The 57,671-nt window shown below is 30.6% G+C and carries 51 protein-coding genes and 1 other RNA gene (1 of these 52 running past the window's edge); 30 read left to right on the top strand and 22 right to left on the bottom strand.

Translation table 11 applies throughout. From position 1 onward, the window contains the following. Together N456_RS06735 and N456_RS06730 are read right to left on the bottom strand one after the other, a co-directional pair. Nucleotides 1-618, bottom strand: partial view of a patatin-like phospholipase family protein gene (locus N456_RS06735; protein WP_062055224.1) — the 5' portion only. 291 nt of this gene lie to the left of the window's left edge; only the first 618 of its 909 coding nucleotides appear in the window; it begins with the start codon at nt 616-618; its stop codon lies off the left edge, out of view. A 3-nt stretch (nt 619-621) separates the two neighbouring features. Beyond that, nucleotides 622-2,742 (bottom strand): M1 family metallopeptidase, encoded by a 2,121-nt coding sequence (locus N456_RS06730; protein ID WP_062055222.1) that lies wholly within the window; start codon nt 2,740-2,742, stop codon nt 622-624. A gap of 122 nt (nt 2,743-2,864) precedes the next feature. Between N456_RS06730 and recG the strand changes: the two genes are divergently transcribed. The 6 genes from recG (at nt 2,865) to N456_RS06700 (ending at nt 8,929) form a co-directional block, all read left to right on the top strand. After that, nucleotides 2,865-4,967 carry an ATP-dependent DNA helicase RecG gene (gene recG / locus N456_RS06725; protein WP_062055220.1) on the top strand — a complete coding sequence of 701 codons (2,103 nt, stop codon included), beginning with the start codon at nt 2,865-2,867 and terminating at the stop codon, nt 4,965-4,967. Between the two features lie 381 nt (nt 4,968-5,348). Continuing rightward, complete coding sequence (tssD, locus tag N456_RS06720; protein ID WP_062055218.1) at nt 5,349-5,750, top strand: type VI secretion system tube protein TssD; 402 nt, start codon at nt 5,349-5,351, stop codon at nt 5,748-5,750. An 11-nt stretch (nt 5,751-5,761) separates the two neighbouring features. Beyond that, nucleotides 5,762-7,024 carry a hypothetical protein gene (locus tag N456_RS06715; protein ID WP_062055216.1) on the top strand — a complete coding sequence of 421 codons (1,263 nt, stop codon included), beginning with the start codon at nt 5,762-5,764 and terminating at the stop codon, nt 7,022-7,024. A gap of 76 nt (nt 7,025-7,100) precedes the next feature. Continuing rightward, complete coding sequence (locus N456_RS06710) at nt 7,101-7,487, top strand: hypothetical protein (RefSeq protein ID WP_062055214.1); 387 nt, start codon at nt 7,101-7,103, stop codon at nt 7,485-7,487. A gap of 335 nt (nt 7,488-7,822) precedes the next feature. After that, nucleotides 7,823-8,353 (top strand): hypothetical protein, encoded by a 531-nt coding sequence (locus N456_RS06705; protein ID WP_062055212.1) that lies wholly within the window; start codon nt 7,823-7,825, stop codon nt 8,351-8,353. A gap of 45 nt (nt 8,354-8,398) precedes the next feature. Then, nucleotides 8,399-8,929, top strand: a complete 531-nt coding sequence (locus N456_RS06700) for a hypothetical protein (protein WP_062055210.1) — start codon at nt 8,399-8,401, stop codon at nt 8,927-8,929. A 163-nt stretch (nt 8,930-9,092) separates the two neighbouring features. On the opposite strand, the gene N456_RS06695 is transcribed toward N456_RS06700, so the two are convergent. Beyond that, nucleotides 9,093-11,675 (bottom strand): endonuclease, encoded by a 2,583-nt coding sequence (locus N456_RS06695; protein ID WP_082422457.1) that lies wholly within the window; start codon nt 11,673-11,675, stop codon nt 9,093-9,095. A 337-nt stretch (nt 11,676-12,012) separates the two neighbouring features. On the opposite strand from N456_RS06695, the gene N456_RS06690 reads away from it, so the two are divergent. From N456_RS06690 to N456_RS06680, 3 genes are all read left to right on the top strand, one after another. Continuing rightward, entirely contained in the window at nt 12,013-12,204 is a 192-nt protein-coding gene (locus N456_RS06690) for a hypothetical protein (RefSeq protein WP_062055206.1), read from the top strand. A 62-nt stretch (nt 12,205-12,266) separates the two neighbouring features. Continuing rightward, on the top strand, nt 12,267-12,455 hold the full coding sequence (locus N456_RS06685) for a hypothetical protein (protein ID WP_062055205.1): 189 nt from the start codon (nt 12,267-12,269) through the stop codon (nt 12,453-12,455). Between the two features lie 206 nt (nt 12,456-12,661). Next, nucleotides 12,662-12,844 carry a hypothetical protein gene (locus N456_RS06680; RefSeq protein ID WP_062055203.1) on the top strand — a complete coding sequence of 61 codons (183 nt, stop codon included), beginning with the start codon at nt 12,662-12,664 and terminating at the stop codon, nt 12,842-12,844. A 56-nt stretch (nt 12,845-12,900) separates the two neighbouring features. Here N456_RS06680 and N456_RS06675 read toward each other — a convergent pair whose 3' ends face one another. From N456_RS06675 to N456_RS06660, 4 genes are all read right to left on the bottom strand, one after another. Next, nucleotides 12,901-14,085 (bottom strand): acetate/propionate family kinase, encoded by a 1,185-nt coding sequence (locus N456_RS06675; RefSeq protein WP_062055201.1) that lies wholly within the window; start codon nt 14,083-14,085, stop codon nt 12,901-12,903. An 83-nt stretch (nt 14,086-14,168) separates the two neighbouring features. After that, nucleotides 14,169-16,262 carry a phosphate acetyltransferase gene (gene pta / locus N456_RS06670; RefSeq protein WP_062055199.1) on the bottom strand — a complete coding sequence of 698 codons (2,094 nt, stop codon included), beginning with the start codon at nt 16,260-16,262 and terminating at the stop codon, nt 14,169-14,171. Between the two features lie 175 nt (nt 16,263-16,437). After that, complete coding sequence (locus N456_RS06665; RefSeq protein WP_082422456.1) at nt 16,438-17,538, bottom strand: DUF2911 domain-containing protein; 1,101 nt, start codon at nt 17,536-17,538, stop codon at nt 16,438-16,440. A 153-nt stretch (nt 17,539-17,691) separates the two neighbouring features. Continuing rightward, the gene (locus N456_RS06660; protein WP_062055195.1) at nt 17,692-18,915 is read right to left on the bottom strand and encodes a peroxiredoxin family protein; all 1,224 of its coding nucleotides are present in this window, start codon (nt 18,913-18,915) and stop codon (nt 17,692-17,694) included. Nucleotides 18,916-19,327: 412 nt separating this feature from the next. Between N456_RS06660 and pheT the strand changes: the two genes are divergently transcribed. Continuing rightward, nucleotides 19,328-21,754, top strand: coding sequence for a phenylalanine--tRNA ligase subunit beta (gene pheT / locus N456_RS06655; RefSeq protein WP_062055193.1), 2,427 nt, complete (start codon nt 19,328-19,330; stop codon nt 21,752-21,754). Between the two features lie 92 nt (nt 21,755-21,846). Here the strand turns inward: pheT and N456_RS06650 are convergent, their stop codons facing one another. The 4 genes from N456_RS06650 to gyrA form a co-directional block, all read right to left on the bottom strand. Next, entirely contained in the window at nt 21,847-22,650 is an 804-nt protein-coding gene (locus N456_RS06650) for a DUF2314 domain-containing protein (RefSeq protein WP_062055190.1), read from the bottom strand. Between the two features lie 111 nt (nt 22,651-22,761). Continuing rightward, the gene (locus N456_RS06645; protein ID WP_062055188.1) at nt 22,762-23,316 is read right to left on the bottom strand and encodes a DinB family protein; all 555 of its coding nucleotides are present in this window, start codon (nt 23,314-23,316) and stop codon (nt 22,762-22,764) included. A 212-nt stretch (nt 23,317-23,528) separates the two neighbouring features. Then, nucleotides 23,529-24,803 (bottom strand): tetratricopeptide repeat protein, encoded by a 1,275-nt coding sequence (locus tag N456_RS06640; RefSeq protein ID WP_062055186.1) that lies wholly within the window; start codon nt 24,801-24,803, stop codon nt 23,529-23,531. Between the two features lie 26 nt (nt 24,804-24,829). Further along, entirely contained in the window at nt 24,830-27,373 is a 2,544-nt protein-coding gene (gene gyrA / locus N456_RS06635; protein WP_062055184.1) for a DNA gyrase subunit A, read from the bottom strand. Nucleotides 27,374-27,754: 381 nt separating this feature from the next. Here gyrA and N456_RS06630 point away from each other — a divergent pair, with 381 nt between their 5' ends. The 3 genes from N456_RS06630 to N456_RS06620 all read left to right on the top strand — a co-directional run bounded on the left by N456_RS06630 (nt 27,755) and on the right by N456_RS06620 (nt 32,291). Then, nucleotides 27,755-30,310 carry an ATP-dependent Clp protease ATP-binding subunit gene (locus N456_RS06630; RefSeq protein WP_062055182.1) on the top strand — a complete coding sequence of 852 codons (2,556 nt, stop codon included), beginning with the start codon at nt 27,755-27,757 and terminating at the stop codon, nt 30,308-30,310. Between the two features lie 204 nt (nt 30,311-30,514). Further along, complete coding sequence (locus N456_RS06625; protein ID WP_062055180.1) at nt 30,515-30,889, top strand: hypothetical protein; 375 nt, start codon at nt 30,515-30,517, stop codon at nt 30,887-30,889. 199 nt (nt 30,890-31,088) lie between these two features. Then, complete coding sequence (locus tag N456_RS06620; protein WP_062055177.1) at nt 31,089-32,291, top strand: IS256 family transposase; 1,203 nt, start codon at nt 31,089-31,091, stop codon at nt 32,289-32,291. 187 nt (nt 32,292-32,478) lie between these two features. On the opposite strand, the gene rny is transcribed toward N456_RS06620, so the two are convergent. From rny to glf, 5 genes are all read right to left on the bottom strand, one after another. After that, nucleotides 32,479-34,047 carry a ribonuclease Y gene (gene rny, locus N456_RS06615; RefSeq protein WP_062055175.1) on the bottom strand — a complete coding sequence of 523 codons (1,569 nt, stop codon included), beginning with the start codon at nt 34,045-34,047 and terminating at the stop codon, nt 32,479-32,481. A 53-nt stretch (nt 34,048-34,100) separates the two neighbouring features. After that, nucleotides 34,101-34,208, bottom strand: a non-coding RNA gene (gene ssrS / locus N456_RS06610) — 6S RNA. A 55-nt stretch (nt 34,209-34,263) separates the two neighbouring features. After that, the gene (locus tag N456_RS06605; RefSeq protein WP_062055173.1) at nt 34,264-34,554 is read right to left on the bottom strand and encodes a cell division protein ZapA; all 291 of its coding nucleotides are present in this window, start codon (nt 34,552-34,554) and stop codon (nt 34,264-34,266) included. A gap of 7 nt (nt 34,555-34,561) precedes the next feature. Next, entirely contained in the window at nt 34,562-34,852 is a 291-nt protein-coding gene (locus N456_RS06600) for a hypothetical protein (RefSeq protein ID WP_062055171.1), read from the bottom strand. Nucleotides 34,853-34,947: 95 nt separating this feature from the next. Next, nucleotides 34,948-36,063 carry a UDP-galactopyranose mutase gene (glf, locus tag N456_RS06595; RefSeq protein ID WP_062055169.1) on the bottom strand — a complete coding sequence of 372 codons (1,116 nt, stop codon included), beginning with the start codon at nt 36,061-36,063 and terminating at the stop codon, nt 34,948-34,950. Nucleotides 36,064-36,401: 338 nt separating this feature from the next. On the opposite strand from glf, the gene N456_RS06590 reads away from it, so the two are divergent. From N456_RS06590 to N456_RS06580, 3 genes are read left to right on the top strand one after another with little or no spacing between them, the layout of a single operon-like run. Further along, nucleotides 36,402-37,469: a glycosyltransferase gene (locus N456_RS06590; protein ID WP_062055166.1), complete on the top strand. Its 1,068-nt coding sequence runs from the start codon at nt 36,402-36,404 to the stop codon at nt 37,467-37,469. Nucleotides 37,470-37,510: 41 nt separating this feature from the next. Next, entirely contained in the window at nt 37,511-39,199 is a 1,689-nt protein-coding gene (locus N456_RS06585) for a M23 family metallopeptidase (protein WP_062055164.1), read from the top strand. A gap of 13 nt (nt 39,200-39,212) precedes the next feature. Continuing rightward, nucleotides 39,213-41,681, top strand: a complete 2,469-nt coding sequence (locus N456_RS06580) for a TonB-dependent receptor (RefSeq protein ID WP_082422455.1) — start codon at nt 39,213-39,215, stop codon at nt 41,679-41,681. Nucleotides 41,682-41,684: 3 nt separating this feature from the next. Here the strand turns inward: N456_RS06580 and N456_RS06575 are convergent, their stop codons facing one another. After that, nucleotides 41,685-42,833, bottom strand: coding sequence for a cysteine desulfurase family protein (locus tag N456_RS06575; protein ID WP_062055160.1), 1,149 nt, complete (start codon nt 42,831-42,833; stop codon nt 41,685-41,687). A 179-nt stretch (nt 42,834-43,012) separates the two neighbouring features. Here N456_RS06575 and N456_RS06570 point away from each other — a divergent pair, with 179 nt between their 5' ends. Continuing rightward, the gene (locus tag N456_RS06570) at nt 43,013-43,918 is read left to right on the top strand and encodes a hypothetical protein (protein WP_062055158.1); all 906 of its coding nucleotides are present in this window, start codon (nt 43,013-43,015) and stop codon (nt 43,916-43,918) included. Nucleotides 43,919-43,937: 19 nt separating this feature from the next. Then, nucleotides 43,938-44,954, top strand: a complete 1,017-nt coding sequence (locus tag N456_RS06565; protein ID WP_062055156.1) for a hypothetical protein — start codon at nt 43,938-43,940, stop codon at nt 44,952-44,954. Between the two features lie 111 nt (nt 44,955-45,065). On the opposite strand, the gene N456_RS06560 is transcribed toward N456_RS06565, so the two are convergent. Beyond that, a complete protein-coding gene (locus N456_RS06560; protein ID WP_062055154.1) occupies nt 45,066-45,614 on the bottom strand; it encodes a Smr/MutS family protein in 549 nt (182 codons plus the stop codon). Nucleotides 45,615-45,616: 2 nt separating this feature from the next. Then, the gene (locus N456_RS06555; RefSeq protein WP_062055152.1) at nt 45,617-45,829 is read right to left on the bottom strand and encodes a hypothetical protein; all 213 of its coding nucleotides are present in this window, start codon (nt 45,827-45,829) and stop codon (nt 45,617-45,619) included. 233 nt (nt 45,830-46,062) lie between these two features. Between N456_RS06555 and N456_RS06550 the strand changes: the two genes are divergently transcribed. The 4 genes from N456_RS06550 (at nt 46,063) to N456_RS06535 (ending at nt 47,368) form a co-directional block, all read left to right on the top strand. Next, complete coding sequence (locus N456_RS06550) at nt 46,063-46,332, top strand: DUF2752 domain-containing protein (RefSeq protein WP_062055150.1); 270 nt, start codon at nt 46,063-46,065, stop codon at nt 46,330-46,332. A gap of 16 nt (nt 46,333-46,348) precedes the next feature. Next, on the top strand, nt 46,349-46,672 hold the full coding sequence (locus N456_RS06545; protein ID WP_062055148.1) for a CCC motif membrane protein: 324 nt from the start codon (nt 46,349-46,351) through the stop codon (nt 46,670-46,672). Nucleotides 46,673-46,760: 88 nt separating this feature from the next. After that, on the top strand, nt 46,761-47,051 hold the full coding sequence (locus N456_RS25355; protein WP_062055146.1) for a DUF2752 domain-containing protein: 291 nt from the start codon (nt 46,761-46,763) through the stop codon (nt 47,049-47,051). 8 nt (nt 47,052-47,059) lie between these two features. Further along, a complete protein-coding gene (locus N456_RS06535) occupies nt 47,060-47,368 on the top strand; it encodes a CCC motif membrane protein (protein WP_062055144.1) in 309 nt (102 codons plus the stop codon). Nucleotides 47,369-47,634: 266 nt separating this feature from the next. Here N456_RS06535 and rocD read toward each other — a convergent pair whose 3' ends face one another. Beyond that, nucleotides 47,635-48,876 (bottom strand): ornithine--oxo-acid transaminase, encoded by a 1,242-nt coding sequence (gene rocD, locus N456_RS06530; RefSeq protein ID WP_062055142.1) that lies wholly within the window; start codon nt 48,874-48,876, stop codon nt 47,635-47,637. 276 nt (nt 48,877-49,152) lie between these two features. On the opposite strand from rocD, the gene rlmD reads away from it, so the two are divergent. From rlmD to N456_RS06515, 3 genes are all read left to right on the top strand, one after another. Next, complete coding sequence (gene rlmD / locus N456_RS06525; protein ID WP_062055141.1) at nt 49,153-50,562, top strand: 23S rRNA (uracil(1939)-C(5))-methyltransferase RlmD; 1,410 nt, start codon at nt 49,153-49,155, stop codon at nt 50,560-50,562. A 405-nt stretch (nt 50,563-50,967) separates the two neighbouring features. Then, entirely contained in the window at nt 50,968-51,483 is a 516-nt protein-coding gene (locus tag N456_RS06520; protein WP_062055139.1) for a DUF6452 family protein, read from the top strand. Further along, on the top strand, nt 51,449-52,159 hold the full coding sequence (locus N456_RS06515; RefSeq protein WP_062055137.1) for a DUF6048 family protein: 711 nt from the start codon (nt 51,449-51,451) through the stop codon (nt 52,157-52,159). The genes N456_RS06520 and N456_RS06515 overlap by 35 nt, the downstream gene beginning before the upstream one ends. A gap of 60 nt (nt 52,160-52,219) precedes the next feature. On the opposite strand, the gene N456_RS06510 is transcribed toward N456_RS06515, so the two are convergent. Together N456_RS06510 and N456_RS06505 are read right to left on the bottom strand one after the other, a co-directional pair. After that, a complete protein-coding gene (locus tag N456_RS06510; protein ID WP_062055134.1) occupies nt 52,220-52,624 on the bottom strand; it encodes a MerC domain-containing protein in 405 nt (134 codons plus the stop codon). 553 nt (nt 52,625-53,177) lie between these two features. Beyond that, nucleotides 53,178-54,320, bottom strand: a complete 1,143-nt coding sequence (locus tag N456_RS06505; RefSeq protein ID WP_062055132.1) for a THUMP domain-containing class I SAM-dependent RNA methyltransferase — start codon at nt 54,318-54,320, stop codon at nt 53,178-53,180. Between the two features lie 123 nt (nt 54,321-54,443). Between N456_RS06505 and N456_RS06500 the strand changes: the two genes are divergently transcribed. From N456_RS06500 to N456_RS06480, 5 genes are all read left to right on the top strand, one after another. Then, on the top strand, nt 54,444-55,175 hold the full coding sequence (locus tag N456_RS06500; protein ID WP_062055130.1) for a class I SAM-dependent methyltransferase: 732 nt from the start codon (nt 54,444-54,446) through the stop codon (nt 55,173-55,175). Continuing rightward, nucleotides 55,175-55,852, top strand: coding sequence for a ZIP family metal transporter (locus N456_RS06495; protein WP_062055128.1), 678 nt, complete (start codon nt 55,175-55,177; stop codon nt 55,850-55,852). Before N456_RS06500 ends, N456_RS06495 begins: the two co-directional genes overlap by 1 nt. Before the next feature lie 6 nt (nt 55,853-55,858). Next, nucleotides 55,859-56,287 carry a DUF4268 domain-containing protein gene (locus N456_RS06490; RefSeq protein ID WP_062055126.1) on the top strand — a complete coding sequence of 143 codons (429 nt, stop codon included), beginning with the start codon at nt 55,859-55,861 and terminating at the stop codon, nt 56,285-56,287. 393 nt (nt 56,288-56,680) lie between these two features. Further along, a complete protein-coding gene (locus tag N456_RS06485) occupies nt 56,681-56,869 on the top strand; it encodes a hypothetical protein (protein ID WP_062055124.1) in 189 nt (62 codons plus the stop codon). 63 nt (nt 56,870-56,932) lie between these two features. Further along, nucleotides 56,933-57,433 carry a DinB family protein gene (locus N456_RS06480; RefSeq protein WP_158447838.1) on the top strand — a complete coding sequence of 167 codons (501 nt, stop codon included), beginning with the start codon at nt 56,933-56,935 and terminating at the stop codon, nt 57,431-57,433. Nucleotides 57,434-57,671 lie beyond the last annotated feature (238 nt).

The raw sequence follows: 57,671 nt of genomic DNA, 5'->3' as shown, positions 1-57,671 counted from the left end.
GATAATTGCATCTATTTCTGTAGCTCCCCTACGTATTGCTTCTCTAATTGGTACCATACATCCAAAACCTCCATCTGCATATTCGCAACCATCTTTTATTGCCAAACTCATAAAAGGTACATAATTACATGACATCCAGATCCAGTCACAAAAATCTTCATAAGAAAAATCATTAATAGATTTATACTCGGTTCGATTTTTAGTAAGATTAGAAACTGTTACTACAATATCATCTACCTTTCTGCGGGCTAATCTAAACTCTACTTCAGAGAAGTTTTTACGTATGGTTCGTCTTAGGTTTTTACTTTCTCCAAATGTTCGTTTTCTTTTAATAAACTGCCATAATGATGAAAAAAAATTGACTGATACAAACTCTCTATTCCCTTTCTTTCTTACAATAAAAGGATTGACATTAAAAATAGTCCGTTGATTAACATTAGTATAGATATCATACATTTTATCTATATTTCCTAAAGCTAACTGTGAAATCAAAAGACTTCCTGTAGAGGTTCCCAAAAAAAGATCATATTTCTTACCTTGTTCCTGAATTAGATATTGTGCTACACCTCCAGCATAAGCTCCTTTACTACCACCTCCTGAAATCACTAATGCTCGCATATATTATGGGGTTATTCTTTTTTGTAAAAATTCTTGTTGACTCTCTGATAAACTAGTTAATAAAACTACATATTTCTTTCTATATTTTTCTTCTTTTAGTAACTTATCAAGAATTCTTCTACAAAAATTTCTAAATCGCCAATTATGATGTGTAGCACCTTCAACAAGATTTATCAATGATATATCTGAAAAAGCTTGTAAACTCTCTAAATATGTAAACGCATTTTCTCTGGTACTGATACTAAACTTTGATGAGGTATATCCTGACAGTTCTAAATAAAATTTTTGATGATTCTCTACTTGATACTCTTTAGTACTCAATGCTAATACTAACCATAACGTTTTAATATTTTTAGAATTAAACCCTATAATATCCTTAGTAAGATCCAGATATTCTTTTCTTTTTTTTGGAAAACTAACCCATAAATGATATAATGCTGGTTCTATAGTAGCATAAGATGGATCTTTTAGCAATGACTCATACTCTGTTTGCAGACTCTTAGGAACTGTACTTAATGTATTAGCGATTGCCTGACGTACATAAATATTGTTGGTTTTAAAAGCTTTATCATATAAAGTGATTATCGCTGAATCTGTTTTTCCTTCTAATTGATAGACCACCTCTTGACCGATATAGTCATTTACAGGAAAATCTAATGCCTTAGACAGTGTCTCCCACTTCCCAGCCATAGGCTGAGTACGTTCTTTTGCTAATCCCAAATAGTTTTTTATAAACGTTGATTTTGTAAGAATAGCCAATGCTTCTTCTGAAGGAAACCTAACATTCTCTAACCATAATTGTTTAAATGCTGTTAAATCAGTACCACTTACCTGCTCTGCTATATGTATAAAATCATCAGTTGTAACGTTTTGATACTTATGCTTTTCAAGATAATTATGAATTGTAATTTTAAAACTAGTATCCCCTAATAAACCTCTTAATGCATGGACAGCCCAAGCGCCTCTTTGATAAAACGTTAATGAGCTCGATTTGGGATCTAATAAAGCAGTAGCGTTCTTTGTAGTAGATAATGAAGTAAGTTGTTCTGCACTTTCATATAATTTATATAAAAAATAATCTTCTCCAAAAATTTCTTTTTCTGCTAAGAGAGCATAGTATGTAGCAAAACCTTCTTGCAACCAATGATGTGTTCCTTCTGTTTCAGTTACTAAATCTCCAAACCATTGATGTGCTAGTTCATGAGCATTAACATTGATATAATTTTGATCTACAAAAGTAGTTTCATCGATCACAAAAGCATCAGAAAAAATTGTTGTTCCCGTATTTTCCATCCCTGCATACAAAAAATCTTTTACTGGTACTTGTTTATAATTTTGCCAAGGATAAGGAAACCCTATCTCTTTTTCTAAAAAATCAAATATTTTCTTACTGTGCTTATAGGTAGTTTCATATTTATCTTTATCAGATGGATAATAATACATTTCTAAAGGAATTCCACTCGCAGAAGTTTCTACTACTTTATCATATTTACCAATAGCAAAAGCAACTAGATAACTACTCATTGGTTTTTTCATATTATAATGCCAGCTTCGGATAGAATCATTTAATGATTCTGTTTTTATAAGTTTTCCATTAGCAACCACTTCATATCCTTTAGTAAAATTAATAGTAAGATCAAACGCTACTTTTTCGTTCATATCATCAAAACTAGGTAACCAATTAGAGGTGTATTTTCCTTGTCCTTGTGTCCAGATTTGATCATTTCCTTGAGCATCTTTTATAAAATACAATGCTTTTTGGGGTCTTGCTTTAAACTGAATAGTCATCGTATGTTCAACTCCTGTTTTAAAATCAGAGAGAATCATAATTTTTTTATTATCATATTTAAAATCAATAGACTTATTATCTACACTTATATTTTTAATAACCATACGTTGCGCATCTATAAAAATAGATTTTGTAATATTCTGTATTATAAATGTATATCGAACTGTTCCTTGTATGGTTTTGGTTTTAGCATCTAATGCTACATCTACTTTACCTTTTAAAAAATCTACTTGAGTTTGTTCTTTTTTATTTTTTGGGGATGGGTTAGCATCTATGTTCTGAGCGCTACATATACTAAAAAACAGAATTATAAAAAGATGTGCTACTAATTTCATTGATTATTTTTTTATTTTTAAAATCTCCTAGATCAAATGTTCTGCCAAAATAACGAAATTAGTATGGTTATGTGGCAAATTTAAAATTGAACTATTTTCTAATATGTACTATCTTCGTGGCAATGAATCCTAATATACTACAAACTCCTATTGATTATTTAAAAGGCGTTGGACCTTCGCGCGCTACTTTACTAAGATCTGAACTAGGAATTAAGACCTATCAAGATCTTGTCAATCTTTTTCCTAATCGATATCTCGATAAAACAAGTTATTATAAAATCAACCAGTTACAGCGCAATTCTGCAGAAGTACAAATAATAGGTAAAATTATTAATATAAAAACTGTAGAACAAAAAAAAGGTAAACGATTAGTTGCCAGATTTATGGATGAAACAGGAGAAATGGAACTGGTATGGTTTAGAGGACAGAAATGGATTAGAGAAAATCTAAAACTCAATACTCCTTATGTTATTTTTGGGAAAACAAAATACTATAACGGGTTTACTATGCCACATCCAGAGATGGAGTTACTCTCAGAGCATCAACAAAATCTGAGAACCGCTATGCAACCTATATACCCTTCTACAGAAAAACTGTCTAATAAAGGAATCACCAATAGAGTCATCTGTAAAATAATGCAACAGCTGTTTGTAGAAACTAAAGTTCGATTCTATGATACACTATCTAGTGAGATCTTAGATGAATTAAAATTAATTTCTAAAAGCGAGGCTGTTTTTAATGTTCATTTTCCAAAAAACCAAGAGCTATTATCCAAAGCACAATATCGTCTTAAGTTTGAAGAGTTATTTTACATTCAACTACAACTGATTACCAAAAAATTAATACGAAAACAAAAAATTAAAGGCTTTCCGTTTACTAAAGTAGGAGCATATTTTACTGATTTTTATAAAAATCACCTTCCTTTTGAGCTTACCAATGCACAAAAAAGAGTTATTAAAGAAATTAGAAATGATATTGGGAGTAGTGCCCAGATGAATCGATTATTACAAGGAGATGTAGGTTCTGGTAAAACAATCGTAGGGCTGATGGCAATGTTATTAGCCATAGATAACGATTTTCAGGCATGCCTAATGGCTCCTACAGCAATCCTTGCTAATCAACATTATCAAGGTATTAAAGAACTTACTAAAGATCTTAATATTAATGTAAAACTATTAATGGGGAGCTCTAGGATTAAAGAGCGACGAGAAATTCATAAAGAACTCGAAGAAGGCACACTACACATTTTAATCGGCACGCACGCCATTCTTGAAGATAAAGTAAAATTTAAAAATTTAGGCTTAGCCATTATCGATGAACAACACCGATTTGGTGTCGCACAGCGAGCAAAACTATGGCATAAAAACACCTATCCTCCACATATTTTGGTAATGACCGCTACACCTATTCCCAGAACTCTAGCGATGAGCCTCTATGGAGATCTGGATATTTCTGTAATTGATGAACTTCCACCAGGGCGTAAAGCTATTAAAACCGTTCATCGGTATGATAGCAACCGATTAAAAGTATTTAAATTTATTGCAGAAGAAATCCAAAAAGGAAGACAAATCTATATTGTATACCCTCTGATACAAGAATCAGAGGCTATGGATTATAAAGACCTTATGGATGGATATGAAAGTATTGCTCGCTCCTTCCCTGCCCCAGATTATCAAATCTCTATCGTACATGGTAAAATGAAACCTGCTGATAAAGATTATGAAATGGAACGGTTTGTAAAAGGTGAAACACAGATTATGGTTGCCACTACTGTTATCGAGGTAGGTGTTAATGTACCTAATGCTAGCGTAATGATTATAGAAAGTGCTGAACGATTCGGGTTATCACAATTACATCAGTTACGAGGACGTGTAGGTCGTGGTGCCGAACAAAGTTTCTGTATTCTAATGACTAGTTTTAAGCTATCCGCAGATAGTAAAACTCGATTAGAAACTATGGTACGGACTAATGATGGTTTTGATATTGCAGAAGTAGACCTAAAACTACGTGGTCCCGGAGATATTATGGGAACACAACAAAGCGGAGTTCTAAATCTTAAAATTGCAGATATTGTAAAAGATAATGATATCCTAAAAACAGCACGATATTATGCCTTAAAAATCTTAAACGAAGATCCTTCTCTATCTCTAGAAAAAAATAAGATCTTGCTGTATACTTATCAACAATTAGCGAAACATAAAAACATCTGGAACTATATTTCCTAATAAAAACCATAATTTATACACTTGATCCCTCTACTAAATCACTCATAAAACACAATTATAAGCAATTAAAAATCAATTGCTTAATATTAAAAAAAATAAGAAACATACAGTTTCACCTTTAATATATTGTGGTGTATAAACATACTGTTATTGAGTATTTTAGCGTATATTTACACTAACTCAACAGTAATTACCCCCTCCCTTAAGTAAAACTTGTCATTAATTGCTATAGAGTTTTTATCATTATTCTGATGTTCTCTGAGTTGTATATACGGTAGTATTTACTCAGAAAAATATATCCGTAAGAGGTTATGATATAAAAAGTAAAAAAAAAACCAACATATATTACACATAAAAAATAATAACAATAAAAAATTGGCAATGGCAACAAAAACAGAACTCATCATCGACAAAAAACAATACAGACTCTTAGAATGTTCCTTTGATTACCATCAATCTGTAGATCATAGCGGTAAACCTAGTGCTAGAGTACGAGCAGGTAGCATTCTTGTCGTAGTAGATTTTGATGGAGAAGAAGAACTCATTAACTGGGCAGGTAATGATCATACTACTCGTAGTGGCAAGATTATTTTTTATAAATCAGATGGTATGGGTATAAAATTTAATTTAGAATTTTCAGAAGCATACTGCTCTGATATGTATGTATATCAAAGTAATCTTGTAGGTGGTGGAGTGCTATCAGAACTTAAGATCAATGCGCGAAAAATGACGGTAACAGGACATACTCATACCAATAACTGGCCTACGGTTAATAACAACTAATTCGATAAAAGATGAGGATTAGTAACCAAACATTACGACAGCTCAATACAATACTACGACCTGCTATAGAAAGAGCCACAAAACCATCATTTGCGAGTAACCCCCCAACCGCTTTTAGTATCGGTACAAGACTCCATAGAGAACTCGATCATACTCGTACTGCACTTTCTCAAGCACTCTATAAAATAGACCTTGCTACTGATGATATTGGTGCTGATCGATGGCATATGCATCAATTACAAAGTCTAAGACCCTATACAGTAGAGGTCGATACGAATGATTATGTAAAAAAAAGGAATAACGGATATCAGGTATGGGATGGCTATCGATGGACACAAGTATCAAAAGATGCTAAAATAAAAGTAACCAGTGAACGTAGTAAAGCAACCAATGGACAACTCGCAGTAGTTGTACGCGCAGAAGATCGTAGTACCAATACCCATATCTTCTTTGCAGACGATAATGTGTATAAACGAGGAGGCGAGATCAGCTATAATGGACCTATGGGTGATAATCCTGATCTCTCACCTGGTATAATGAATCATGAGGTCAACTGGGAAGATCACATGTATAACGCTGTAAAAATGGGCACTGCTATAAGTGGTAAAGCTGCTGGAGCATTAGCAATGACTCGTATGGGTAATCTTACTCCTTGGAACAAAGGCGCAAACCTGCATAAAGCATACGGGTGGTATCGTAATAAAGAAGGAATCTACCGTAGCCTTAGTAGTCAACGTAATACCATAGGCGCAGGAGGGCATCGTGTAGGAGCTAAAACTGCATCAAATGGTATAAAACATTTTAAAGCTGCAGGAAAAATATGTGCAATTGTAAGTGTTGCAATTAGTAGTTATGAAGCTGGTTCAGCCATTTATAATCAAGACTCTAATCAAGACGAAGTTATCACCAAAGCAAGTATCGATATCTCCATGGCATTAGTTGGCGCTTGGGGTGGTCCCGTAGGTTGGGTTATATCAGGTAGTTATTTTATACTCTCCTCCACAGGTACTTTTGGAGATTGGGGACAGCCTAGCGGAGTAAATAGTAGTGGTATACCCTACGGCAGCAATAACTTTGGTACTCTTGGTGGCGGAGCGTCGAGCAGATATACCGATGAGTTTATGATTGATTATATACCTCCTATACGACATAAACGTAGTATGATGAGAGAACGACTCTATCAGATGCAAGCTATAGACAATACGTATGTAAAACCACAGGTGCATTATAATATAAACATAGATGGGCAGCAAGAATTTTATAATAGACTATGAAAAATATACGCATAGTAATAAAGAAACATACTATACCATTTTTGGTATATCATAGATCTCTGAAAAAATAGTATCTATGAATGTAGCTGTTTTAACCTTTGTCGGATCCATAGCAATACCTCTTATCGTGTTCACTTTCTTAAGAAAATACGTTGATAGAAATAATAGTGTATGGACTATAATAGGAGGAGGAGTAATCGCTTTGATTGGTATATATATCTACATATATAGCGTCGAGGAAAAAAAATATTTTTATTTGAGTTTGATTATTCCCTTATATGCAGCCTTATTGTACAAAATTTTATCCTATCTATTTTTAAAGAAATTTGGCAGATTACCTATCGATACATTTTTTGATTATAACGGAACTATATGGGATCGTTTATTTAATATCATATATGGGATTTTAATAACAGTTTTTCCTATATACATCCTATATTTTATCTCTAAGTTGTATAATTAATGTTACTATATTTTTTTATAATAAATACAAATTTTATAACCTGTTATAAAATGAACTGGTTACAAAAATTGCGCCCTCCTAAACTTATCAATTTAGTATTGATTTTTTTATTACAAAGGCAAATTTATTGAACACTCCCATACATCATCTACTCACAGTAGCTAGGAAGGGGTATACTACTACTGGGAAACTCCTAAAATCTTCTGGGGAAATAAAATATTTTTACATCAAAAAAATAGATTTCTGTAGTATTCTTTCTACGTGCTATTATATATATTCTTGGATATAAGACATATAATTCATTTCTTGTCAATCATAACCTATTTTATATTAAAATGTCATACCAACAAATACCCGATTATCCAGAAAATTATTCCTCAGGAAACATCATTTCTAGATTTATCGATGGTCTTGGCTATCGTTATTATTGGGCGACTGAGGAACTTACTGATAAAGATTTGAAATATAAACCATCTGCAGAAGGAAAAAGTACCTATGAAACTATTGAACATCTCTATTGGCTTTCGATAATGATTCTAGATGCACCTCAGCATATCACATCTATACGATTAACAAAAGATGATTTATCCAAAATAACATTTAAAAACCTTAGAGAAAACACATTGCATAATCTAAAAAAAGCAAGTGAATTATGCGCTGGCAAAACTGCAAATGATATTGCTGTTTTTACTGTTCGTATCCAAAAAGGAGAGGATACTCTAGAGTTTCCGTTCTGGAACATGATGAATGGCCCCATATCCGATGCGCTATATCATACTGGGCAGATTGTTTCTTTTAGAAGATCTTCTGGCAATCCTATCCATCCCAGAGTTAGTGTATTTCTTGGAAAAACTAAAGAATTATAATATCATCTATTTTAGAGATGATATGCCATTATAAAAACAAATCTATTGAAACCTAAACTACTAATTTTATCAGACCTATGGGGAGAAGAAAAATCTGATTGGGTAGCATATTATATAAAACAGCTTCAGAACACTTTTAGAATACAATACTATGATTGTTGTACACTAGGAGCATTAGATACATCGATATATACCGAAGAGAATCTTCATCAACAATTTATAAATGGAGGTATTGAGATAGCTGTACAGAACCTACTTCTACTCGAAAAAGAAAGCGTAAGCATACTTGCTTTTAGTATCGGTGGACTTATTGCATGGAAATCAGCATTAAAAGGACTAGATATAAATATACTGTATGCCATTTCTTCTACGCGATTACGGTATGAAACTAATAAACCAAAAAACAAAGTTGAACTATATTTTGGTGAGAATGACAGCTATAAACCTACTAGTAAATGGTTTAATAGCATGAATATCCCTACCACTATCATCCCTCAAAAAAAACATGATATATATACAAACCCAGAATTTGCGATGCAATTAAGTATCAAAATTTATACTTCCGTTTCTTTATAGAAGGCAGCCAATAGTAAAAAAAAGTACGAAATCTAATGAGGTATCAATAACTATCATTCTAATATATATCCCTGTTTCAGAAACGAAACATATTAATATTAAAAAAGCCCCATACATATAAACTATGGAGCTTTTTCTTAATTCAACACTTGTAAATAAAAAACTATTTTAATATTATTTTTTCTGAAATACTATGATTACCATCCGATATTTTTACAAAATACATTCCTGGCACCAAATCTTCTAACATAATTTTATTAGTAGAAATCATACCAGATTTTACAACGCTACCATGTAAGTTAGTCATCACAAAACTGAGATTATGAGCATCTTTTGATTGTATAGTAATATAGGATTTTGCAGGATTAGGATATACTTTAGCAAAAAACGGACTTCTCTTTTCTAGCTCTTTATGAGTTTTTATAAATGATGTACCCTTTGCTTTTAATGAAGTTCCTATGTTTACAGTATAATCCTCAACTTCGCCATAACCAAAAGTTTCGCAAGCTGTCTGTGCATCTTTCCATTTCATAGAAACCCGCATTCTTGTAGTACCAGATACCGTTGTAGAAGGTACCGTAAAACGATAAGATAATTCACCATCACTTGATGACGATTTTTTCACCACCTGTTCTGATGTTTCAAAAACTCCATTTTTATTAAAATCAATCCAAACTGCCCAATGCTCATTATAAGGAGTACTTGCAAATCCCGCGCTTACAATAATAGTATTAGAACCATATACAAGATTGGCTATCTTAGAAGTAAAATTACCATACCCTCCATTTGCCTTAGTTCTATTAGAAACTCCTCCTATGCTTACATAATCTATGTATTCATATTGTACAGTTTCTCCCTTTGATGAACAATAAGAAACTACGGTATCATTTTTTGTAGTTGCACTAATGCTATTACTTACTAAAGACGTATTTTCTGCAGCATCATAAGCCTGTACCTTAAATCTATATGTAGTTCCTGATGTTAGACTTGATATGGTATAGCTAGTTGCTGTAGTAGTAGTTAATATCGAATTATCTTTATATATCGTATACCCTTTTACATCTATATTATCTGTAGAAGGGTCCCAAGAAAGTTGTACACTATTTTTTGTTATATTAGAAACTACTAAATTATCCGGCGTACTAGGAGATTCGGTATCTGTACCTGTGTCACCATTTCCTCCAGCAAATGTATGCGTACCTAAATCATCAAAAGTATTTTTAGCATACGAATCCCATTCAGACACCTTATATGTTGGAGATGGTGAGGATACATTTGATTTTCTTCTTAAAGTAACATTTTTACCAAAGTTTGAAGACCCTCCACTAAAGTTTCCTATAATATCTATCAACTCTCCATTTTTAAACAACCCCACGGGGTCATTACCATTAAATTGTAGTACAGATGATCCTGATATAAGATCTGCTTTATTTTTAATCGTACTCGATGCAGAACTATTAGCAGCGATAAAAACATCATTAGTTGCCAAAACACCAGAAAGATTTACTGCTCCAGACCATGCCCCAGAACCATTACTTTGTTTTTTAATGGTATATCCCGAAAGGTTTATTGATTGACCTGTATAATTAGCTATTTCTAATGCTTTATTATGTGATGAACCTTCTACATATTCAGAGAAAAATAATGCTGTTGCATTATTTCCTCCCGTAGATCCCTCTTTAGTTGTTACCGTAATTGTAGTACTCTTAGCAGATATATTACCCGCAGCATCCTTTGCTTTTACAAAAAATGAATATGCAGTATTTCCTGTTAATCCAGTAACCGTATAATTAGTAGATGTCGAAGTACTTAAGAATGCTCCATTCTTATATATATTATATCCAGTAACACTTATATTATCTGTAGATGCACTCCATGATAATACTGTAGTTGTTTTTGTAGTACCCGAAGCTGATATATTAGCAGGAACAGTTGGAGCTTGAGTATCTGTACCTCCTGTATTTCCAAATCTATCCTCAGCCTGTGGTCCTCCCCATATTTTTGTAGCAAATGCAGGATTGTCTATAAATGGATTCCTATTACCTTGTACATTTTCTAGAATTGGGTTACGCTGCAATTCTAATTGCGAAACAGGATCTTCTGCATTCCATTCTAAAAACAACTGTAACATATTATTATCACTAGTTGCTCTAGCTCCTACTCCAACATTTTTTGGTAAACAACGATTACCATAACGTATATACATATACATCATCATACGAGCGACATCACCTTTCCATTCATCTCCCGGATACCAATATCCCTGAGAAGTAGCTCCAGAATTACCTGAGCCATTTGCAAATTTCCTATTTCCTCTTGATGAATTCCGTTTTACATCAGCAGGTCGTAAATGGTGTGCATCTGCTCCAGGGCCAGAAGTCCCTAAATTGGGGCTTCCCAATGATTTTGGATATACATGCTCCCTGTTCCAATCTGTAGAACCTCCTCCATTCGCATTAATACTTCTTGTTCTATCTGTAGTAGAATTTCCATCAGTATCACTATATCCGTATACCAAAATTACTTTTGATGGATTAGAAGGAGATACATCTGTTTGTTTTAGTGCATTCCAAACTCCAGGAGTATAGGATAAAAATGTGGTATGTGTATTGGTTACTTTACTTGCTAATTCATTCTTTAGAACAGATCCTGATGCATTGATATTAACATCGTTATAATATGACGGAATCTGACTGTATCCGATATAAGAAATCATTAATAAAAGTAATACTAGTGCTTTTTTCATGTGTTAAGAGTTAATTTATTTAAGATAATTTGGTGAGCTCTAAACTAAAGGTATTCTACCAGATTCATTATAGCAAAATGTTACTAAATCGTTAGAAAAATTGTTCTTATAGATGCTAACAGAATATCTGTATAAATCATCTTCAAAAAACAATTTCTAAAGACAAGTTTCTCTATAAATATAGTTTATACAATTGTATATAACATCTTATATATTTAACGGTTTTGTCTAATATTAAGTATAAACAAGAAGAATACCTTACTTTTTTAACGGTTTAAAATCAATTGATTTACAGCTTTTTATAGTAAATTTAATACGTAACTAAAATATAACACAAATGAAAAAAATCTTAAATTTAAACGGAATCAAAGAGCTTAGTAAAAATGAGCAAAAACAAATTAATGGTTCAGCTTTTTATGGACGTGCAACCTGTTGCCCTAGTGGTAGAGGATGCTTAATTAGTTTTGGAAATCAAAGTTTTTGTGAACCTGGATATTGTGATCGATGGGGACGTTGCATTTTTGCTTAGTTAAAAGAACTAATAATACAACGCCTTTCTTAAATTGAATTACTAACTTCAACACATAAAAAATGAAAAAAATCTTAAATCTAACAGGAGTTAAAAAGTTATCTAAAGAAACTCAACGAGAAATTAAAGGAGCAGGTCGCCCTAGAGTATATTGTGGAGGTCGAAGAAGATGCTGTATTCGCTATAGTAATGGTCATGAGTTTTGTGATTATGGATACTGTAGACCTAATGGAAGTTGTATGTGGGCATAAACACATCCCTATAATACATAAAAAAAGCCTCTTTTATATTATTCTAAAAGAGGTTTTTTTATGTATTTTATTCTCGTATATAAGTATATAACTTTAGTTTTTTAAGAAACAGTCATAGCATCATAAATATCTTATATTTAACATTTTATAATATTACATCAAGTCTTTTTACTGTATATTTAAATACGAACTTAAATATATATAAAATGAAAAAAATCTTAAACCTAACAGGAGTTAAAACACTTAGCAAACAACAACAACAAAATATCAAAGGTGCAAGAGTACCAGTAACTTGCTGTGGACGTAATAAATGTAGAATCAGTTTTGGAAATGAAACATATTGTGAACCAGGACACTGCCTTAGCTCAGGATATTGTATTCTATATTAATCATAATTATAGCACATAAATAAATGGAGGATTAGTAATAAATCCTCCATTTATGATTAAGACAATACTGCAAAAGATTGTTTTGCTATCTCTAATTCTTCATTAGTAGGGATTACTAATACTTTTACTCTAGAAGAAGGTAAACTAATCGTACGTGTTTCTTTAGATCGTATCCTATTTTTTTCTGTATCCAATTCTATACCTAAAAAATCTAAATTCTCACACACTAAACTACGCATCAAGTCTGAGTTTTCTCCAATACCTGCAGTAAAAACAATAGCATCTAATCCATTTAGTATCGTAGCATAAGAACCTATGTATTTTTTGATTCGGTATGCATTCATTTCTAGTGCTAGCTTACAATCAGTATTTCCTTTTTCTGCTTGAGCTTCTATGTCGCGGAGATCACTATATCCTGTTAACCCTAACATTCCACTTTCTTTTTGTAGAAGCATATTTACTTCTTCTAGTGAATATCCCAAGGTATTAACCATATAAAAAAGTATTGCAGGATCGATATCCCCACATCGTGTACCCATAATTAAACCGTTCATAGGTGCAAACCCTAACGTATGATCAATACTTTTACCATTCTTTACAGCAGTCATACTACATCCATTACCTAAGTGAATAGTAATTATTTTTGATTGTTGGATGCCCAAAAAGTCAATTGCTTTTTCTGACACATACTTATGGCTAGTTCCATGAAAACCGTATACTCTTATATTATGTTTTTCCAAAAATGTATTCGGAATAGCATATTTATGAGCTTCTACAGGTATAGTTTGATGGAATGCAGTATCAAATACGGCTACTTGATTAGCTTGGGAAAAAATTTCTTCAGCAACTATAATCCCCTCTAAATTTGCAGGATTATGCAATGGAGCTAAACTAGAAAGTTCTTTGATTTTTCTCTTTACTTCTTCTGTAACTTCTACTGTTTTTGCAAAAGTATTACCTCCATGCACTACTCTATGACCAACAATACTAATATCTGACGCTGATTGAAGTACTCCTATCTTATCATCCATTAAATAGTTTGCTATCAATTGCAGACCATCCTTATGATTTTTTATATCTTCCTCCTTCTCAATTGCAATCTGTTCTGACTGATACTTAATTTTTGCATTATCTAAACCTATACGTTCTACCATTCCTGAGCAAATCACTTTTGCTTCTGGCATGGTAAACAGCTGAAATTTTATTGAAGAACTTCCTGAATTTAATACTAATACTTGCATATGTTTTTTAAAATATAAACTATTAGAAACTAGATATTAGACAATTTATGATTGAATAAAATATTATAACTACTCTACTTTATTTATAATCCTTGAGCCTGAATTGCCGTAATAATAACGGTATTATATACATCATCTACAGTACACCCCCTACTCAGATCATTAACTGGTTTATTTAACCCTTGCAACATCGGTCCTATTGCTAATGCTCCTGTTTCCCGTTGTACAGCTTTATACGTATTATTTCCTGTATTTAAATCAGGAAATATTAGTACGCTAGCCTGTCCTGCAACCTCAGAATCTGGTAACTTACTCTTTCCTACTCTTATATCTACAGCAGCATCATATTGTATAGGTCCCTCTATTTTAAGCTTCGGACATTTTTCTTTAACAATAGTTGTTGCTTTTCGTACGATTTCTACATCTTCTCCTTTTCCAGAGGTTCCTGAAGAATAGGATAGCATAGCAACTTTGGGTTCAATTCCGAATGCCGCTGCAGATTCTGATGAAGATATTGCTATCTCTGCTAATTGTTCGGCATTAGGATTAGGGTTAATAGCACAATCTCCAAAAACGGATACTCTATCATCTAAACACATAAAAAATACAGAAGAGACCACTTTTACACCTGGTTTAGTTTTTATAAACTGTAGCGCTGGTCTAATAGTATGTTGTGTAGTGTGTACAGCTCCAGAAACCATTCCATCAGCATGCCCCTTATAAATCATCATGGTTCCAAAATAAGACACATCCGCCATCATATCTTTTGCCATATCTAGATTTACATCTTTATGTTTTCTCAATTCATAAAATGTTTGCACATAATCATCATAATAGGGGGATTCTGTAGGAAAAATAACATTTACTTTACTAAAATCTATAGGAATATCTAGTTTTAGGGTTTTATTTTTAATCTTCTTCTCATTTCCTATTAGGGTGATGTCGACCACTCCAGAAGCTAATAATCTAGATGTAGCTCTTAGAATCCTCTCATCAGACCCTTCAGGGAGAACAATATGTTTTTTATGTTGTAACGCACGTTTTAATAAATTATATTGAAACATTCGTGGAGTTAATCCTTCGGATCTAAATGTTATCAAACGGTCTGCTAAACGATCTTCGTTTACATATTTCTCAAAAGTACTTATGGAAGTATTTATCTTTTGTAGGTTATCTAAATAAATTTTCGGTTTAATAGCCCCTATTTTATTTGTTATAGAAAAAGTACCTTCAGCAACTGATATAATCGGAAAAGATAAGGATACTCCTTCTAATAGTTTTAGGATTGGTTGCTCTGGGACAATCCCTCCAGTAAGTATAATCCCTGAAATTTTTGGATAATTATCTGATATATTAGCCTGTAAAACCCCTAAAATTATATCTGCGCGGTCTCCAGGGGTTATAACAAGACTATTGTCCTTAAGATGTGTCAAATAATTTCTTAATTGCATGGCTCCTACTCCAAAATTACCTGCTTGATTGTTTAAATATTTTTTACCAAACAATACATTACCATCTAATTCTTTTGCAATTTCTCTAATTGTAGGGTTTATTAAAGAATTGACCTTAGGAATAATAATTTGGTCTATATTTTTCCCGAAATCAGTTTCAAAAAGCTTTTCTAATTGTTCCTCATTACCTTGGGTAACTTTATTTGCTACAGTAGCCAAAACTTCTACATCTTTACTACTAAAGGTATCAAAAGCTAATTTTAAATTACTAACAATTTCTTCATTCTTTTTGTCAACTCCACTAGCAACAATAACCGCAGGAATACCAAGGTTTTTAGCGATGATAACATTAATATCAAACTCAATAATACTACCTTCATCAGAGAAATCAGTTCCTTCTACTAGTATAAAATCAAATCGTTCTTCAAGGTTTTTATATTTTCGAATAATTTCATCTATAATCTCTCCAGATTTACCCTGATTATACTTTTGAAGTACTTCACTTCTAGTATAAGCATAGGCTTTTTTAAAATTAATATCTAACTCGAAATGAGATATTACAGTATTGATATGGTTGTCAACTTCTCCTTCTTTAGGATCATCTATAATAGGTCTAAAATACCCTACTCTGGCTACCTTACCCAGTAGCATACGCATCATTCCTAAAACAACAATAGACTTACCACTATTAGGCTCTATTGTAGCAATATAAACAGCTTTACTCATGTGTATAAATTTGGTAGTACAAAGATACGGTAATACACTAATTTATAACACCATCAAAACCCAATAAACTGCTTTATATGATACTTCTATAATATTAACAATTTGCTTTTGGTTTATATAACAAAAGGTCTAGAATAGCTCTAAACCTTTTGTTCTATCAGTTATATATTGATAACTAATTTATGTCCTCTCCTTTTTTAAGCTTTTCTAGCTCTCCATTAAGGCGTCCTTTAAATCTATCCGGAGCATTATTTAATGAAGTTTGTATCGCTTTAATTGCATTTTTATAATCTCCAATTGCAGCATATGCTTTGGCTACTCCATAATTAGAAGGCCATGCATTATCATTATTTTTTACATTATCTTTTGATATAGCTAATGCTTTATCTTTTTGCCCAAGTTGTATAAGTCCTGTTCCTAACCTAAAAATTTGTGAAGTATTTCCTAGTGCAACTGCTTTATCTACAAAAGTCATAGCTTCACTTATTTTTCCTTGTTTTACCAAGATCTGTGATTTAAGAGATAGGTTAGCAAATGTTTCTTTGCTAAAGAAATTTCCTGTTATAGAAGAGTTTATCCATTCTAATGCTTGATCTAACTCTCCTGCATTAAAAGCATAATTAGCCGCTCTATCCCAGTTCGTCTGGGTAAATCCCGAAGAATTACGTAAATCGTTTTTAATACCATTCAATACTATAGTTTTTACATCAACAGTTATCGTAAAAGGAATTTCTTTTTTCTCCCATTCTAAAACGGCTATAACACTGTTAGGTTGCACTTCTTTAAAAGAGAATGTTAACATTTCGGTATGTACAGATTCTTTAGTTGTGACATCTACTCTTACAACATCTTCTTTTTGATCATAAAAATAACTCCCCCAAGAGGTAGCATTATTAGATAATATAATTGTCGCTCCTCCATCTTCTTTTATGGCCATATGAAGTCCATAAACTCCTGCTTTAACATCTTTTCCTTCTACCTTTACATCATGAGTAAATTCTATAGTAGAGTTACTGTTTGCTCCCGCTCTCCAAGGTGCTGCTTTAGCAGTTCCAAAACCTAGGTTATTGTATCCATAGGGAACTAATTTTCCCCATATCTGGCGATTATTTACGCTAGGCCTACCATAATCGATAGTAATATTAGTAATTCCTATACGTTGTGTTACTTGTGCACGTTGGCTAGCTTCTGGTATTTTAAGTTGTGCATTGATCTGAGTTATAAATAATAATAATACTCCTACAATGCAAGCTGTAATAGGGTTGGCTTGTTTCATGACTGACTTTTTTGAATTAATTTAGTTTCACTTAAATAACTATATCTATTTGATATAATTTATAACCAAAACAAGTTAAGCGGTAATTCTCAATCGTAATGTTACGGTAGTGTTAAACTCAAAAAGAAAGTCTTAATTGATTGTTAACCCCAGCTATTCTTTTAACAACTGATTAACAAAGCTTTCAAAATCATTTTTAAAATTAATATATTTTTCACCCGTAGCTGGTCCATTAAAACCTGTATGTATTTTACGTACTACTCCTTTTTTATCAATAAAAATAGTAGTAGGATATGATAATACATGATTTAACATTGGTAGTTTCTCTTGTGCTTTCTTTTTATCTGAAGTTCCATACTGAGCTAGAAGAATTGGATATGCTACTTTTAGTTTATCTTTCCATCTTTTTATAGATTTAAATGCCTTTTCTTCAGTCCTTGCATATTCAAAAGCTAATGCTACAAATTCTACATCGCTATTTTTCTTATTATAATAATCTACATAGTATTTAGTTTCATCCATACAATTAGGACACCAAGTTCCCATAAGTTGTACAATAACTACCTTGTCTTTAAATTGTTCATCCTCAAGCGAAACTATATTACCTTCTGTATTTGGGAAATTAAATGCAAACGCATCATAATTTTCTTTTAAGAACGTTAAAGAATCTTCTGATGGTAATTCATAATTATTGTTCTTTATAGCAGTAAAAGGTTCTTTCCAATGATTACCCGAATAAAAATAGCCGTTTAATGTACTATCTGTTACCTGTGCTGTAAATAAAAATGCATGTGCTCCATCAAAAGTAGAGAGTTGTATGGTATCATTATTTATAACCCCTTCTAAATAACGATAATCCCCTGTAGTTGTTCTAAATGTACCTGTAATGATATTACCCTGTTGTTTAAAGATACCTTTAGCAATATAACTATCTTCCTTTTTATCTTTACTAAATACTGTTTCCCAGTTTCCTGTCACATCATATATTGGTTTTGAAACAATATCGAATCGGTCTTGCGCTCCATATGTAGCTTTAAAAGGGACTACTCTATTAAGACTTTTTTTTATATAACTTCCTGAAATTGTCATAGAATCTATAAATCGAGCGGCAATATATCCTTCAAAAACCGGAAACTTAATCTTAATAGAATCTCCTTCAATCACAACCTCATCAGTATCGATGCTTTCTTCTGCATTAAAAATTCTTAAGGTTTGATCTTCCATCACTTCTATTAGAAAAGGTAATTTTTTAGTATCCTGAACCTCCAAAATAGCTCTCCATGGGCCTTTTTTAAAATCTATATCTTTAGATGTTTTTTCTTTTTTGCAAGAAAATAAAATAGTAGCTATTAACAGTGATACGAGTATTCTTTTCATGATCTATATTATTTAAAAAAGTGCAGAAAGTTACTCAAAACTTTCTGCACTTTTTCCTTTTTATAATCTTATTAGTCGTTTTTATTACTCATAGAATACAAATTCTTTAATTAAAATCATTTCTTACATATAGATTCTCTTCCTATTTTCATAAAACATCTTCTTTATTAAACCCATCATTCCTGTAAAAGAATAATAATTAAACATATAATTCCATTCTTATTTACTTAATTATAAACAACATACAAAAATAGTTATTTTTAGATCCATCGCTTATTGCTAATACCCAATAATGATTCATTAAAATAATAATAAAAAGATCTTCAAAGATTTTGTAGATCAATCAAGGTAAACAATTTGTAACCTCTATTCAATATAGTATCTTTACCCACTGAATTAAGAAAGATTACAAATGAAAATTTCATACAACTGGCTAAAACAATTTACTAATCTCGACTGGGATGCGGAAAAAACTGGAGAACTTCTTACGGATTTAGGTTTAGAAATAGAAGGAATAGAATCTTATCAAAGTGTAAAAGGCGGATTAGAAGGAGTTGTTATTGGACAAGTTCTTAATTGCGAAAAACATCCAAATGCTGATAAACTTAAAGTCACTAAAGTAGATCTCGGTAATGGCGAGCCTGTCCAGATCGTTTGTGGAGCTCCTAATGTTGATGCAGGACAAAAAGTTCCTGTTGCAACAATCGGTACAAAACTGTATGATGATAAGGGTAAAGAATGGACCATAAAAAAAGGAAAAATCCGAGGAGAAGAAAGTCATGGAATGATCTGTGCTGAAGATGAATTAGGATTAGGAAAAAGCCATGATGGAATTATGGTTTTAAACCCTGATATAGCCGTAGGAACCAAAGCTTCTGAAATATTTGATATTGAAAATGATCGTGTTTTCGAAATTGGGTTAACTCCTAATCGTGCTGATGCGATGAGTCATTGGGGTACTGCTCGTGATCTCAAAGCTGGATTATTACAAAAAGATATTAATATAGAGCTTATCACTCCTTCTGTAAGTAGTTTTATCGTAGAAAGTAGAGTTAATAAAATTGATGTCGAAGTAAAAAATACTGACTTAGCACCAAGATATTGTGGTGTAACGATTTCTAATCTTAAAGTAAAAGAATCTCCTGCTTGGTTACAACATCGATTAAAAGCAATAGGAATCACTCCTAAAAACAATGTCGTAGATGTTACTAATTATGTACTACATGAACTAGGGCAACCCCTACATGCATTTGATACCCACTATATTGAAGGAAATAAAATCGAGGTAAAAACGATTGATGCAGGAACCAAATTTACAACCTTAGATGAAGTAGAAAGAGAATTACACTCTGAAGATCTTATGATCTGTGATGCTGTAAAACCTCTTTGTATTGCAGGAGTGTTTGGAGGTATAAATTCTGGTGTTACAGATACTACCACATCAATCTTCTTAGAAAGCGCATATTTTAATCCTGTTAGTATTCGCAAAACAGCAAAACGACATGGTCTAAACACAGATGCATCTTTTAGATTTGAGAGAGGTATAGACCCTAATAGTACAGAATATGCATTAAAAAGAGCTGCACTATTAATACAAGAACTTGCCGGAGGAAGTATTACCAGTGAAATTACAGACCTATATCCAAAAAAAATTGAAGATTACCAAGTATTTCTATCTTTTGAAAATGCTACTAAACTAATAGGTGAAGAATTACCACAAGATACAATAAAACGTATCCTTACATCACTAGATATAAAAGTAAATAGTGTAACCGAAACAGGAATCGGACTTACCATACCCGCATACAGAAATGATGTACAGAGAGAAGCTGATGTAATAGAAGAGGTATTACGAGTATATGGCTATAATAATATTAGTTTTTCTCAAAAACTGAATGCATCAATATCTAATATTGATAAATTTTCTGATTATAATGTACAAAATACCATAGCTAATCAATTAGTTGGATTAGGGTTTAATGAAATGATGGCCAATTCACTTACCACTTCTGATTATATAAAACTAAGTGAACAACTTAAAAACGAGAATGATGTAGAAATGCTAAATCCACTTAGTAATGAACTTGCTGTTATGAGGCAATCGATGCTATTCTCAGGATTAGAAGCTATAGCATATAACAGTAACAGAAAACGACCTGATTTAAAACTATTTGAATTTGGAAAAACATATCATAATTACGAAAGTGGAAGAATTGAAAACAAACACCTTAGCATTCTAATATCTGGTAATAAATCCAAAGAAAATTGGAATGTAAACCCTCAGACTAGTGATTTCTTTTATCTAAAAGGAATAGTACTCTCTATCCTAGAACGTTTGGGACTAAACAAGTTAAAAACTACACCTATTAAAAATGATTTTTTTACAGAAGGGATTTCTTTATCCATCGGTAAAGCTCAGTTAGTAGATTTTGGACTTGTTAAAACATCTGTTCTAAAACATTTTTCTATTTCTCAAAAAGTATTGTATGCTGATTTTAACTGGGATACTATATTAGAATATGCAAAACATAATAAAATTAAGTACTCAGAAATTCCTAAATTCCCTGAAGTACGTAGAGATTTTGCCTTATTACTTGACGATTCTATTAAGTTTGAAGACATTTATACTATTGCAAAACAAACTGAAAGACAACTTTTAAAAGATATAAACCTATTTGACGTATATCAAGGTGAAAACCTCCCTAAAGGAAAAAAATCATACGCCGTAAGTTTTACACTACGAGATGATAACAAAACACTTACGGATAAGCAAATTGATAAAATCATGAATAAATTACAATATAATTTTGAAAATAAATTAAATGCAGAACTTCGGTAATTCATCTTTGTAACATAATTCATTTATTAAATATAAAAGCGACTGCCCCAAAAGACAGTCGCTTTTATCTCTTTTTATAGATGGTGTTAATTCTATTTTAAAACAGGTATGATATGCTCCCAATTTAGAGATTTAGCATAATCTAATGCAGTTTTTCCGGTGTTAGTTTTTGCTTCTTTATCAATCCCTATTTTCAGTAAAACATCAATTATAGTCTTATTTCCTGCAATAGTTTCATTATGTAGCATCGTTAAGCCGTTTTCATCTTTAGAAGTTATACCATCAAAGTTTCCCTTTAAATATTCACTTCTAACTTTTCCTTTCATATTTTTACTCATGGGATGTTCTATCAAGTTTTCTGGATGTACTTTCTGCTCAAATACAGTTTGGATATCATTATAATCTCCAAAATCTAACCCCCAAGCTTTATCATGTTCTGCCCTTTCATTTTCTTCCATATCCGACCGCAACATTTGTATAGTAAATCCTCCATAAGTTTTTCCTCTTATTGCAAACATCCAATCACTTATCTTATCTAATGGTATTATAATACTATCACCTTTAGAAATATTAGTTAACCGATTTGGGGAGTTCATTAGAATACCACTAATGTTTTCTCCATCAAAATCAATTTGATTAATCCACATATGCTCTACAACTGGTTCTTTAATCGTTTCAAATTTTTGTTCAAAAGGAATTTTAACTATTGATAAATCAAGCGCAGGTACAATTCTTCTGTATTCCCAATATAATTCTCTCCAAAAATAATTAAAAGTTTGTTTAGCCTGAGCATAGGCTCTTTCCATTTTTTCATTTTGTTGAGCATAGAATAACTTCTGTTCTTCTAATTGTCTTTTACTTTCCTTTTTACTAAACAATTTTGAAAATAATCCCATATTTTTTTTCTGATTCTTACTCTAATACATAATCATATATAACATATACTTACATTAATATATAATTCTATATTAGTTATAAACTATATCTCTAGACCGATATAGATTTGATTAATAACTATTTTCCTGTTCTTTAAATTTTTTCATATATATATTTTCTATTATATTAATATGATGTAATTCATGTCCTAAAATATGATATCCTAAAGCCCGTGTACTTGCTACATTACCATTAGCTGTTCCTTTTCTTATAAGCGCTTTATTAGAAAATCCATTAAATAATTTTATAGTAGATATTCGAACTGCTTCAAATTCTTGCATTATATTATCAATTGTTCTTTCAGCTGTATCCGAGTTATCATTATAATCATTTTGCTCAAATCCTGGCAAGTTAGTTTCATCATTTCTTGCAAAAGCAAGAGCTCTATAACCATAGATTCTCTCATCATCAATTATATGAACTAACACCTCTTTTATTGACCATTTATTTTTACTATATCTAAAATTTAACTCTTCATTGGATAGCGTTTTAATCAATTTCTTTGTTTTGCTTAAACTATCTTCGAGTTGTTGAAGAAGACTTCCATCTTGCTTACTCCATTTCATATACATTTCTGCATAAATTGGGTATTCATCTTTGGATGGAAACTCAATAGTTCTATTCATACATATTTTAGTTTATTGATTATCTCTGATAATTATATATAGTCATAATATTTCCTCTCTAAAATAATTAAACTAATGCATATTACATAAATTTTCTATACATCACAACAATACAAATATGGTATTTGATAATTATAAGTAAAGCAAAAGACCATCTAAAATATATTTTAGATGGTCTTTTATGTATTAATTTTTAGATATTGAATATATTATTAATTACCTCCTTCTAATGCTTTAAGCTTACTCTTCATTTCAGCAGCTTTAGGATCATCAAGTTGATAGAATATATTCATCAATGTACGTATTGCATCTATATTATCAGGGCTATTTTTTAAAGCTCCCTCTAAATATGGCACTGCACTTTTATATAGATTTTCTCTTTCTTTTGTAAGTACATCATATCTCTTATTATCTTTAGAAGATGTTCCTAAACCATTCATTTCTTCTACAATTTTAGTCTCTTTGCTTAGTATCATAGAAGCAATATTAATCTGTGCTGCAGTATAATCTGGTTTTAACTTTAATGCTTTCTCATAATAACTAAGTGCTTGATCATTATCTCCTAAACGAGAAGCACTAACTCCCAAATTATATAATAAATCAGGATTTTCTGGATCATTAGCTACGATCTTTTCCATGATCTCTTTATACTTTGCGACGTTTCCTAATTTATAGTGTATATCTGCTTCTCCTTGTAGTAAAGCTGTATCCTCTGGGTTTTCTTTTTTAGCATCTTCTATTGCAGCTATAGCTTCTTTATCTTTACCTTGAGTCATGTATATTAAGGCAATATTTTTTGCTATTTCTCCTCTTTTAGATGTTAATTTACGTGTTTCAGGCTTGATGTATGCTCCTGACTTTACAGAAAAATCTCTTGTTTGTTTTGAATCAAAAGGCTCTACTTCTCCTGTTTCTTTATTAGTCGCTACGAACTCTGTCTTTATTCCACTAAATCCTATTGTTTTTAATTCTTCATAATACTTTAATGCATCATCATAGTTTTTACCATTAACAGCATTACCTGCTGCATAATATAGGTATGTAGTATCAGCTTTATTAGTTTTATATCCTAAATAAAGTTTTTCTGAAGCTCCTTTATAATTTTTCGAATTCTGATCTTTAATTGCATTTTCAACTAAAGATTGACGTAATAGTTGTATTTTTTGATTTGCATCAGCACTATACTTAGATCCTTTTGCTGCTTTTTCTATTTCAATTGTTTTATTGTAAGCATTAGCTGCACCTTCTATTTTTTCTAAAGATTCTCCTGCGGAAGAGGCTAAAACCTGTCCTTTAAGATAATAGTACTGTGCTTTCATTTTTTCATCAGCAATATTCAGCTGTCCTTCTGCTGCTTTTAACGCTTCACTAGCGACATCGAAATTACCAGATTTTATAGCCTTCGAAGCTGATTTTAATGCCTGTTTCTGGGAGAACCCAATAGCACTAAACGCTAACATTAGTACTACGATAAATTTAGTTTTCATTACTTGTGTTTTTAAATAAGATTTAATTATTGTTCCGTTTTATTATCAATATTCGTGCCATCAGAAGCTGCGTCAGGATTTATGATAGAAGAATCCTCTTCTTCTATGCTTCCATCTTGATCTATATCATCTTCATCGTGCATAACTTTTGCCACTGCTGCAATAGAGTCTTTACCTTTTAAATTAATAAGCCGAACTCCTTGTGTTGCACGCCCCATAACTCGTAAATCTTCTATAGCTAATCGAATAGCAATTCCAGATTTATTTATAATCATAAGATCATCTAAATCAGTTACATTTTTAATCGCAACTAGATTCCCTGTTTTTTCAGTTACAGAAATAGTTTTAACACCTTTTCCTCCTCTATTCGTTATTCTATAATCTTCTAATTTAGATCTTTTTCCATATCCGTTTTCTGAAACCACTAAGATATTACTATCCATTTCATTTACTGCAACCATTCCAATCACTTCATCTGCATCATTAGCTAATCGTATACCTCTTACTCCAGATGCTCCGCGCCCCATTGGTCTAGTTTTCTCCTCTTCAAATCGTATTGCTTTACCTGATTTTACCGCTAACATCACTTGGCTTTTACCATCAGTTAGTTTAGCTTCCAAGAGTTCATCATCATCTTTTATAGTAATAGCATTAATTCCATTTGTTCTTGGTCTTGAGTATTGCTCTAAGGATGTCTTTTTGACCTGACCTTTTTTAGTTGCCATAATGACATAATGAGAATTAATATACTCTTCATCTTTAAGATCTTGAGTACAGATAAAAGCTTTTACTTTATCATCATTATGGATATTAATCAGGTTTTGGATAGCCCTACCTTTAGAAGTTTTACTACCCTCTGGGATTTCATATACTCGCATCCAGAAACATTTTCCTTTTTGGGTAAAGAATAACATATATTGATGATTGGTCCCTACAAATAGATGTTCTAGAAAATCTTCATTACGTGTAGTACTTCCCTTTTGTCCTACTCCTCCCCTATTTTGTTTTTTATACTCATTAAGAGAGGTTCTTTTTATATATCCAGCATGTGAAATGGTAATCACCACTTTCTCATCAGGAATCATATCTTCTATGCTTAGATCTCCTCCTGCATATTCTATCTGAGAACGACGTTCATCACCATACTTTTCTTTTACTTGAGCAAGCTCATCCTTAATGATTTGCATTCTGCGTTCTTTCTTATCTAAGATATCTTTAAGATCTTCGATAGTCTTCATTAATTCGTCATACTCTGCTCGCAATTTATCTTGTTCCAGACCTGTTAGCTGACGTAGACGCATTTCTACAATCGCTTTTGCCTGTATTTCAGATAATTCAAATCGTTTAATTAATTTCTCACGGGCTTCATCTGCATTAGAAGAAGCTCTAATTAGTGCAATTACCTCATCAATATTATCAGAAGCTATAATTAAACCCTCTAATATATGAGCTCTTTCTTCTGCTTTTCGTAATTCATATTTGGTTCGACGAACAACTACCTCGTGTCTATGTTCTACAAAGTAATGGATCATCTCTTTTACATTCAATAACTGAGGTCTTCCATTAACTAGTGCTATGTTATTGACGCTAAAAGAAGATTGTAATGCTGTATATTTATATAAAAGATTTAAAACAATATTAGGGATTGCATCTCTTTTTAATATATATACAATACGCATACCCTTTCTATCAGATTCATCACGTATAGTAGCAATACCGTCGATCTTTTTATCATTAACTAGGTCAGCTGTTTTTTTAATCATATCGGCCTTGTTAACCTGATATGGTATCTCGGAAACAATAATACACTCTCTTCCATTTACCTCTTCAAAACTTGCTTTAGCTCGTATAACGACCCTTCCTCTACCTGTTTTAAAAGCCTCTCTAACACCATCATAACCATAAATTGTACCTCCAGTAGGAAAATCTGGAGCTTTAATATATTGTATCAGCTCATCAACTTCAATATCATTATTATCGATATATGCTACAGTACCATCAACAACTTCACTTAAGTTATGAGGAGGCATATTTGTAGCCATACCAACCGCAATACCAGAAGCTCCATTAATCAATAATCCAGGAACTCTTGTCGGCAAAACCGTTGGTTCTTGTAATGTATCATCAAAATTAAATGTATGATCTACTGTTTCTTTTTCTATATCTGCAAGCATATCTTCTGATATCTTACGCATTCTTGCTTCTGTATAACGCATTGCAGCAGGGCTATCCCCATCAACAGAACCGAAGTTACCTTGACCGTCTACTAGCATATATCTTAGACTCCATTCCTGAGCCATACGAACCATAGTATCATATACCGAAGTATCACCATGAGGGTGATACTTACCAAGTACCTCTCCTACAATTCTTGCAGATTTCTTGTGAGCACTATTTGCTTTAACACCTAATTCATACATCCCATATAAAACACGTCTATGCACGGGCTTAAGACCATCTCTAACATCTGGAAGCGCACGAGATACAATAACAGACATTGAATAATCAATGTATGCAGATTTCATCTCATCTTCTATATTGATGGGTATAAGCTTTTCTCCTTCAGCCATAAAAATTTATTTTATTCTAAAATTGATTAATTAAACGCGCTAATTTAAGTAAATTAGGACAGCTTTAACATCTAATTACTTATGTAATATACGTAATTTATTAACAATAGTAAGGACATATTTAGTTAATAAGTCTATTATATTCGATTTTGATTATTAAAGCTTTTTTTGTCTATTTACCCAATAGAAGTAAAAAAATAATGCATATAGAGTTTAAAGATATGGATAGAATTAATGCTTTTTTAGAACTAAAATTTCATGACAAAATTTCATTTTACTAGTAGATATATGTTAATGATCGATTAAAAGGAATAGTTTTTGTAAATGTAATTCTAAAAATTACTATTTTAGTTATAAAGAACAAAGAAAGAGAATAATTTTATGGATGATAATTTTTCCCCTAGAGTTAAAGATGTTATTGCGTACAGTAAAGAAGAAGCACTACGGCTAGGGCATGACTTTATTGGTACAGAGCATCTTATGCTAGGGTTATTACGTGATGGAAGCGGAAAAGCGATCAATATCCTTGATGCTTTAGATATAGATCTAACAAACCTAAGAAGAAAGGTTGAAATTCTCAGCCCTGCAAATCCTAGTATTGCGATTGCCTCAAATGAGAAAAAAAATTTACATTTAACAAGGCAGGCAGAAAGAGCTTTAAAAACTACTTTTTTAGAAGCAAAATTATTTCAAAGTTCCTCTATTAATACTGCTCATCTTCTATTATGTATTTTGAGAAATGAAAATGACCCAACTACAAAGCTTTTAAATCGTTTAAAAGTAGATTATGATAACGTTAAAGACCAATTTAAGTTTATGATTGCTAACGAAGACGAATATATAGACAACCCAAAAGCAGAATCTTTCTCAGAAGATGACGACTTAACAGGAGACTCCGCTAAAGAAAACCCTTTTAATTCTCCTACCGGAGGTAATAAAGCAGGAAAAAAATCTAAAACTCCTGTTCTGGATAATTTCGGTCGTGACTTAACAACCATGGCAGAAGAAGGTAAACTTGATCCAGTAGTAGGAAGATCAAAAGAGATAGAACGAGTATCTCAGATACTTAGTAGACGTAAAAAAAATAATCCTCTATTAATAGGAGAACCGGGAGTAGGTAAATCTGCCATTGCAGAAGGGCTCGCTCTAAGGATAGTAAAGCGTAAAGTTTCTAGAATACTATTTGATAAAAGAGTTGTAACTCTTGATTTAGCTAGCTTAGTTGCAGGAACAAAATATAGAGGACAGTTCGAAGAACGAATGAAAGCAGTAATGAATGAATTGGAAAAGAATGATGATATTATTCTTTTTATAGATGAAATTCATACTATTGTTGGTGCTGGTGGAGCAACTGGAAGCCTTGATGCCTCTAATATGTTTAAGCCTGCTTTAGCAAGAGGAGAAATACAATGTATTGGAGCAACAACACTAGATGAATATCGCCAGTATATAGAAAAAGACGGTGCTTTAGAAAGACGTTTTCAAAAAGTAATTGTAGAGCCTACAAATATTGAAGAAACAATAGAAATTCTTAACAATATTAAAGAAAAATATGAAGAACATCATAATGTAAACTATACTCCAGAAGCTATTGAAGCTTGTGTAAAGTTAACAAATCGATATATGACAGATCGTTTCTTGCCAGACAAAGCTATTGATGCTTTAGACGAAGCAGGATCTAGAGTACATATCACAAATATAGATGTTCCTAAAAGAATATTAGATCTCGAGAAAAAACTTGAAGAAGTAAGAGAACTTAAAAACAGCGTCGTTAAAAAACAAAAATACGAAGAAGCGGCAAAGCTTAGAGATGATGAAAAAAATCTTGAAAAAGAATTAGCTACGGCTCAGGAACAATGGGAAAAAGACTCAAAACTACATAAAGAAATAGTAAACGAGGATAATGTAGCAGACGTAGTATCAATGATGACAGGGATTCCTGTAAATCGTATTGCCCAGACCGAGAGCAATAAACTTGCAGAATTACCAAGCCTCATTATGGGAAAAGTTATTGGGCAGAATGAAGCCGTTAGCAAAGTTGTAAAAGCAATACAACGTAATCGTGCAGGTCTTAAAGATCCTAATAAACCTATCGGATCATTTATATTCTTAGGTCAAACTGGGGTTGGTAAAACACAATTAGCCAAAGTACTTGCCAGAGAGCTTTTTGACAGTGAAGATACTCTTATCCGTGTTGACATGAGTGAGTATATGGAAAAATTTGCAGTTTCAAGACTTATTGGAGCTCCTCCTGGATATGTGGGTTATGAAGAAGGAGGGCAACTTACAGAAAAAGTAAGAAGAAAACCATACTCTGTTATATTATTAGATGAAATTGAAAAAGCGCATCCTGATGTTTTTAACATGATGCTTCAAGTATTAGATGATGGATATCTTACTGATAGCCTAGGTAGAAAAATTGATTTCAGAAATACTATTATTATTATGACTTCTAATATTGGAGCTCGTAAGTTAAAAGATTTTGGACAAGGAGTTGGTTTTGGAACTACCGCAAAAAAAACACAAGCAGACGATTACGCCAAAGGGGTTATAGAAAATGCCTTAAAAAAAGCATTTGCTCCTGAATTTTTAAATCGAGTAGATGATGTAGTAGTATTCAACGCATTAGAAAGAGAAGATATTCATAAAATTATTGATATCGAACTAGATAAGCTATATGGTAGAATCAAAGGCCTTGGATATGACTTATCTCTAAGCGAAAAAGCTAAAGATTATATCACAGAAAAAGGATTTGATAGACAATATGGAGCTAGACCTTTAAAAAGAGCTATTCAAAAGTATATTGAAGATGCTCTAGCCGAAGAAATTATTAACTCTCAGCTAAAAGAAGGTGATAGTATTTTTATGGATATGGATGACGATGCAGGAGAATTAACAATTAAGATAAAAAAGGCTGAAGAGTCTACTGAGTCATAAAACTAATTAATGATCAAAAAAGCTACTATTATATAGTAGCTTTTTTTACATCATAAAAACATGACATTATATAGTTTAATAATGAAGTATAAATGCTTTCAAATAATTTGCTATATATTCTAAAATTACAAATAAATAGCTCATTTCTATAACACAAATTTCATATCAAAATTGACTTTTAAAAAAGCTAATAAGCAGCCTTCGATGATTATTTCATACGACTCTAAATTTTCTTATATAGAAATATATGACAACTATTTAATAGCAGTTATGAAAGAAGGTATTACTATACTACCTGAACACAATGATAGTTTAGTAAAAATTGTAGAAAAACATTTTAAAAACAAATACTTCGTCTACATCACACACCGTATCAATTCATATACAATAAACCCCATTATATACTTTGAAACAGCTAAAATTAAAAATTTAGTTGGGTTCTCTGTAGTCTCCAACGATCCAAAACAAAAAATGCAAACCAAAATAGAAAAGGTCTTTTATAATAAAGAATTTATGCAATTCGAAACCATGGAAGATGCTTTAGAATGGAAGGATATGATTTTAAAAAGATATAAATAGTAATGCTAATCTCATGCATTAATTTTATCAAGACAGTATCAATACTTCTATTTTTTTTCGACAAACAATAAGTTATTCAGAGATTTTTACGATTGGTAAATACCATTGGTAGTGTCCAATAAACTGTGTAAATAAAAATTAGGCGGGTTTTAAAACCCGCCTAATTTTTTTTGTTTAATTTTAATAACACAGTTTTCTTATGGAAGATTTAAAGAAACAATTTTTAGAAAGTGGCTTACTGGATGGTTTAAAGACCGAAGCCGAGTTAACCAGTTTATTAAAACAGCTTCACAGTACTGCTTTAGAATCAATGTTGCAGGGAGAACTTGATGCTCACTTGGGTTATCCCAAGAATGCCAAGAACCTTACCAGTAATGCTCGAAACGGAACCACTAGTAAACAGGTCAAGACTGAATTTGGTAAAAGCCAGATTACGATTCCTAGAGATCGTCAAGGTAGTTTTGAACCTATTGTGGTGCCTAAACACAAAAGCAACTCCTTATCAGTTGAAAACATAGTGATCTCTCTTTATGCTAAAGGAATGAGTGTTTCTGATATTGAAGATGAGTTGCAAGAAATCTACGGATTTAAACTCTCTACTTCAGCGATTTCAATTATTACTGATAGGGTTAATCAACACGTTCTAGATTGGCAGAACAGGCCTTTAGAGAATGTGTATTGCGTGGTGTGGATGGATGGTATTGTCTTTAAGGTTAGACAAGCTGGAAAAGTAATAAACAAAACCATTTATCTAGCCGTTGGGCTTAATCGAGAAGGTCGTAAAGAGCTCATGGGAATGTGGCTTGGACATAATGAGTCTGCTGCATTTTGGCAAGGCGTACTTACTGATATGAAAGCTCGTGGGGTAGAGGACATTTTGGTGACTGTAACAGATAATCTTAATGGCTTTACTCAATCTATCAAAAACGTATTCCCAACAGCAGATACTCAGGTCTGTGTAGTGCATCAAATACGCAATAGTGCACGTTATGTAGTCTGGAAAGACAAAAAAGAATTTACTGGAGATATGAAGCATATTTACAATGCTCCAAATAAAGAAATGGCCAAAGTAGAACTAGATCGATTCGCAGAAAAATGGAATGACAAATATCCTTATGCGGTGCAATCCTGGCAAAGAAACTGGGAGGAACTCACTGTATTTTTTGACTTCCCAATAGAGATCAGAAAGATTATTTACACTACCAATCTTATCGAAAACCTTAATGGTAAAATCAGAAAGTACACTAAAAATAAAATGGCATTCCCAACAGATGATGCCCTTAAAAAATCAGTATATCTAGCATTAATGCAGAGTACTAAAAAGTGGACAGCTCCAACACCCAATTGGGGATTAATACTTAATCAGTTCTTAACTATATATGAAAAACGGGTTCAACTATAAAAAGTTAAACCCGCTGAAATTTTATTTACACAAAATTATGGATACTGTCATACCATTTTTAGTTTTCCTCTCTTATTTTATGATTTCCATAACATTGCATAATTCAAAAAAACCAAGAAAGGATAATACATTATAATGTATTATCCTTTCTTGGTTTTTCGTCTTATTAAAACTAAAATGCGCGTTGCTATTTAGCAATATTGACAGCTCTTGTTTCTCTTATAACTGTTACTTTCACTTGGCCAGGATATGTCATATCTGTTTGCACTTTTTGAGAAATTTCAAAAGAAAGACTTGCTGCTTTTTCGTCATTAACTTTTTCACTTTCTACAATAACACGTAGCTCTCTCCCTGCTTGAATTGCATAAGCCTTCTTAACTCCATCAAACCCAAACGCAATACCTTCTAAATCTTTTAATCTTTGTATATAAGAATCTAGCACTTGTCTTCTTGCACCTGGTCTAGCACCACTAATTGCATCACATACCTGAACTATAGGTGATATCAAAGATGTCATCTCCACTTCATCATGATGAGCACCTATTGCATTACAAACTTCTTGCTTTTCTCCATATTTTTCTGCCCACTGCATTCCTAATATAGCATGAGGAACTTCTGTTTCTGTATCAGGTACTTTACCAATATCATGAAGCAACCCTGCTCTTTTAGCTAATTTAGGGTTTAATCCTAATTCTGCCGCCATAACCCCACACAGCTTAGCTACTTCTCTAGAGTGCTGGAGAAGGTTTTGTCCGTAAGAAGATCTATATTTCATCCTACCAACAGTCTTTATTAATTCTGGATGTAATCCATGAATACCCAAATCTATTACTGTACGTTTCCCTACTTCAATAATCTCTTCATCAATTTGTTTTCTAGTTTTTCTTACTATTTCTTCTATTCGTGCAGGATGAATTCTTCCGTCTGTAACTAATTTATGTAATGATAAACGAGCTACTTCTCGTCTTACAGAATCAAAACAGGATAAAATTATAGCTTCTGGAGTATCATCTACTATTATTTCCACTCCTGTTGCTGCTTCGATAGCTCTAATATTCCTTCCTTCACGTCCTATAATTCTACCTTTTACATCATCACTTTCTATATTAAATACAGAAACACAATTTTCTATAGCCTCCTCTGTACCTATTCTTTGAATCGTGTTTATAATAACCTTTTTTGCCTCTTGTTTAGCTGTTAGTTTTGCTTCCTCAATAGTATCCTGAATCAGTGCCATAGCATCTGTTTTCGCTTGTCCTTTTAGAGATTCTACAAGTTGCTCTTTCGCTTCTTCTGCAGATAATCCTGAGATAACTTCTAATTGTTGCACTTGACTCTTATGCAGCTTCTTAACTTCACTTTGTTTCTTTTCTAAATAATCCTGACGTTGATTACTTTCTTTTATTTTAGCTTCTAATTCTGTATTAAGTTTTTTACTTTTAGACAATTCATTAGAGACCTGCGATTCTTTATCTCTTGTTCTTTTTTCAGCCTCAGCTATTTTTTTATCTCTAGATAATATTACTTTTTCGTGTTCTGATTTTAATTCAATGAATTTTTCTTTAGCTTGTAATATTTTATCTTTTTTAATAGTTTCTCCTTCGTTTTTTGCATCTCTTAAAATACTTTCAGAAGATTTCTTAGCATTTTTAATCATTTCTGACGCTTTGTTGCGTTCCATAACTTTGGCAATGATAAACCCTATCACTACTCCTGCTATCGCAGCAACTATCAAAAATACAATATTGTTATCCATAATTAATGTGAGTATTTATATATAAAAAGCCTACACTAGTAAAGGTTTTGTATAAACTCTGTAAAAACAGGTTTAGGGCTAACAAATTGCTCAAGGGTCCACTCAATGGCGGCATGCTTTTACAACTTAAACTCACCCTTTTTAATTAATTCTTGTTGAGTTTATCAAAATAACAACTAGTGCAGGCAGTAATTTTATTATTTATTTTTAAAAATATTATGATAAATTATCATATAGCAAATCATTTAATTCATTTAATCTATTTGCTATAGTATCCATATCATCATTTTTATCTATAGTTTTTTGTTCCACTTTTGTCGCAAACTGTAAAGCACACATTGCTAATACATCTTGCTTGTCTCTAACCGCATAACTTTGTTCGAATTGCTTAATCATCACTTCTATACTCTTTGCTGCTTTTCGTAAACCTTCTTCCTGATTAGGATTAATCGTTAATGGATATATCCTATCAGCAATAGATAACTTAATTTTAAGTTTTTTTCCCATAGTTTACTTATTCAGAAAGTTGAGATATACACATATCAATCTCCCTAATTAAGGCATTTATCTTAAGCTTAGTTTCCCTCTTATATTTATCACTGCCTAACATTGCATTAGCATTTTTGAGTGCAGCAAATTTCTCTTCCCATTGCTTTAATTGATCCAATTGAGATTCTGAATTGGATTCTAATTCAACAATTCTCGTTCTTAAGTCATCATTTTGCAACTTCATTAACTCATGCTTATGCAACAACTTGCTTATCCTATTTTCAAGAGAATCAATAATTTCAATTAAATCACTCATTATAACTTTTACACAATACTTCGTTACACAAAGTTAACATACCAATTGAAAAAACCCAATAGTTTTTAAACTAATTTTAAAGCCATATTTTATTACTATCCAATCTTAGAAATTTCTGCTACTTTGGTTAATGATGATGCTATAATTTGATGCATATCATAATATCGATATTCTGCTAATCTTCCTCCAAAAATTACATTCTTTAATTTTTGTGATTCTTCTTTATATTTTTTAAATATCTGCTGATTTCTTTCATTATTAATAGGATAGTAAGCCTCTTTTCCTTTATCCCAGTTTTCTGGATATTCTTTTGTTATAATTGTTTTCTTTTGACTACCAAATTCAAAGTGTTTATGCTCAATAATTCTAGTAAATGCATATGATGCATCATTATAATTTATAACTGCATTTCCTTGATAATTTTCGGTTTCGTGTAATTCATTTTCAAAACGTAATGATCTATACTCTAATTGTCCATACTTATACTCAAAAAACTCATCTATTTTGCCCGTATAAACAACTTTATCTGCTAACGATTCTAAATCTATTCTATCCTTAAAAAAATCAATATTAGCTTTGGTTTCGACACCTTCTAATAATCCATTAATTATTGTATTATACCCTCCAATTGGTATTCCTTGATAAGCATCATTAAAATAATTATTATTATAGGTATACCTCACTGGCAATCTTTTAATAATAAAAGCAGGAAGTTCTGTTGCTTTTTTACCCCATTGTTTCTCTGTATATGATTTAATAAAAGTTTCATAAATATCCTTACCTATTAAAGATAAAGCTTGTTCTTCAAGGTTTTTAGGAGATTTTGTACCGTATTGCCGTATTTGCTCTTCAATTATCGCTTTTGCCTCTTTTGGTGTTTTCGTACCCCATAATTGATAGAAAGTATTCATATTAAAAGGTAAATTATACAGTTTCCCTTTTGACAATGATAAAGGAGAATTTATATAATTATTAAAGGTTGCAAATTGATTGACGTAATCCCATATTTTTTTATCATTAGTATGAAAAATATGAGCTCCATATTTATGCACATTGATTCCTTCTTTTTCCTCACAATATACATTCCCTCCTAAATGCTCTCGTTTATCAATCACAAGACATTTTTTATTACGTTTTGTCATTTCATGAGCAAAAACACAGCCAAACAGCCCTGCTCCCACAATTAAATAGTCATATTCTTTTTTTTTCACTAATATTTTATTTTTTGTTTAAAAAAACATCTCATTATTATTTGAATCATCAAAACTACTACTTTTAAAATGATTTTATAGTAAATACCTATTTAACCTGAAAAGACCAACATTCATAACACCTTATATTTTCCTATAAAACAAAACTTTACTATACTTCCTTATAGCTTTATTTTATATACTATGTGATGTTATAAAATTCAAATCATATCTTTGATGTTTTTAAATCAAACTGGGATAATAAACACATTAAAAAAATCATCTGCGATAATATTCTAAAGAATATGGTGTAAAAAATAAAATGTGTGTATCTTTCTGCAATAAATTTACATTTTTATATGAAAGGATATTTCATTTCTAGAAACTACAAATCCCTTTTTAATGCTGCTGGTAAAGCAAAAACTGACTGTGAGTCTATTCTTGCAGAAATGGGATTTAAGAACCTTGGGTTTAAACAATCATCAATCCCTAACTCTGCTATTGGTACCATCAAAAATTTCTTAGGTATAACTTATGCATTGTTACGGCTACCATTTAATAGTACTTTGTGTACTCAATATCCCTTAAACAAATTTAGAAGTTATGTTTTAGGCATTGCTAAATTAAAAAGATGCAACATTATTACAATCGTTCATGATGTAAGATATTTAAAAGGCAGAACTGGTAATTCTGACAAAGAGTTACAGAAAATAATCTCATCAAATGCAATTATTGTACACAATGATGCTATGAAAAACTGGTTTCTGGAACAAGGTGTTAAAATACCTATAGTTGTACTCGGAATCTTTGATTACATATTAAATGATGGATTACCAGATCAAAATAATGCCGTTACAGGAGAAAAACCTCATGAAATAGTATATGCCGGAGGTTTTGGAGAAGGTAAAAATTCTTATATCTATGATCTTGATGTATTAGATAAAAAAGATTTTACAATGAATCTATATGGTATTGGATTTAATGATGATAAACTAAAAACTAATAAAGAAGAGTCTATATTATCATATAAAGGCGCATTTCCTTCTGATATAGTAGCATATCATATTAAAGGATCTTTTGGCTTAGTTTGGGATGGTATCTCTACAAAAGAATGTAGTGGGCAATATGGTCAATATCTACGATATAACAATCCTCATAAGACTTCATTATATATTTTATGCGGATTACCAGTAATTGTATGGGATAAGGCTGCTATAAGTACTTTTATAAAAGATAATAATATAGGCTTTACAATTTCAAATCTAGATGACTTAAGTGATAAACTAAAAAACTTATCTACAGAGGAATATCAAAAAATGAAAAAAAATGTAAATCAAGTTAGAACAAAAATCATTTCTGGAGGTTATTTAAACGATGCAATCAATCACGCTTTAAAAGATAGTATCACTCATAAAAATGACAAGTAATTTTAGTAACAATTCATAAAAATAATACACCCCCCGCTTTTATGAAAAAAATTATAATATTTCTTTTATTCAGTTTCTCTTTTTGCTATGGACAAAAGGAACTTTCTAAAGATTATTTTATACATCCTTTAGATATTCCTATAGTAGCTTCAGGAACATTTGGTGAATTAAGGTCTAACCATTTTCATTCGGGTTTAGATATGAAAACGCAAGGAGAAGAAGGTCTTAATGTATATGCATCTGCATCTGGAAGAGTAAGTAGGATAAAAATTTCGCATGGAGGATATGGAAAAGCTATATACCTAACTCATCCTAATGGTTATATTACAGTATACGCACACTTAAAAAAGTTTGCTCCAGAGATTGAAGCTTTTGTAAAAGAAAAACAATATGCAAAAGAATCTTATGAAATAGAACTTTACCCTAAATCTGGCTCTTTACTCGTTAAGAAAGGAGATATCATAGCCTATAGTGGTAATACAGGAGGTAGCTCTGGCCCCCATCTTCATTTTGAAATTAGAGACCCAAGATCTAGACCTATGAATCCTATGAGTTTTGGTATAGAAGTAAAAGATACCAAAAAACCTATTGTAAATAGTCTATGGGCATATAGTTTAGATAAAAACACACATATTAACGGAACTCAAAAACCAGTAAAGCTGAGGCTTATACCTCAAGAAGATGGAAATTTTAAAGCAGAAAGCATAACTGCTTATGGTAAACTAGGTTTTGGTGTATCTACGATAGACAAACAAGATTTAGCCGCTAACAATAATGGAATATATAAAATTAATACACAAATTAACGGGCTACAAAACTTAGAAATAGAAATGAATCGTTTCTCCTTTGCAGAAACACGGTACATAAATCGACTTATTGATTTCTCTTATTTTAAAAAATATAAAAGTAGAATAACCAAACTATTTATAGAAAAAAATAACCCACTAACTATTTTTAAACAAAAAATTGATAATGGTATTATTATCATAAAAGACAGTCTTTCCTATACATACACAATACATCTTAAAGATTTTAAAAATAATACCACAACAATCAATATTCCCATAGAAGGAAAGTATAATCAAACAATCACAAAAACTGAAATCACAAAAACTCCAGAGTATGCCAAAGCAAATGAAAATTATACTTATAGTGGAAGTATTTTTGACATTTTGATTCCTAAAGGTAGCCTATATGAAGATACATATCTAGATATCGTAACTAATGGAGAAACAATTAAAATTCATAATAATAAAACTCCACTACACAAAAACATGACAATTGTTTTTGATGTATCTCGATATAAACAAGAAGACAAAAAGAAACTCTATATTGGCAGAGTAAATAAATCTAAAAAGCCATATTACACTAGAACATTAAAGAAAGGAAATCGATTCTCTACTAGAACACGTATTTTTGGAACTTATGCTCTTTTTACAGATAGTCAAAAGCCAACAATAATGCCTATCAATGTAGCTAACAATAAATGGATCTCAAAAGCAACACATTTAAAAATAAAAATCAATGATTCAGAATCAGGAATAAAAAGTTATAGAGGAACAATCAATGGAAAATTTATTTTATTAGAATACGATTATAAAACCGGAATGCTAGTTTATGACTTTAATGATAAAAATAATATCAGTTCGGAAAATAATTTTAAACTTGTTGTGTTAGATAATGTAGGTAATCGAGCAACATTCGAAACCACATTTTTTAGAAAACTTTAAATACTAATATTTTTTGAAAACTAAATATCTCTACTTCTTGATTTATCTGATAGTATTCAGTGTATCTTCTATAGCACAAAATGCAACAATAAAAGGTATCGTTCTTAATGAAAATAACATACCGATTCAGGGAGCAAATATCACCTATAATAATTCTGGAACACAGTCAGATAAAAATGGTGTTTATCAACTGAGTATTCCTTCTAATCAAGAAATCCAAGTTAGTATTTCTCATATCAGTCTAAAAAATATGCAGTTCACTATTAAACTTGAAGAGGGACAGGTATATGAATTAAATCCAATATTAAAAACAGATGTAGAACAGATAAGTGAAGTTTTGATATCTGGTAGGGAGAAAAAAGTAGTAGAAGGTATTATAACACTAGATCCTGAAACCATAAGAACCACTCCCTCTGCTAATGCAGGTGTAGAAGGGCTTCTTAAAAGCTTACCTGGAGTAAGTTCTAATAACGAATTAAGTACACAATACTCTGTTAGAGGAGGAAATTATGATGAGAATTTAGTATATGTAAATGAGATCGAAGTATATCGTCCTTTCTTAATTAGATCAGGACAACAAGAGGGATTAAGTTTTGTAAATACTGATTTGGTTCGTAATGTCGATTTTTCTGCAGGAGGATTTCAAGCTAAATATGGAGACAAACTTTCTTCTGTTTTAGATATCACCTATAAAAGACCAACTAGATTAGGAGCCACGATAGACCTTAGTCTTTTAGGAGGGAGTATTTCTGCTGAAGGAATTTCTAAAAACAAAAAGTTAGCTGCAATTGTAGGTCTACGATACAGGGATAATAGTTTATTAGTAGATGCTAAAAACACGGAAACTAATTTTCAACCAAGGTTTGCTGATATACAAACATATCTGTCATACAATTTCTCTAGCAAATTCGAACTAGGATTTCTTGGAAACTTAGCACTTAATACATATGATTATAAACCTATTAAGGAACAAGTAAATTTTGGAACACTTCAAACTATAAAAGCACTAACTGTACTTTATAATGGACAAGAAAAAGATCAATATCAAACGTATTTTGGTGCATTAAAAGGAACTTATAAGGCTAATGACAATCTAACATTAAAACTGATTGCATCAGGATATCATACCCAAGAGCAAGAGCATTATGACATTTTTGCAGCCTATGCATTAGGAACTGTAAATACCGATATCGGCAGTGAAAATTTAGGGCAAGTAGAATTTAGTGAAGGAGTAGGATCACAATTAACACACGCCAGAAATGATCTGGATGCATTAATATTTAATATAGAACACAAAGGAACTTATATTGCAGACCAGCATCAGTTTGATTGGGGAATTAAACATACTTCTGAAGATATTAGAGATCGCTTACAAGAGTATGAAGTAATCGATTCTGCTGGTTTTTCTATAAGACCTCCACTATTAGATTTTGTAAATAATCAACCCTATAATCCTTTTGTATCTCCGATCACTCCTTTTACGAGTGTCAGAGCTACAAATAAAGCTAAAATTGATCGTTTTTCTGGATATGTACAGTACAGTATCCGTTCTCATATAAAAGAAAATGAAATCTGGGCCAATATCGGAGTAAGAGCACATAATTGGAATATTTCGGGAAGTACTATAAACAGTTCTGATTCTCAGATTGTTTTTAGCCCAAGAGCTCAAATTGCAATCAAACCTGATTGGAAAATCGATATGATTTTTAGAGCATCCGGAGGATTATATCACCAACCTCCATTTTATAGAGAACTAAGAGACTCATTAGGAATAATTAGACCAGAAGTTAATGCTCAGCAATCGATACATATAGTTTTGGGAAATGATTATAGTTTTTCAATGTGGGAAAGACCTTTTAAACTAACATCTGAGATATATTATAAAAAATTAACTGATGTAAATCCATACACAATAGAAAATGTTAGAATACGATATCGTGCCAGAAATAATGCTGAAGCCTATGCTCAGGGTATTGATATAAGACTTAATGGAGAATTTGTCCCAGGAACTGAAAGTTGGATTAGTATTGGATATCTAAAAACCGAAGAAAATATTGATAATCGTGGATATATATCACGTCCAACAGATCAACGGTTAAAAGTTGGAGTATTATTTCAAGATTATGTTCCGTCAATCCCAAACCTAAAAATGTATCTAAATATGGTGTATCAAACTGGTGTACCAGGTGGATCTCCTAGTTATGTAGATCCATATAATTTTCAAACAAGACTACGAGATTATCGTAGAGCAGATTTAGGAGTGTCATACATTATTATAGATAAAAGTAAGAGGCTAAAAAAAGGGCATTTTCTCAATACATTTAGAGAGTTAAGCTTAGGAGTTGAAATTTATAATATATTTAATAATCGTAATGCAATTACAAATACATTTGTAAGAGATGCTGCTAGTCGACGTCAATTCTCTATTCCAAATTTTTTAACCCCTAGAGTTTTTAATGTCCGTTTAGGTATGAAGTTTTAAAATTTAACTTTCTATAAATTTTTTCAATATCTCAACAACATAGTCTACTTCTTTTTTTGTATTAAATTTTGAAAAAGAAAAACGTATCGATGGCTTTTGTAAGTCTTCTTCAGAAAGAATTTCAGTCAATACATGTGAGCCTTTACTACTTCCACTCTGACATGCGCTTCCTTTTGAGCATGCTATACCATTAATGTCTAAATGAAATAATAGTATTCCGGATTTTTCATTAGATAATGGAATGCACACATTAATTAATGTATATGTACTCCGATCTAGATCAGAACAACTAGCATTAAATTTTACACCTTCAATAGTATTTTTTAATGTATCTATAAAATACTGTTTTAAATCTTCAATATATGCTTTTTCTTCTTGCAGGTTCTCATATGATAACCGCAGTGCCTCATCCATCCCTACTATATTATGAACACTTTCTGTTCCTGCACGATACCCTCGTTCTTGTTCTCCTCCAAAAATCAAAGGTTTTAATCCTGAGTTTTTACGAATATATGCAAACCCCACTCCTTTAGGACCATGAAATTTATGGGCACTTACTGCTGTAAAATCTATATGCAACTTACTTAAATCTACATCATAATGTCCTATTGACTGAACCATATCACTATGAAAAAGGGCTTTATATATATTACATAACTTCCCAACACGCTCTATATCTAATATTGTTCCTACCTCATTATTAATATGCATTAAACTTACTAATGTTTTCTCTTCAGAAGAACTCAATAGTGATTCTAAATGCTCATAATCTATACTTCCTTTAGCATCTATTGCAACATAACTAACTTTTATAGCATTACAAGATTCAATCTCTTGTACTGTATGCAATACTGCATGATGTTCAATTTTAGATGTTATAATATGCTTAACTCCTAAGTCTCTAACAGCACTATTGATAACCAAATTATCAGCTTCAGTTCCTCCAGAGGTAAATATAATTTCCGAAGATTTTACTCCTAGATAATTAGCTATATTTTTACGTGTTTGTTCTATATGATTTTTTGCAGATCTTCCATATCCATGTATCGAAGATGGATTTCCAAAATCGTCTTTTAATACTGAAACCATTTTCGCAATAACTTCTGACCTTACCTCTGTGGTAGCAGCATTATCAAAATAAACTTTTTGCATATAATAAAATAATTAATCGTTTAGTAGATGATTATAAATTTTATAAAAACAGAACTATAATTTTATAAAATTTCCTTTTTATATATGTACAAAACTAATCTAAATAAAATTATTTTAGACCAGAGACGTTATAATCTTTCAATTCCTTTACTTTTGTAAAAAAAAATACGCATTCTGACATGAAAAAACTGTTTTCATTTCTAATTTTATTATTAATTTTTAATTCATGCGATGATGGTGATATTATAATTACCGGATTTGAGTTTGATGAAACTGATTTACAACTCTGTAAAGGATCTAAAGAAAATGAATTTGTTTTTTTTAAGATTAATCAAACTATTAATGAATCCATTTCTTATAATTTTATTCATGAAAATTTTTCTGATACTATAGCTACATCAACAGCTATAATTATTGAATTGAATGATAATAATAGTAATTTACTATATAGAAAATTTAACACAAAAGTAACTAATAATTATTTTTGTGGTAATGTTCCCTCTAATGAAATTAGAATAATAGAAGAACTAATCGCAATCAAAGGAATATCTGAAATTAGCACTAAAATTATCGCCGAAGATGATAATGATGGTATCCCTGCAGAACAGGAAGATCTAAACAACAATGGAAATCTAGATGATGATGATACTGATAAAGATGGCATCCCTAATTATAAAGATCAGGATGATGACAATGATAATATTCTTACTAGTGTAGAACTACCCAATGAAATACCTGGTGATGATTCTCCTAGAGATACTGATGGTGATAAAATACCCGATTATTTAGATGATGATGATGATAACGACAAGATTTTAACTCGAAATGAAGATGCTAATAAAAATGGAAACCCTAGAGATGATACAGACCCAGTTTCTGGAAAATTATTTTATCTAGACTCACAATCTACTAATAAATCAGTTGATGTAGACATAAACCCTAATAATACTGTACAAACAACATTTAGAACTACAGTATCTATAAATAACCTCATTTTTGATCGTAGTGATCAAAATTTTAAAGACAAAAATTTCTCATTTGGTTTTAGGGATATTACCATACCAAAAAAAACTAAAAAGAAATAGACCTTGACATATAATCATCATGAATAAAATCTTTTATTATATATCTTTTATCGTATTAATATTTAGTTGTAGTGAAGGCGATATTATCGAAACTAATATCAGTAGTTTTGATACTAAACTAGAAAACTGTTCTAATGCTGATAAAAAAACTTTTGTATTTTATAAAGTAGACAAAGATAAAAAACGTTCCTTATCTGTTAATTTTACTAGTGCAACTTTTGATATCACACCAGAAACTAATTCTATTTCTGTAACCAAACCCACAACAATACCTCTTAATGCAGATGGTAACAAATTAATTTATAGAAAATTTTCTTCTCCAATTTCTAAATCTGATTATTTTTGTAATAGTGTCCCTCCGAATAATATATCAATTACGGAAGAATTAATAAGTTCTGATGGAACTCTTGAAATTAGTTATACAGAGTTAGAACCTGTATCGACTACTCAAAAAAGATTTATTCGTACAATAACAGTAAAAAATGCAACTTTAGAAAATGACAATGTTACCATCAGAAAAGAAATACTAGTTATAGGTACTGATACTATTGAAGCTAATATAAGTACAGATTTTAGCGGAACCCTAAAAAATTGTCCCGAAACCAATACTAATACTTTTGTTTTTTATAAATTAAATAAAGATAAAAATAGAGCTACCAGTACTAATTTTACAAGTAATAGTTTTAAAATCAACCCTGAAATTCATACTATTTCTGAAAAAAAACAAGATATAATCAAATTAGATGACGCTACCAATAAGGTAACATATAGAGAGTTTAGTTCTACTATCCCTGACAATGATATAACGGAAGCTTTTTGTAACAATACACTACCTAATACTATTACAACTACAAGAAAGCTTAATAGCTCTAGTGGTTCCATAATAATTACATATACAAAACTAGACCCTCTAGATGAGAAAAGTAAGTTTATACGTACGTTTACTCTAAAAAATATTATTTTGCAAGGCGATGGTCCTTCCATAGAAGTAGAAACACAAACATTAGGGACTGATACGATACCAAAAACACCTTAAAACAAAATACTTATATACCATAAAAAAACTAGATAAGAATATATATTCTTATCTAGTTTTTTTATGGTACTAATTCTAGAATTAGCCTTGTATATTAATATCTGTAATCCATTATTTAGGGTTTTGAATAATATACACTTCCATTGCTCCCATCCCATACTTTCTATAGTTTCCTTCAGAGATTTTCAATCCATCATATCTCCCAAATAGGTAATTAAGTTCTTCTTTTAAAACTCCTTGCCCTACTCCATGAATAAAAACCACTGTAGGGATACGCTTATTAATAGCAAAATCTAATTGTCTTTTTGCTACATCTAATTGTAAATTAATCATATCATAATTTGTCATTCCTTTTGTTGACTTCACTAACTTATTGATATGTAAATCTACCTCCATTGGAGGTGCACTACGCTCTTTAGGCTTTACTATAGTTTTTTTAGATTTCTTTTTAAAAATTTCTTTTTCTTGTAAATTTTCTTGTACTTCTTCGTAAGAAGGAATAATCATTTCACCTGAATGAATTTTTACTACTTCCCCAATAGAAAAAACCATATCAAATCCATCTTCAGTCTCTATAGTTACTTCTAATAAAGTTATTGCAATAACATTACCTGTGATAGGTTCATCTAACACAGACACCGTATCTCCTATTTTTATCATATTTATTCTTCTTCTTCAAAATGTTGATCAGGATTACTGTTGATTTTTGATTTTATAGTTGCATTAACCATAAACAGTCCTAGCATTAAAAAAATCAATCCTGCACTCTTAATATAGTAATTTTTATTATTCAAAGAGAACTCACTTAGAATAGCAATAGCTCCAATACATATAAAAAGTACGCTTACTATTTTTTTTATTTTAATATAATTCAAAATTTTAAAGGTTTATTATTTTGTTAATTTAAGTCAATAACTATCTTGACTTCTTGATGCAAATGACTATATAATTTTTATTTACAACTTAATAATCATATAAAATACGATTCCTTATTTCACATTTGCAAAAGTATTAAATAATGAATTTTTAAACCTCTAAATTTTTCAAATAACTTTATTATGTATATTGCAGACAATAAATAGAAAACTATTACTTCTTGGAAAAATACATGCTTCCTTGTCTAAATAAGAAATTTTTTGGTGTTGACTGTTTAGGGTGCGGTATGCAAAGATCTATTGTTCTACTATTTAAAGGAGATTTTATTGCTGCTTTTTATATGTATCCTGCAATTTACCCTATAATAGCGTTACTTCTTTTTTTAGGTCTCAACTTTTTCATTACATTTAAGTACAGTAAATTTATCAAAATGAGTCTAATACTTATAACTTCACTTACGATCATCATAAGCTATTTAATCAAAATGAAAATTATTTCTTAACTAATCAATTAAAATTATGGAACAACAAACATTACCTAATTCTACAATAATCTTAATTTTTGGAATCCTATCAATATTAGGATGTTGCTGTTATGGCATACCTGGTATTATTTTGGCTGTAATTGCTATAGTGCTTTCTAAAAAAGCTGCTACAATATACAACCAAAATCCTGAATTATACAAAGGGTATCAAAATGTAAAAACAGGAAAAATATTAGCAATTATAGGTCTAGTATTAAGTATTATTTATTTAATATATGTCATCTTTTTATTCGCTACTCTAGGATATGAAGGTATATTAGAGATGCAAAAAGGGATGATGGAACAATATGGAAAATAATCTAATCTGTAAATGAATTATTTTAAAAAAACTGTTCGAGATTGTGTTTCGAACAGTTTTTCTTTAAACTATTTTTTGCATCTATTTATTGGAATCTTTTATCAACTATATTGAGTCTAATCTTCTACAATGCCCAACAAAGGAGTTAATTGGGGTTAATTGTTTAGGATGTGGCTTTCAAAGAAGTTTTATACTACTCATTAAAGGTAATTTAATAGAGTCATTTCTTACATATCCAGCGCTTATACCTCTATTACTTATGTTTGGATATCTAATTACACACCTTATGCTAAGGTTTAAAAATGGAGCTAAGACACTTCAATATTTTTATATATTAAATAGTATACTTATTATTATAAATTATTTTGCAAAACCCTAATATATCATATGAAAACTAAACAACAATTACCAAATGCTACATTGGTATTAATATTTGGTATCACATCAATTATAACCTGTTCTTGTTATGGAATTCTAGGATTAGTATTTGGTATCGTTGCATTAGTATTAGCTCAGAAAGCCAAAGAGTTATATCTTAAAAACCCTGGGTTATATTTGGGATATGAAAACCTCAAAGCTGGAAAAATTTGTGCTTTAATTGGCGTAATATTAAGTTCTTTATACCTTTTAATAATTATTGGTTATATCATCTTTATGGGTACAGTACTATTATGGCCTGAAACTCTAAATTATTAGCGATACAAATACCTAAATCAACAACCACAGACAAAACTTACGAGGTATGCTTGCTAAATGATTTTTACTATTGAGACAAACCATGGAGAATAAAGTCTCTATGAGAGATTAAATAAAAAAGAGTGCTATTTTTCAACAGCACTCTTTCTTGTTTTTAATTCCCATAAACAACACTTCTACTTAAATGCTTTTATAGAAAATAAATAATGAATTAATAATTTAAAAAAGTAATCTATAAAATTACTTTTCAAACACTTTCTTATATTTTATTCAAAACCTTTCAATGTTTTTATAATAATATTTACACAATCTAATAATTGTTCTTTATTCATTACTAATGGCGGTGCAAAACGAATTATGTTTCCATGAGTTGGTTTAGCCAAAAGACCATTCTCTTTAAGAGCAACACAGATATTCCATGCCGTATCACTTTCTTCTGAATCGTTTATTAGAATTGCATTTAGTAACCCTTTACCTCTTACCTGTTTTGCTATTTTAGAATGTTCTATATATTTAGATAATTCTGATCTGAATAAATCACCTAGTTCGGATGCATTTTCTGCTAGTTTTTCATCTCTAACTACCTCTAATGCGGCTATGGCTACTGCAGCTGCAATAGGATTTCCTCCAAAAGTACTTCCGTGATTACCAGGTTTAATCACTTCCATTATATGATCATTTGCTAATACTGCTGAAACCGGATAAGCTCCACCACTTAATGCTTTTCCTAAAACAAGGATATCTGGTTTTACATTTTCATGGTTTACAGCTAATAATTGTCCTGTACGCGCAATTCCTGTTTGAACTTCATCTGCAATAAATAACACATTATGTTTTGCACAAAGTTCTTTTGCCTTAGTTAAATATCCTTCTGAAGGCACGTATACTCCTGCTTCTCCTTGGATAGGTTCTACCAAAAATCCTGCAATATTTTCATTATTCTTTAAAGTTTCCTCTAAAGCAACAATATTATCATATTCAATTTTAATAAACCCTGCTGTGTATGGTCCGAAATTTTTTCTAGCTACTGGATCATTTGAAAATGATATAATAGTAGTAGTTCTTCCATGAAAATTATTTTCACATACAACAATCTGAGCTTCATTTTCTGATATGCCTTTCTTCTCATATGCCCATTTTCTACAAAGTTTCAAAGCCGTTTCTACTGCTTCGGCACCAGTATTCATAGGTAGTAACTTATCAAAACCAAAATATTCAGTAGCAAATTTTTCGTATTCACCTAGTCTATCATTATAGAATGCTCGTGATGTTAACGTTAAGGTCTGTGCTTGATTTACCATTGCTTCTACAATCTTAGGATGACAATGCCCTTGATTAACTGCAGAATATGCACTTAAAAAATCATAATATTTTTTGCCTTCTACATCCCACACATATACTCCTTCTCCTTTACTCAACACTACAGGTAATGGATGGTAATTGTGGGCTCCATACTTATCCTCTAATTCAATTGAATGTTGTGATGACTTTTTGTCTAAAATTGCCATTATTCACGTATTAAAAATAAAACTTTACAATTCCTGCTTTGAAAATAAAGTTCAGGAGAGAAATCATCCTAATGAAATGAGCTACAAATTAACAAATATTAATTTAGTTTTCATCGAATTAAGAAACTTTAAATCCACAAAAACTTTTAATCATCTCTTAAAAAAATAGTTCTAGTACTTAATCTGTTTGATTAAAAAGAACAGCATACTTTTATTTTTTTATCTAAAAACTCCTCAAAAGAGCAGTTTTTTTTATTAAAATTCTATTTTTGCGCTATGGCAAGAAAAAATAGAAGACAAGTCTTTGAAAATATCAAAGTTATAGATGCAGGTGCTAAAGGAAAAAGTATTGCTAAAGCCCCTGATGGAAAAGTTATATTTATTAATAATGCGGTTCCTGGAGATATTGTAGATATACAAACGACTAAAAAACGTAAAGCTTTCTATGAAGGTACAGCAACAGTCTTTCATGAATTATCAGATAAACGTGTTGATCCAACGTGTGAGCATTTTGGGACGTGTGGTGGTTGTAAATGGCAATTTATGGGATATGAACACCAACTCAACTATAAAGAACAAGAAATTACAAATAACTTAACCCGATTGGGTAAAATTGAATTACCAAAAGTAAGTTCAATCCTTGGTTCTGAGGATCAGTTTTTCTACAGAAATAAAATGGAATTCTCATTTAGTGATAGTAGGTGGCTTACTCTAGATGAAATCAAAAGCGATACTGAAATTAAAAATCGAAACGCCTTAGGCTTTCATATTCCAGGAATGTGGGATAAAATTTTGGATCTTAACACATGTCACCTTCAAGAAGATCCTAGTAATGACATCAGAAATAAAGTAAAAGCATTTGCTACAGAAAATGACTTATCATTTTATAACGCAAGAAAACAAGAAGGCTTTTTGCGTACACTAATGCTTAGAATTTCGTCTACAGGAGAAATTATGGTATTACTACAATTTTTTCATGAAGATGTTGATAAAAGAACACTTTTGCTAGACTACATTGCTTCAGAGTTTTCTCAAATTACTTCTCTTCAATATACCATAAATACTAAAGGTAATGATACGATTTATGATCAAGAAGTCATTTGTTACAAAGGAGAAGACTATATTGAAGAAGAAATGGAAGGATTACGTTTTAGAATTAATGCAAAATCTTTTTATCAAACTAATTCTAAGCAAGCATATGAGTTGTATAAAATAACTAGAGATTTTGCAAACTTAACCGGAAAAGAATTAGTATATGATCTCTATACTGGTACAGGAACTATAGCACAATTTGTAGCGAAAAATGCAAAAAAAGTAATCGGTGTAGAAGCTGTTCCTGAAGCTATCGAAGATGCTAAAGAAAATGCAAAACGTAATCACATAAATAATGTAGAATTCTATGTAGGTGATATGAAAAAAGTATTCACTAAGGATTTTATTGCACAACATGGTCAACCTGAAGTTGTCATTACAGATCCACCTAGAGATGGAATGCACAAAGATGTTGTAGCACAATTACTGAATATTTCGCCTGAGAAAATAGTTTATGTAAGTTGTAATAGTGCTACACAAGCACGAGATTTAGCTCTATTAGATAGCATGTATAAAGTTACTAAAGTTCAACCAGTTGATATGTTTCCACAAACATATCATGTTGAGAACGTTGTATTACTTGAAAAAAGATAAGTTAACATAGCTTTTAAATTTAGTATTCTGTATGATTTGTACACTACTAAATTTAAAAAATAAGGTAGTTTTATGCATTTATTTAGTGTTAAAAACAAAATAATACGTTATGTATAAAACTATAATCAAGAAAAAAAATGGCAATCAAAAGATAAAAACCAGATGATATATTAATTTATAATTTACTTAGTAACATATCATTATTTTTGATGTCTTTATTTTTAGGAAATAACTCATGTGAATTGCTTAATCTTTTTTATTTTTGGTCATGCAAATCACAAATAAGATCGCTTTTTTGTTTTTACTTTTTTAGAAGGTAGTAATCATATTTTTATAATGGTGTTTATAATTACAAAAAAATCATAATATTCAAGAAATGTAATTTTGCTAGAAAAAAAATAGTACATGAGAATACATAAATATATAGTAGTCATAATCATTATTTTATATTCAAGCTATAGTTGTGAGCGAGATGATATCTGTGCTGAAGATACCCCTACTACTCCTTTTTTAGTTATAAAATTTATAGATGTCGATACAGGAACTGAAGTAAAAATACCATCAGAATTAAAAGTAAAAGCTATAGATGTTGATACACCTTATCCCATTGGTACTATAACAGATTCGATTAAAATACCTCTCAGAAATAATGTTTCTGTTACAGATTATGAATTTACAATAAATTCTGACACTAATAATAATACTGCTGATGATCCTGCACCTAATGTAGATATTGTTAGTTTTCAATATACAACAGAAGAACAATATGTAAGTAGTGCCTGTGGGTTTAAAATTAATTATAAAGGACTTACAGTATCACCACCAGTAGCAGGTAGTGATGGTAGATGGATTAAAAGTATAACAATACAAAGAGAGAATGTAACAGATGAAGCAACTGCACACATATTTATTTTTCATTAGTATATTAATTTTTAGTAATTTCTATGGGCAAGAAGCTCCTAGGACTAGCCCAAAAGATACTCTTCCTCCTACAGAAAAATATGGTTTTAGAGCAGGAATTGATCTTTCTCGAATAATCCGAACTACATTTGATAACAATTATTCTGGATTTGAAATTGTTGGTGATTATAGAATTTATAAAAAGTTTTATATAGCTGCAGAAGTAGGTAATGAATCTCTAATTAGAGATGAAGAAAACATCAATACAAAAGGATCTGGAAGTTATATTAGAGCAGGAATAGACTATAATGTATATGATAATTGGTATGGTATGCAAAATAGTATATATGTCGGTTTTCGTTATGGGTTTTCTACATTTGACCAAACTCTTAATGATTATACTATTTTTTCTAGCACGAATTACTTTGGAGTAAATCAAATAACAAAAAGTATTAAATCCGAAAGTTTAAATGCTAGTTGGGCAGGATTAGTTCTTGGTATAAAGGTAGAGATAATTAAAAATCTATATCTTGGTGCAAACGTTTCATTAAGAACTATTATTAGCGAAAAAAAACCTGATAGGTTTGACAACCTCTATATTCCTGGGTTCGGTCGTACAAATGATTTTAGTAGTATTGGTGTTGGTTATGGATACTCTATAAGTTATCTAATTCCTTTTTTCAAAAAGAAAAAGTAATCTACTTATTTAGCATCAACTCTAACTGAGATAAACTTAGTAAATACATAACATAATCATCTATTTAAAATAGATAATCCTACAATTTTTATACTTTTTTGTATATTTCCAATTATAATAATGCGCAATTATTAAAAAACAAGTCGCTAAAAAATGAAAAATCTTTCCAACAAAATAATCTGCTGCTATAAAACCAGCGCCAAAAAAAATCAATGCTTCTAGATATATAAATATTGGAGATAATTTTTTATGATATTTTTTATACCCTCTATATATTGCTATGAATGCGATAATCAAACTACTAATAACCAACAATATTTCGTAGAGCACATCAGTTATTAAAACAAATCCCATAATAGGGAAAATAGCGATACATATAGGTAAGAATAGACAGTGTATCAAACATAAAAACGAGGCAAAAAAACCTATAAAATCCCAGTTTACTTGTATTGTTTTTTCTATCATAACATTAAAAATCAATAAGTTAACTCCTATTTACCATTAATACTTTTTACACCTATCCTTAAATAAATTTTATTAGATATACAATGTAAAGCCGTATAAAGCTATTTTTTTTAATTCTAAATACATTTTATTGCAATCATGTTGCAATAATACGAAATATCTAATTCTATCACACTTTAAATATGAAAAAACTAGAACGCTCAAAAAGCAGAAGTACGAAGTGTGTTATTACTATCTCAATCAAGAGATATAACATTTATTGACTTATGGTAGTAGTAGTATCATAACTCAATAAGATTAAAGCATACCGTATTTTAGGACAATCTATAGAAAAGAAAAAAACTATTTTGCGACAGGAGAAGATAGTAAAATATAATATCTATTATGTAATAATTATAAAAACAAAATATTTATTTTTAATGCAAATCATACAAAAGAAATAACTTGTTTACTCAATAAAATTAAAAAATCTACTTAGATTATTTTCAAATAACATAAATCAGCTATTAATTATAAAAATATGTAATACTTAACCAATAATAGTACAATCATCCTACACATTCTTATATTTTGCTTTTTTACTTCCAGCATACATTTCATATTTAACCAATCGAGCTTCTAGCTTACCATTGAATACTTTAATTTTTCGAGAAGGTCTAAGTCCAACATGCTTTAAACCTTCTAAATTTGATGTAATAAACCAAGCATTAGTTCCAGAATAGTTTTGTTTTAATGTATCTCCTATTTGTTTATAAAACTCTTCTACATTAATCTCTAGTCTTTCATCATACGGTGGGTTAAAAACAATATGAAGAGGTCCTTCTATTTCTTTTTCTGTTTCAAAAAAATTACCCTCTTTTATTTTTACAAAATCAGTAAGATTAGCATTCTCTAGATTTTTTATAGCCTTTCTTACAGCAGATGGAGCCATATCCATTCCAACTATTGAATAATGAAAATCTCTAGTCTTATTCAAGCAAGCTTCTTCTATTTTTTCAAATAAATCTAGATCCCAATCTAGCCATTTTTCAAATGCAAACTCCTTTCTATTTATATTAGCAGGGATATTACAAGCAATCATAGCTGCTTCGATAGCCATAGTACCACTACCACACATAGGATCTAAAAAATTACTTTGCCCATCCCAACCAGAAAGCAATAACAAACCAGCTGCTAACACTTCATTAATTGGGGCAATATTAGTTGCTGTACGATATCCTCGATGATGTAAAGAACCGCCAGAACTATCTAGAGATACTGTACAAAAATCCTCTTGGATATGAATATCTATCGAAAGATCCGGATATTCTGTATCCACATTTGGTCTTTCACCTGTTTGTTCACGAAATTTATCAACAATGGCATCTTTCGTTTTTAAAGCAATAAAACGAGAATGCGTAAAAAGAGTAGAATTAACCGTAGCAGAAACCGCAAAAGTATCTTCTAAAGTTAAATACTCTTTCCAATGTATGCTTTGAATAAAATCATATATATCTTTTTCATTTCTCACTCTTTTAGAAATAATAGGCTTCAAAATTTTTACGGCTGTTCTCAAACAAAGATTTGCTTTATACATAAAACCTGTATCACCATAAAAACTAACCATACGGTTTCCTATTTCTACTTTTTGAGCCCCTAAATTTCTAAGCTCTTTTCCTAGAATTTCTTCAAAACCAAAAAGAGTTTTGGCTACCATTTTAAATGAATTACTCACTATCTATATTTTCGATATGAAGGTGTCTATTTTTTTCACTACATGAGTTAAAACTTTAAACAACTTCTATAATTAAACCGTAAAAATACATTAATTTTGCGCCTTATGCTAAAAGATTCAATAATGTGGTATACCTCATGGTTTGATACACCTTACTATCATATTTTATATAAAGATAGAGATCATACAGAGGCTAAGAATTTTATGGATAATTTAACCAATTATCTAAGCTTAGAAACTGGCGAAAAAATTTTAGACTTAGCCTGTGGTAAAGGTAGACATAGTATATATCTAAATCAACTAGGTTATGATGTCACGGGTGTTGACCTTTCAAAAAACAGTATAACATATGCTTCGCAGTACGAAAATGAAACTTTAAAATTTAAGGTTCATGATATGTCTCAACCATATTTTGAAAAATTCTCTGCGGTTTTTAATTTATTTACTAGTTTTGGATATTTTGATAATGAGGAAGATAATCTAAATACTATAAAAGCAATAAGTTCTAATCTTAATGAAAATGGTTTTGCTGTTATCGATTTTATGAATGTAGATTATATTATTGAAAACCTAGTTCCTGAAGAAGTAAAAAAAATTGGAAATATTACTTTTAACATTAAAAGATTTCTTAAAGATGGTTATATTTTTAAAGAAATCAGATTTAGAGATAATAATGAAGATTTTTTCTTTACTGAACGTGTAAAAAGCATTACTCTAGAAGGTTTTAAAGAGTATTTTAAAAATGCAAATATTGATTTATTAGATATTTTTGGTAATTACCAACTACAAAAATTTCAAAAAAACACTTCACCTAGACTCATATTAATATTTAAGTAGTGTACAATTATATACTATCCATAGCAGCTGTTTTTATAGGAGCTTTATTAGTGTTAATTTTTAGAGCATCAAACCAAAAAAATCTAAAATTACTCTTAGCTTTTAGTGGTGCTTTTCTTCTTGCAATTACTATTTTTGATTTATTGCCAGAAGTCTTTGAAGACAACCTATTTGCCAAACGTACTGGTGTTTGGATCATGATAGGTATTCTTTTTCAAAAAATATTAGAATACTTCTCCAAGGGCGCGGAGCATGGTCATATTCATTTAAATAAAGAGACTTATCGAGTACCAAAACTATTATTTATAAGTTTAGGATTACATGCGATACTAGAAGGATTTCCTATTCATCATACTGATGGAATTCTGATGGGGATTATTATACATAAAATCCCTGTAGCTATGATTTTGACTACTTTTTTATTAAATACTAAAATTAAAAAAGTAATAATATTATTATCGTTAATTTTCTTTGCTTTAATGACACCGTTAGGCACCTTTATCTCTGAAAATTTTACGATTGCTCAAAATTATTATAAAGAGATTACTGCATTAGTTATTGGTATATTTCTTCATGTATCTACTACTATTCTTTTTGAAAGCAATGAGGGACATAAATTTAATATCACAAAACTTCTGGTCATTCTCGCTGCTACTACTGTTGCATATTTAATATGATATTAAATGTTTAGTAAATCAGAATCAAAAAAAATACGTCAAGAATTTTGGATTAGTTTTGGAGAACAATATCCTCGTAAATGGATTTTATATAATACTAAAATTAAAGATGTAACTCTCAAATTTACATTTACTACAAAAAAAGCGCAAGTATCTATTGATATTGAACCTTCTGATGAGTTAATTAAAGCATATTATTATGATAAATTTATTAGTTTAAAAAATATCATAATTTCTGAATATAGTAATACTATTATCTTCGATGATCGATATCAATTAGATAATACAAAAATTATTTCTCGATTATATATTGAACTTACTGAGGTGAGTATTCATAATAAAAACGATTGGAAAAATGTAATGAAATTCTTAAATGATAATATGAGTACATTAGAATCTTTTTTTACAGAATATAAAGATTTTATTGAGAATTAATTTTTAATTGATTATACTTTTTTTATTTATATCAATAAGTAATAAAGTAGAATAATTATTCTATCTAAAACAAAAAAACAGCAATAGTACGCTACATCTCTTTTTATATCAAATTTTATCTATTAATATTCTAATATCTAACACTAAATAGGGAATAATCTGATAAAACAATTAAAACTAATATCATATTTAACCTATATCAGACAGATAATCAAAATATTAAAAAAACACTGTAGTCATAATTATTATTTAATGTTATATAACAAAATCAGGTTAAAATTTATAAATATATAGCTCAAAATTTATAAATCTTGATCATCCCTTTTTGAAAAATCTAAACTTAACTTATAAATTTACTTGACTTAAATCAAAAAGTAAAATAATAATCATATCATGAAAAAACGTAAAAAAAACATCAAACTAGATTTAAAAAAAGTAAAAATATCTAATTTACAATCTTCTCAAGTAATTGGGGGAAAACTTAAACAAGCAACGTTTCATCTTGGTGATTGTCTTTCATCTTGGGATATTGATTGTATTTATTCTAAAGGAAAAGACGATATGATAAACAGACCTAGATAAATTTTATCTTTAGAAAAGGGCTTAAAGGCCCTTTTTTAATGAAACTAAATTTATAATATGAATATGATATTCCAATCAAATAAAGATTATGATTATCAAATAGGTATTCTAGTTTGTGAAATGGAGTATATACGTAATGAAACCATAAATCTTACAAATACCCTTTCAATTAAAGAATTAGATTATCATTTTGATAAAAACGCTAATAGCATAGGAAGCTTATTGATGCATATTTCAGCTTTAGAATTTAAATTTCTTCTCAATTTTTTATTAAAACGTCCTTTTAGTCTTAAAGAACGTGAAAAATTTGGTCCTGCAATGCCTTCATTAATGCATCAAAGACTAATAAAAGGAAATAATATAGAGTATTATATCAATGAGTTAAAACTTGTTAGAGAACAAACTTGTATTGAATTGAAAAAACTCAGTGATGATTGGTTATCTAAGGAAATTATTTCTTCTGATGAAAAAAATCTAGGTAATCATTTATATTTAAAGAAGCATATCCTTTACGACGAAATTTCTCACCAAGGTCAAATTAAAATGATGATTAAAAGGTTATAATTATTTTTATTAAGAACATCTTTCTCCTAAGAAAAGTTTTGTTAATGATTTATACTTCTTAGTCTAATATCTATTAATTAGTTACAATCCTTAATTTACTTACTGGGAACTGTTAGCTATTAACGGCAGTTTGTCTAGCTTAGTAGGCTAATGCTATTTTGACAGCTAATATTTATCAGTCAAAAATACCTCTTAACCTATCTTGTTCTCAATTTGGATAGTCTAAAAAAAATAGATC

The sequence above is a fragment of the Aquimarina longa SW024 genome (genome assembly GCF_001401755.1).
Taxonomy (GTDB): Bacteria; Bacteroidota; Bacteroidia; order Flavobacteriales; family Flavobacteriaceae; genus Aquimarina; species Aquimarina longa.
This window is presented reverse-complemented; position numbering and strand designations above follow the sequence as displayed.

Bases quoted from the DNA above. Each gene is read 5' to 3' on its own strand.
- N456_RS06500 (WP_062055130.1), top strand. From the start codon at position 54,444: ATGCTAAAAGATTCAATAATGTGGTATACCTCATGGTTTGATACACCT.
- N456_RS06510 (WP_062055134.1), bottom strand. From the start codon at position 52,624: ATGATAGAAAAAACAATACAAGTAAACTGGGATTTTATAGGTTTTTTT.
- N456_RS06515 (WP_062055137.1), top strand. From the start codon at position 51,449: ATGAAGCAACTGCACACATATTTATTTTTCATTAGTATATTAATTTTT.
- N456_RS06730 (WP_062055222.1), bottom strand. From the start codon at position 2,742: ATGAAATTAGTAGCACATCTTTTTATAATTCTGTTTTTTAGTATATGT.
- N456_RS06665 (WP_082422456.1), bottom strand. From the start codon at position 17,538: ATGAAACAAGCCAACCCTATTACAGCTTGCATTGTAGGAGTATTATTA.
- N456_RS06650 (WP_062055190.1), bottom strand. From the start codon at position 22,650: ATGGGATTATTTTCAAAATTGTTTAGTAAAAAGGAAAGTAAAAGACAA.
- N456_RS06575 (WP_062055160.1), bottom strand. From the start codon at position 42,833: ATGCAAAAAGTTTATTTTGATAATGCTGCTACCACAGAGGTAAGGTCA.
- N456_RS06690 (WP_062055206.1), top strand. From the start codon at position 12,013: ATGAAAAAAATCTTAAATTTAAACGGAATCAAAGAGCTTAGTAAAAAT.
- N456_RS06485 (WP_062055124.1), top strand. From the start codon at position 56,681: ATGAAAAAACGTAAAAAAAACATCAAACTAGATTTAAAAAAAGTAAAA.
- N456_RS06545 (WP_062055148.1), top strand. From the start codon at position 46,349: ATGGAACAACAAACATTACCTAATTCTACAATAATCTTAATTTTTGGA.
- N456_RS06660 (WP_062055195.1), bottom strand. From the start codon at position 18,915: ATGAAAAGAATACTCGTATCACTGTTAATAGCTACTATTTTATTTTCT.
- N456_RS06520 (WP_062055139.1), top strand. From the start codon at position 50,968: ATGAGAATACATAAATATATAGTAGTCATAATCATTATTTTATATTCA.
- N456_RS06505 (WP_062055132.1), bottom strand. From the start codon at position 54,320: ATGGTAGCCAAAACTCTTTTTGGTTTTGAAGAAATTCTAGGAAAAGAG.
- N456_RS06590 (WP_062055166.1), top strand. From the start codon at position 36,402: ATGAAAGGATATTTCATTTCTAGAAACTACAAATCCCTTTTTAATGCT.
- N456_RS06645 (WP_062055188.1), bottom strand. From the start codon at position 23,316: ATGAATAGAACTATTGAGTTTCCATCCAAAGATGAATACCCAATTTAT.
- N456_RS06600 (WP_062055171.1), bottom strand. From the start codon at position 34,852: ATGAGTGATTTAATTGAAATTATTGATTCTCTTGAAAATAGGATAAGC.
- N456_RS06480 (WP_158447838.1), top strand. From the start codon at position 56,933: ATGATATTCCAATCAAATAAAGATTATGATTATCAAATAGGTATTCTA.
- N456_RS06550 (WP_062055150.1), top strand. From the start codon at position 46,063: ATGCTTCCTTGTCTAAATAAGAAATTTTTTGGTGTTGACTGTTTAGGG.
- N456_RS06535 (WP_062055144.1), top strand. From the start codon at position 47,060: ATGAAAACTAAACAACAATTACCAAATGCTACATTGGTATTAATATTT.
- N456_RS06640 (WP_062055186.1), bottom strand. From the start codon at position 24,803: ATGAAAACTAAATTTATCGTAGTACTAATGTTAGCGTTTAGTGCTATT.
- N456_RS06625 (WP_062055180.1), top strand. From the start codon at position 30,515: ATGATTATTTCATACGACTCTAAATTTTCTTATATAGAAATATATGAC.
- N456_RS06620 (WP_062055177.1), top strand. From the start codon at position 31,089: ATGGAAGATTTAAAGAAACAATTTTTAGAAAGTGGCTTACTGGATGGT.
- N456_RS06490 (WP_062055126.1), top strand. From the start codon at position 55,859: ATGTTTAGTAAATCAGAATCAAAAAAAATACGTCAAGAATTTTGGATT.
- N456_RS06560 (WP_062055154.1), bottom strand. From the start codon at position 45,614: ATGATAAAAATAGGAGATACGGTGTCTGTGTTAGATGAACCTATCACA.
- recG (WP_062055220.1), top strand. From the start codon at position 2,865: ATGAATCCTAATATACTACAAACTCCTATTGATTATTTAAAAGGCGTT.
- N456_RS06685 (WP_062055205.1), top strand. From the start codon at position 12,267: ATGAAAAAAATCTTAAATCTAACAGGAGTTAAAAAGTTATCTAAAGAA.
- N456_RS06680 (WP_062055203.1), top strand. From the start codon at position 12,662: ATGAAAAAAATCTTAAACCTAACAGGAGTTAAAACACTTAGCAAACAA.
- pta (WP_062055199.1), bottom strand. From the start codon at position 16,262: ATGAGTAAAGCTGTTTATATTGCTACAATAGAGCCTAATAGTGGTAAG.
- N456_RS06710 (WP_062055214.1), top strand. From the start codon at position 7,101: ATGAATGTAGCTGTTTTAACCTTTGTCGGATCCATAGCAATACCTCTT.
- rocD (WP_062055142.1), bottom strand. From the start codon at position 48,876: ATGGCAATTTTAGACAAAAAGTCATCACAACATTCAATTGAATTAGAG.
- N456_RS06705 (WP_062055212.1), top strand. From the start codon at position 7,823: ATGTCATACCAACAAATACCCGATTATCCAGAAAATTATTCCTCAGGA.
- N456_RS06715 (WP_062055216.1), top strand. From the start codon at position 5,762: ATGAGGATTAGTAACCAAACATTACGACAGCTCAATACAATACTACGA.
- N456_RS06585 (WP_062055164.1), top strand. From the start codon at position 37,511: ATGAAAAAAATTATAATATTTCTTTTATTCAGTTTCTCTTTTTGCTAT.
- N456_RS06565 (WP_062055156.1), top strand. From the start codon at position 43,938: ATGAATAAAATCTTTTATTATATATCTTTTATCGTATTAATATTTAGT.
- pheT (WP_062055193.1), top strand. From the start codon at position 19,328: ATGAAAATTTCATACAACTGGCTAAAACAATTTACTAATCTCGACTGG.
- N456_RS06675 (WP_062055201.1), bottom strand. From the start codon at position 14,085: ATGCAAGTATTAGTATTAAATTCAGGAAGTTCTTCAATAAAATTTCAG.
- N456_RS06695 (WP_082422457.1), bottom strand. From the start codon at position 11,675: ATGAAAAAAGCACTAGTATTACTTTTATTAATGATTTCTTATATCGGA.
- N456_RS06605 (WP_062055173.1), bottom strand. From the start codon at position 34,554: ATGGGAAAAAAACTTAAAATTAAGTTATCTATTGCTGATAGGATATAT.
- N456_RS06630 (WP_062055182.1), top strand. From the start codon at position 27,755: ATGGATGATAATTTTTCCCCTAGAGTTAAAGATGTTATTGCGTACAGT.
- rny (WP_062055175.1), bottom strand. From the start codon at position 34,047: ATGGATAACAATATTGTATTTTTGATAGTTGCTGCGATAGCAGGAGTA.
- tssD (WP_062055218.1), top strand. From the start codon at position 5,349: ATGGCAACAAAAACAGAACTCATCATCGACAAAAAACAATACAGACTC.
- gyrA (WP_062055184.1), bottom strand. From the start codon at position 27,373: ATGGCTGAAGGAGAAAAGCTTATACCCATCAATATAGAAGATGAGATG.
- rlmD (WP_062055141.1), top strand. From the start codon at position 49,153: ATGGCAAGAAAAAATAGAAGACAAGTCTTTGAAAATATCAAAGTTATA.
- N456_RS06570 (WP_062055158.1), top strand. From the start codon at position 43,013: ATGAAAAAACTGTTTTCATTTCTAATTTTATTATTAATTTTTAATTCA.